Raw genomic sequence first — 56,108 nt, 5'->3', positions numbered from 1 at the left:
GCTGGCTCTGCGTCGGCCCGGAGGTGCCGGTTCCCCGCGCCTCCGCACTGGCGCTCTGCAGGAATGCGACAATGCCGCGCACGAGCGCGACCAGCGTCGCAAGCAGCGCCGCAACGAGGAGGATGATCAGGAAGGTTTGCATGCGTCTAATCTAGGTATCGGTGGCACCGATGGGAACCCGTCCGACGCGCAGTTCCGTCGCAAGCGCCAGCCCATTCGAACCCCCTTCGCGAAGGGCCGCCAGCGCCGGTGCGCCGTGGCGCTTGGCGAGCCGGACGCCGTCGGGCCCGGTAAGGAGGCGGTGGTGGTGATAGGCGGGCGTCGGCAGGCCAAGCAGCGCCTGGAGCAGGCGGTGAACATGGGTGGCAGCAAACAGATCCTGCCCGCGCACCACATCGGTCACGCCCTGCCATGCATCGTCGACGGTGACCGCGAGATGGTAGCTGGCGGGCGCGTCCTTGCGGGCGAGCACAACGTCGCCGGCCGTGAGCGGGTCGGCAACGATCGTCCGGCCGTGATCTTGCCAAGTGAGCGGTCCCGCGATGGCCGTGGCGCGCGCCATGTCGAGGCGCCAGCAATGCGGGCGCTCGGCATTTTGCCGGGTCAGCACACGGCAGGTGCCGGGATAGATCGGCTCGGCGCCGTGCGGAGCGGACAGGCTTGCTGCGGCGATCTCTGCCCGCGTGCAATAGCAGCGATAGAGAAGACCCATCTCGCGCAGCCGGTCGAGCGCCCCGGCGTAGGCGGAGAGACGCTGCGACTGGTGGACGACGTCGCCGTCCCAGGAAAGGCCGAGCCAAGCGAGATCGGCGATGATCGTTTTGACATGTTCCGGGCGGCTGCGCGTGCCGTCAATGTCTTCGATCCGCAGCAGGAAACGACCGCCCTGGCGGCGCGCGAAATCATGCGCGAGGATCGCGCTATACGCATGGCCGAGGTGCAGCCGGCCGGTAGGCGAGGGGGCGAAGCGGGTGACGATCACGCCCCGGCATGTGTACAGGCGAGTGCTGAGGGGCAAGCCTGTGTCGCTTGGCAGCGGTGTCGCTTTGCGCTGACCGCCCGATGCTGCGCGGCGCTGCCGACGCTGGGGACTTTACCCGTTCGCGCGCCCTCGGTCAGCGCCCGCTGAACACCGGTTCGCGCTTCTCCATGAAGGCAGCGACGCCTTCCTTGTGATCCTCGGTCGTCATCAAACGGCGGATTATCTCGATTGCCCACCCGCCAAGGTCGCGTGGGTCGCCGTAGGCGGCGCGGCGAAGGCCTTCCTTCATGTAGCGTAGCGCCAGCGGCGGATTGGCGGCGATCCGCGCGGCGAGCGCCCGGGCGCTTGCCATCAACTCATCGTGTGGCACGACTTCGCGCACCAAGCCGATACGCGCCGCCTCGGTGGCATCGATCACGTCGCCGGTGAACAGCAGCTCTGCCGCCTTTGCGGGGCCGACGATGGAGGGCAGCCGATAGAAGCCGCCCACATCGCACACGAGGCCGCGCTTGATGAACAGCTCCGCGAACTTCGCTTTCTCCGATGCGATTCGGATGTCGGCATATAGCGCCAGCTCCATGCCCCATCCGACGGCAGCGCCGTTCACCGCGGCGATCACCGGCTTGTCGCATTCCAGCGCCGCCATCGCCGCAGGCGTGGGCTGGTGGCGCACGACGGGCGGCGCCTTGCGTGCGGTGAAGGAATCGGGGCCTGCCATGATTTCCGCCACGTCATCGCCGGAGCAGAAGGCCGGGTCCGCGCCGGTCACGATCACGCAGCGCACCTCCTCATCGCTCACCGAGCGCCGAAATGCCGCCTCCAGCCGGGCATAGGCATCCCAGTTCAGCGCGTTGCGGCGTTCCGGACGATTGAGCGTTATTGTCGCAACATGATCAGCGACGTCATAGATAACAGTGTCGGTCAAATATCCTCTCCTCTTGACCCGGCGATTCGCCGGCTGTCATCATGGCGTCATCGCTTGGCGTGACACCGCGCCGAGACACGGTATCGAAGGGGGACCCGCTTGTTCCATCCCGATCTGATCCGCCATCCGGACGCATGCCCGACGCTCGTCCTGAACGCCGACTATACGCCTTTGTCTTATTATCCGCTCAGCATCTGGCCATGGCAGACGGCGGTCAAGGCAGTGTTTCTCGACCGGGTTGATATTGTCGCCCATTATGAGCGCGAGGTGAGAAGTCCCACGCAGTCGATCAGGCTGCCGTCCGTGATTGCGCTGAAACAATATGTGAAGCCGTCACAATTTCCCGCCTTCACGCGCTTCAACCTGTTCCTTAGAGATCGCTTCGCCTGCCAATATTGCGGCAGGCATGTTCGCGAGTTGACGTTCGATCACGTCGTGCCGCGCGCACAAGGTGGGCGCACGACCTGGGAAAACGTCGTTACGTCCTGTTCGCCTTGCAATCTGCGCAAGGGCGGACGCACCCCCAACCAGGCGGGCATGCCGCTGCACATCGAGCCGATCCGCCCAACCAGTTGGCACCTGCAGGAGCATGGCCGCAGCTTCCCGCCAAACTATCTCCACGAAACATGGCACGATTGGCTTTACTGGGACGTTGAGCTCGAGGCCTGATCTTGAGGGAGGTTAACCGGGGATGCGATCGTTGATGATGCTGGCAGCATGTGGTTCGCTGCTGGCAGCCTGTGGCACGCGCGAAGAGCAACATGAGAACGGCGCTGCCCAAAATTATACGCCACCCACGGTGACCTCCCGGCTGGATTTCGGCGGCGAGATCGAGCGCCGCTTCCATCGGCTGGACGTGAACGGTGATGACCGTATCACGGCCGACGAGCTACCGGAACGATTGCGCCCGATGATCGCGCGTGGCGATACCGATGGGGATGGGGCGCTGAGCCCGCAGGAATGGGGCGACCTGATGCTTGACTGGTTCGATCGCAACGATTTGAACAAGGACGGCACGCTGACGAGCGAGGAGCGGGCAACGTATCGCGAGCGTCGTGCCGCAGAACAAGGTGCCGGACCTGGTCAAGCTGCGCGTTGACGGCGGTGCGTGACGCGTTGCAGCATGGCAGCATGAGCGCGCTTCCATCGATCACCAACAATGATGATATCCGTTATCTCGGGCGCGTCCTGGGCGACGTGATCCGGGCACTGGGTGGGGAGCGGTTGTTCGCCGCCACCGAGGCCATCCGATCCGCCTCGGTGGAACGACATCGCGGCGCCGGCATCGCCGTCGACCATCACCTGGACGCGCTGTCGCTCGACGAGACGCTCGATTTTGTCCGCGGCTTTATGCTGTTCTCCATGCTCGCCAATCTGGCGGAGGATCGGCAGGGGATCACGGCGGAAGAGGGCGCGGACGTCGCCTCGGCGGTTCAGCGACTCGCAGGGGAGGGGATCGACCGGGATGCGGTACTCGCCCTGCTCGACCAGGCGCTGATCGCGCCGGTGCTGACCGCGCACCCTACCGAAGTGCGCCGCAAGAGCATGATCGACCACCGCAATCGGATCGCCGAGCTGATGGCGCTGCGCGATACCGGCGCGGAGGAAACGCCCGACGGCGACCGGATCGACGAGGCGATCGTGCGCCAGGTCGCGCTGCTGTGGCAGACGCGCGTGCTTCGCCGCGAGCGGCTTTACGTGACCGATGAGGTAGAAACCGCGCTCAGTTACCTGCGCGATGTCTTCCTCCCCGTCATCCCGGCGCTGTACCAGCGGTGGGACCGCGCCATGGGGCAGCGGGTGCCGGGGTTCCTGCGGCCGGGCAGCTGGATCGGCGGCGATCGTGACGGCAACCCCTACGTCACCGCCGAGTCGCTGAAGGTTGCGCTGGGCAAGGCATCGGGCGCGGCGATCGGCTATTATCTCGATCAGCTGCACGCGCTGGGCTCTGAACTGTCGATCTCGGCGGAACATGCTCCCGTGGACGCTGCCGTGATCGCGCTGGCCGAAGCGAGCGGGGACAACGCCGAAAGCCGCCGCGACGAACCATATCGCCGTGCGCTGTCGGGGATCTACGCACGACTGGCGGCGACCTATCGCAAGCTGGTGGGCACTCGCCCGCCGCGGCCGGCGGCGCGCGATGCGGAGCCGTATCCCGATCCGGGTGCGTTGCGCGCCGATCTGGTCGCCATGGCGCGCGCGCTATCGGCGGCGGGCGGCGGCCTGCTGGCCAGCGGAGGCGTGATCGGACGATTGATCCGTGCCGTCGAGGTGTTCGGGTTCCACTTGGCAACGCTTGATCTGCGCCAGAACAGCGCCGTACACGAGCGGGTCGTCGGCGAATTGCTGTCCTGCGCTGGCGTCTGTACCGATTACGCCGCGTTGAGCGAGCAAGAGCGCGTCGCGTTGCTGAACCGCGAACTCGCCACCGCGCGCCCGCTGACCAGCCGCTTCATCACCTATTCCGAAGAGACCGCCAAGGAACTGGCGATCGTCGCGGCGGCCGCGGAGGCGCATGCGACCTACGGCCCTGCCTGCATCCGGCAGTATATTGTTTCCATGTGTACCTCGGTCAGCGACCTGCTGGAGGTACATCTGCTGTTGAAGGAAGTCGGCCTTTACGTGCCCGGCGATCCGCCCAAAGCGCATGTCATGGCGGTGCCGTTGTTCGAGACGATCGGCGATCTGGAGGCGGCGCCGGGCATCATGCGCGCCTGGTTCGCCCTGCCCGAAGTCGCCGCGATCGCCCGTGCGCGCGGGCATCAGGAAGTGATGATCGGCTATTCCGATTCCAACAAGGACGGCGGTTACCTCACGTCCACCTGGCAACTGTCCAAGGCGTCGACCGCGCTGAAGCCCGTGTTCGAGGCGGCGGGCGTTGGCATGCAGCTGTTTCACGGCCGCGGCGGCGCGGTGGGACGCGGCGGCGGCTCCAGCTTTGCCGCGATCCGCGCGCAGCCGCCGGGAACGGTGCAGGGCCGAATCCGCATCACCGAACAGGGCGAGGTGATCGCCGGCAAATACGGCACGCGGGAAAGCGCGATCACCAACCTGGAGGCGATGGCTTCGGCAACGCTGCTCGCCAGCCTGTCGCCGGCGCCGCTGTCCAATGCCGAGAACGAGAGCTTCGCCGGCGCGATGGATCGGCTCTCTGACGCCGCCTTCCAAGCCTATCGCGACCTTGTGTACGGCACGGAAGGGTTCAACACCTTCTTCCGGCAGATGACGCCGATCGCCGAGATCTCCGGGCTCAAGATCGGCAGCCGCCCGGCCAGCCGGAAGAAGTCCGCCAGGATCGAGGACCTGCGCGCGATTCCCTGGGTGTTCAGTTGGGCGCAGGCGCGGGTGATGCTGCCGGGCTGGTACGGTGTGGGCCAGGCGATCGCGGCGTTCGAGGACAAGGCGCTGCTCGCCGAAATGGCGGAAGGCTGGCCGCTGTTCGCCGCTACGCTCGCCAACATGGAAATGGTGCTCGCCAAATCAGACATGGGCATTGCCGAGCGCTACGCGAGCCTGGTCGAGGACGAGAAGCTTGGTCGGCGCATCTTCTCGCGGATTCGGGACGACTGGCAGATCACGCATGATGCGCTGCTGGAAGTGACGGGGCAATCGCGCCTGCTGGAGAAGCAGCCGAGCCTTGATGCCTCGATCCGCCTGCGCCTGCCCTATATCGAGCCGCTCAACCTGCTGCAGATCGAATTGATGCGGCGGCACCGTGCCGGTGAAGATGATGCGCGGATCGCCGAGGGCATCCTCCTGTCGATCAACGCCATCGCGACCGCGCTGCGCAACTCGGGCTGACCTGATTGCCGATCGCCGGATCTGCGTGCCCGGTAGAGGAGGCAGGTTTGCTGTTGCGAGTTATTCGCGATTGCTCTAGCCGCACTCCCAGCCGCTGAATGCAGCGGCACGGATGGGACGGGCATGCAGGCCGGCGACGTGGAAGTGACGGGCGAACAGCGACTGCCGCTTGAGATGCCGCGAATGCCTGCGGCGCCGCGCCGGGTCGCGCCTGCCAAGCCGCGCAAGAAGGTTCGCGCGTTCTGGCTGAAGCAGCTGCACATGTGGCACTGGGTCAGTGCCGCCGTGTCGCTGGCCGGCATGCTGCTATTCGCCATCACCGGCATCACGCTGAACCACGCCGCAACGATCGGGGCGGAACCGCAGGTGACGCGTGCCGCGGCGACATTGCCGCCCCCACGGCTCGCCGAATTGCGCGGTGACCATGCGGCAAATGCACCGCTTCCCGCGGCCGTCGCGCAGGCTGTCGCCGACGCCGTGACGATCGATCCGGCGGGACGGCCGGGCGAATGGTCTGACGAGGAGGTCTATGTCGCGATGCCGGGGCCGGGCCGTGACAGCTGGGTGAGCATCGATCGCGAAAGCGGCGCCATCACTGCGGAGACGACCTGGCGCGGCTGGATCTCGTACGTCAACGATCTTCACAAGGGCCGCAACACGGGCGACGCCTGGTTCTGGTTCATCGATGCCTTTGCCATCCTGTGCATCGTCTTCACATTGACCGGGCTGCTGCTGCTGCAGCTTCACGCCCGCCATCGTCCATCCACCTGGCCTTTAGTTGCCACGAGCGTGATCGTGCCGCTGCTGCTGGCTCTGTTCCTGATCCACTAAAGGAGCGTTCGCGAACTCATGCGCCCAGCCTATCTGCTTCTTGCCGGCGCGGTGAGCGCGCCTGCCACCGCCCAGACGGTGAGCGTCACGGTACCGCGGCTGAAAGTGGCCGAATATCACCGGCCGTATGTCGCGGGATGGCTGGAGCCCGTCAGTGGCGGGCCGGCGCGCACCGTATTCGTCTGGTATGATGTGAAGAAGGGCGGCGCCGAGCCGGGCACCAAGTGGCTGGCCGATCTGCGCAGCTGGTGGCGCAAGGGCGGGCGCAGCCTGAAGCTGCCCGCGGATGGCGTGAGCGGCGCGACCCGCGCGCCGGGCACCTATCAGATCCCGCTGCCCAAGAACCTGCCCACTGGCGAATATGTGCTGAATGTCGAGGCCGCGCGCGAAACCGGCGGCCGGGAGCTGGTACGCGTGCCGATCACGGTTCCGGGCCGGGGCGGTAGCGCAACCGGCAGCACCGAGCTTGGCTCCGTCACCGTTCGTTGAGGAAGATCATCATGCGCCTGAAGACCGTCCTGCTCGCCGCCCTCGGTGCGGCCACGCTCGCCGCCCCTGCCATGGCGCACCGCCAGTGGCTGCTGCCGTCCACCACCACGCTGTCCGACACCAACCAATATGTGACGGTCGATGCGGCGATTTCGAACGACCTCTTCTATCCCGATCACGTCGCCATGCAGCCGGCACAGATCAAGGTCTGGGCGCCGGACGGCACCATGGGCGCGATCGAGAATGCCGCCACAGGGCGTCATCGCACGACCTTCGACGTGAAGGTCGACAAGCCGGGGACGTGGAAGATCGGCACCGAGATGTCGTCGGTGATGGGCCGCTTCAAACTGAATGGCGAGACCTGGCGCGTCGGCGGCCGCCGCGGCCCGCCGCCCGCAGCTGGCGCAGGCGCGCCGCAGGGCGCACCGCGGGTACAGAGCGTGGCTACACCGGCCGAAATTCCCGCGGGTGCGACTGAGGTGAAGCTGACGGAGGTGATGGGCGCGAACGCGATCTATGTCACCGCAGGTGCGCCCAGCGAGGGGGTCTTCAAGCCGACCGGCAAAGGGTTGGAGATGCAGCCGATCACCCACCCGAGCGCGTTGGTATCGGATGAAGAAGGCCAGTTCCGCTTCCTGATTGATGGCAAGCCGGCCGCGGGTGTCACGGTGACGGTGGTTCCCGGATCAAAGAAGTTCCGCGAGAGCGAAGAGGTTCAGGAACTGACGACCGGCGCCGACGGAGTGCTGCGGATCAAGTGGGCGGTGCCGGGCATGTACTGGATGAGCGCCACGACCATGGACGCGAAGGCCAGCACGCCGCGCGCAACCGAACGGCGCATGACCTTCACCACCACGCTTGAGGTGCCGGCACCCTGATCTAAAAATTGGTGCCGCCCAATATGTCCAAGGGACAGCCAAGGCTGCTCGTGCCGGAGATCGATCCGGCCGCGCTTGGCGGGTGGCGTTCCGATCTTCCGATGGTCGAACTCGGCGGCGCGACGATGGGCACGCGCTGGCGGGCGATGTTTGCGACGCCTGCCGCTTGCGACGTAGATAGCGTTGCGAAGGCGGTCGAGCGCAGGCTGGATCAGCTTGTCTCCCAGATGAGCCATTGGGCGGCGGACTCGCTGATCAGCGCGTTCAACCGCTCGCCGGTGGGACAGTGGATGTCGCTGCCGGCGGATTTTGCAGCCGTGATCGGCGAGGCGCTGGACGTGGCGGCAGCGACCGATGGCGCCTTTGATCCGGCGCTCGGCCGCCTTGTCGATCTTTGGGGATACGGGCCTCAGCCCGTCGACGCACCGCCGACGGAGGATGCTGTTGCCGCGGCCCTGCATCTTGGCGGATGGCAGCAGCTGCGCTTCGATCCCGCGGCGCGGCGGTTGCAACGCGTGGCGGACGTGCGGCTCGACCTTTCCGGAATCGCCAAAGGGTATGCCGTCGATTGCCTTTCCGCATTGCTGGCGGGGCGCGGGATCGGACACAGCCTTGTCGAGATCGGCGGGGAGTTCGTCGGGCGCGGCATGCGGCCTGATGGGGATCCGTGGTGGGTTGATCTGGAATTGCCCGGTTCGCTCGCGCTGCCGCTGCGGCTTGCGCTGCACCAATGTGCCATTGCGACGTCCGGGGACTATGTCCGTGGGCGCCACACGATCGATCCGCGCACCGGGAAGCCGATGGCTCATGCGCTGTCGGTCAGTGTTGTTCATCGCTCCGCGATGCTGGCGGACGCCTGGGCCACCGCCCTCAGCGTGGCGGATCCTGCGGCAATGAAGGCGCTGGCAGAGACGAACAACCTGGCGGCGCGGGCACTGATCCGCCAGCGCGAAGGGCTGGTCGAATGGTTCAGCCCTGCCATGTCCCGGATGCTGGTGGACTAGACCCGCGGCTGCACAAACGGGCAGCGCTGCGCACGGACCTCGACCGGCATTCGCGGCGTTGAAGCGTCATGATCAGCCGAATTCTCGCGCACGGCCGCCGTATTCCCCACGGGCAGGTGCTTCATGACCGATAACAGCCGTCCACTCCGCCTTGGTTTCCCCGTGAAGGTGATGGGCAAGCCCGAGCTGAAATCGGGTGACACGCGCCGCTGGCAGAAGAACCCGCACCTCAAATGCTCGCTGGAGTTGCTCGACGACGTGCTGGACTATTTGCACGGCAAGAAGCTCGACATGTACCGCCTGTCGTCGGACATCGCGCCTTATGCGACGCATCCGGAGATGCCGCAGTTTCACAACATGGTGGCGGAAAGCGATGCGGAGCTGCGCGCCTTTGGCGCCAAGGCCCGCGCGTATGACATCCGGCTGTCATTCCACCCGTCACAATATGTGCTGCTGAACGCCCCCAATCCCGAGCTGACGAAGAAGAGCATATGGGATCTTTCCAGCCAGGCCGAAATGCTGGACCGGATGGAGCTGGACGATGAAGCGGTGATGATCACCCATGTCGGCGGCGTGTATGACGATCACGAGGCGAGCCGCGCGCGCTGGATCGAGGGGTGGGAGCAATGCCCCGAGCATGTGAAGCGACGGCTGGTTCTCGAGAATGACGACATTCGTTTTTCGGCCGCGGACGCGCTGTGGATTCACGAGCGGACGGGCGTGAGGCTGATCTTCGACTATCAGCATTTCTGGTGCCTCAACCCCGAGCGGCTGGACATGCGTGACACGCTGGAGCGCTTCCTCGCCACTTGGCCCACCGGAGTGCGGCCCAAGATCCACTTCTCCTCGCCGCGGACCGAGATGCGCGAGGTGAAGCAGAAAATCACGCCCAAGCAGCGCGCGGATGCCATGGCCGGGAAGGGACGGGCACCGAAGGGGGAGGTGCTCAAGGCGCCGGTGAAGGCCACTGCGCGGGTAAAGATGGTGCTGCGCCCGCCGATCTGGACCGGGCACGCCGATTTCACCAACCCCTTCGAGTTCGCCACCTTTATGCGGATGGCGGAGGGGCTGTTCTTTGACGTGATGATGGAAGGCAAAGCCAAGGACCTCAGCCTGCTGCGGTTGCGGCCTGATCTGCTGCGCTACGCGCCCGACGTGGCGGCGCGCTTCGGGATCACGGCAGAGGATGCGGGGGACTTTGCCGCTGACGAGGCGCGGCTGGATGATGGCGTCAGCGCCGACGAAGAGCCCGATGTGGACGAAGGATTGATGGCGGCGGAATAACCGGTTCGTGCGTTCTGCCCCCGCAAACTCTGGAGGACGCCATGGACATCAAAAAACTGCCGGCGGGTGAGCCGGCGCCGAGCGACCGCGATTGTATCAGGATACAGGAGCTGGAAGACGGGCGTTTCCAGCTGAACGGGTCCGTGCTGTTCGGCTGTGGCGATGCCGATTCCGACGAATCGGTGTCACTGGTCGGCGGCGATCCTTATCAGACCTATGACGATGCGGAATCCGCCGGCCTGGCCTGGGCCAACGATCATTGCGCGGAAGTGCTGTACGTCGCGCGTTCTGATGGCAAGGCGCCGCTGCCCGATGTGATCTGACGGCCGGCTCGGCCGGCGATCACTCCTCGGCTGCGCCATAGTCGGACGCGTTGCGTCGGGGGCCGCCGTCGCCCTTGCGATTCAGCGCCTGACGGACACGGTCGAGCAGATCGGTGCGGCGATAAGGCTTTCCAAGCACGTCGAGCCCGCTGCGCAGCGGCCCTTCCGCAACGAGTTCCTCGTTATAGCCGGTTGTCATCAGCACCGGCACGTCGGGCGCGATCCTGGCGATCTCCTGCGCCAGCACGATGCCGTTGATCCCGCCGGGCATAACGAGATCGGTGAAGACCAGATCGATCGATCCCTCTGGAGCGGCCTGGAAGGACGCAAGGCCCTCTTCGCCCGTTTCGGCGGTGGTGATCTGATAGCCGACCTCCTCCAGAATCTCGCGCGCGAGAGCGAGGACTTCCGGACTGTCTTCAACCACCAGGATGTGAGCGCCCGATTGGTTCGAGGACGGCTTGCTGCTTTGCTGGGGTTCCGGCGGAAGATCGCGCGCATCGCGCGCGGCGACGGGGAACAGCATCCGGATGGTAGTTCCCTTGTCCGGCGCACTTTCGATCTCCAAACGTCCGCGCGACTGCTGCACGAAGCCGCTGGCCATGGCGAGGCCAAGGCCTGTTCCCTTGCCGACGCCCTTGGTGGTGAAGAACGGCTCGATCGCGCGTTCCATCACCTCGGGCGTCATGCCCTCGCCTTCGTCCCGCACCTGCACCGCGACATATTCGCCCGGGGTCAGCCCGCGCGCGGCGGCGTCGCCGTTTAGTTTCAGGCGGGCAGTCGATAGCTCGATCACGCCGCCAGTGGGCATGGCGTCCTTGGCATTGAGGGCGATGTTCAGGACTGCCATCTCGAATTGCTGCGGATCCAGCAGGGCCTTGGGCAGTCCCCGCCGCAGGCTGAAATGCAGCTCCACCTTCTTGCCGAGTGCACTCTCCATCACGTCGGCGAAGCTGTTGAGGCATTCGCTGACATCCACCAGCCGCGGATCAAGCCGCGTCTTCCGCGCAAACGCCAGCAACTGGCCCGTCAGCTTCGCGCCGCGCTCCGCCGCCGAGCGCGCGCTTTCCAGATAGCGCAGCACGCGATCATCAGAGCTGCGCGCCGCGGCGAGCTCTAGATTGCCGTTCACCACCTGAAGCAAATTGTTGAAATCATGTGCTAACCCGGCGGTGAGCTGGCCCACAGCCTCCATCTTCTGTGCCTGAAGATAGGAGCGCTCACTCTCCCGTCGACGGGAGACGTCAAGCTGGCTGGCGAAGAAATAGAGCAGGTTGCCGGTCGTGTCATAGACCGGCCCGATGAAGACCGCGTTCCAGAACGGTGTTCCGTCGCGCTTGTAGTTCAGCAGTTCCAACGCGATCGACTCTTTCGCGGCTACCGTCTTGCGCAATGCCGTGACGCTTTCCGGATCGGTCCGGGCACCTTGGAGGAAGCGGCAGTTCCGGCCGAGCACTTCCTCTTCTTCATACAGGGTCAGGTCGAGAAAGGCCTTGTTCGCGAAGACGATCGGATTATCGGGCTGATGCGGATCGGTGAGGATCATCGGCATCCGCGTCATCTCAATCGCCGCGAAGAAGACGTTCCCACGGCTGTCGAGGCCAGGTTCGGTGATGGTGCTTTCGCGCCAGTGCCGTTTGCCGTCGCTGCTGATCCCCAGCGGCTCGTGTGCCCCTACGTCCATCGCCCCTTCCGCCGGAACGCCAGCACTTTGGCCGTTACCTTCGACGTCAATAATGGTGTTCTCAGGATCCTTTTCGGCCACGTCTTCTTCCGCAATATCCGCTGTTAACGGCCGTCTACCGGCCGGTCGTGGGCATTAGAAGAGTCTATGCCCGGCGTTGTTCCAGGCATGGCTGCGCACGACAGCTTGTTGCGTGTGTGCGACCGGACACGTAACCACCAGACGATGAAGCTTCTCTCTTCGGCAGCAATCGCTGCGCTCGCCCTGTCGCTCGCCACCAATGCTGCGGCGGAAATGCAGCGCTACAGCGTGATCTTCGGAGGCAAGAACGTCGGCCATTTGAATGCCGACGTGCAGGGCGACCGCACGGCCATCGATTTCGATTACAAGAACAACGGCCGCGGCCCGACGATGAAGGAGACGCTGCAGCTTGATGCCAAGGGGCTGCCGGTCGCCTGGGACATCAACGGGACGACTACGTTCGGCTCCAAGGTGGAGGAGCATTTCGCGCGCCAGGGCGGGAGCGCGACCTGGACGGACGCGACCGGCAAAGGCGCGGCCAACGCCGCGGTACCGGCGGTCTATGTCGCGCAGAGCGGGAGCCCCTGGGCGACGGGGCTCTACGCCCGCGCGATCATGAAGGCTGGCGGCACCACTCTTACCGCGCTGCCGGGCGGCACGCTGACGCTGACGAAGGGCGAAGCGGTGACGGTGAACGGCGCCAGCGGGCCGCTGACTGTGACACGCTATGACGTTGGCGGGATCGAGACCACGCCCGACACGGTGTTGCTCGATGACAAGGGCGAGCTGTTTGCCAGCGTCTCGCCCCGCCAAGTGATCGTGCGCGCGGGCTATGAGGATGAGGCGGAGCGGCTGAAGACGCTGGCGGCGCAATGGTCCACTGACCGGTTCATCGCGATCAACAAAAAGGTGGCGCACCGCTACCCCGGCACGGTGCGCATCCGTAACGTGCGGGTGTTCGACTCCAAAACCGGCAAGCTCGGCGCGCCAGCGTCGGTGCTGGTGTCCGGCAACAAGATCGTACGTGTCGATCCTTTGTCGAAAAAGGGCGGCAAGGGCGAAGTGGTGATCGACGGCGCTGGCAGCACCATCGTTCCCGGCCTGTACGAGATGCACGCCCATACCGGGCAGGAAGGCGCGTTGCTGAACCTGGCCGCCGGCGTCACCACCATGCGCGACATGGGCAATGACAATGCGGTGCTCGACAAGCTGATCGAGCGCATCGACGGCGGTGTGATCGCCGGGCCGCGGATCGTTCGCGCCGGCTTTATCGAGGGCAAGAGCCAGTTCAGCGCCAACAACGGCATCCTCGTCAACAGCGAAGCGGAAGCCGTGGCGGCGGTTCGCTGGTATGCCGATCACGGCGGCTACTGGGGCGTCAAATCATACAACAGCATGAATCCGGCATGGATTCCCGCACTGGTGAAGGAAGCGCATGCGCGCGGTTTGAAGGTCGCCGGCCATGTGCCCGCGTTCGCCACCGCCGATCAGATGATCGAGGCCGGTTTCGACGAGATGACCCATATCAACCAGTTCATGCTGCAGTGGGTGATCAAGCCGGCGGAAGACACGCGCACGTTGTTTCGCCTGACCGCCCTTAAGCGGCTCCCGTCGCTCGACCTCAACAGCGAGCGGGTGCAGCATACGATGGGGCTGGTCACCGCGCGCAAGACGCCGATCGACGTGACGCTGGGCATCCACGAGAACCTGCTGCTCAATCGTGACGGCCAGATGGCGCCGGGTGCGGCGGACTATTTCGATCACTTGCCGATCGGCGCGCAGCGCGGGCTGAAGCAGGCGTGGATCGATACCAGCGCACCGGGTGACGATGCGGCGTATCGGGGTGCCTATGACAAGATCGTTGCGACGGTGCGGATGCTGAACGAGCGCGGCGCAATGATCGTGCCGGGCACGGATACGGGCGGCTCCTTTACCTTCCACCGGGAGCTGGAACTGTATCAGCAGGTGGGCATGACGCCGGCGCAGATCCTGACCCGCGCCACGTGGGATATGGCCAAATACTTGGGGCAAGATGCGACGCTCGGGTCAGTCGAGAAGGGCAAGCTGGCAGATTTCTTCCTGGTGCCAGGTGATCCCACCAAGGACTTCAAGGCGATCAAGCGCATCGCGATGGTCGTGAAGGATGGCACCTTCTACTATCCGGCAGAGGTTTATCCCGAGTTCGGGATCAAGCCGTTCGCTGCCGCACCCACGGTGAGCGGCGCGGCCAACTGATCCGGCAGGCGGCGCGGCCTGGCCGCCCCGCTCCTGATTGGGCACCTTTCTCTGGCCTGCGGGCCTGAAAAAAGCGCCGCGGATCACTATCTTGTTGGTGATGCCGACCAACGTCCCGCTTGTTCTTGCCTTTGGCGACAGCCTTGTCGCCGGCTACGGCCTTTCTGCCGCTGACAGCTTTCCAGCGCAGCTACAGCGTCGCCTGGGTGAGCGATTTGGTGGTGCGCGGGTGATCAATGCCGGCGTGTCGGGCAACACCAGCGCCGATGCGCTTCGGCGCTTGCCGGGCGTGCTGACACGACTGACTGCGCGTCCGGATCTCGCCATTGTACAGATCGGCGCCAACGATGTTTTGCGGGGCCTCGCTCCTGCGCAGACGCGCACGAACCTTGATGCCATCCTAGCCGAGTTCGGCCGCTGCGGCATTCGCGTACTACTCACGACGCTTGAGCCACCGCCGTTCTTGCAGGCCAGAACCGGCGCCTACCTCACCATTCATGCCGAAGTGGCTGCGGCACATGGCGCGGCCCTCGCCAGCTTCTTTCCGGCAGGTGTTCTCGGGCACCCTGCCATGGTGCTTGCCGACCGCATTCACCCGAATTGGGCGGCGATCCAGGCGGTAGTGAGCCACTTGCTGCCGGTGGTTGAGAATGCGCTCAAGGCAAGTGCCAGCGGGCTTGCCGCATAGGGCACTAATCGACCGCACGCGCTTTGATTGGCAAGGTTGATCGATTTCCTTGCTGTTTCTAACGAATTTATGTCGCTTCCAACCGTCCGTCATTGGCCTAGTCTCTCGTCAGAAGCTCGGAACGAGAGGATATCGACATGGACGCACCCACCAGCGGCTGCCCGGTGACCGGCAGCCCCCTTAGCGACCATTCCAAGGAGCCCGCCGCGCTGCGCAAGCTGCTCGGGCGTACGAACCGGGATTGGTGGCCGAACCAGCTATCTCTGGAGATCCTTCAGCAGGACGGGCTGTCGGGCAACCCGATGGGCGACGATTTCGATTATGCGGCCGAGTTCAAGACACTCGATCTGGAAGCCGTGAAGGCTGATCTCCGCGCGCTGATGACCAACAGCCAGCCGTGGTGGCCGGCCGATTACGGTCATTACGGCCCGTTCTTCATCCGCATGGCGTGGCACTCGGCCGGTACCTATCGCACCGGCGACGGGCGCGGCGGCTCCTCGTCGGGTTCCCAGCGTTTCGCCCCGCTCAATAGCTGGCCCGATAACGGCAACCTCGACAAGGCGCGGCGCCTGCTGTGGCCGACCAAGCAGAAGTACGGCCGCAAGCTGAGCTGGGCGGACCTCTTCATCCTGACCGGCAATGTCGCGATCGAATCGATGGGCGGCCCGGTGTTCGGCTTTGGCGGCGGGCGCGAGGACGTGTTCGAGCCGGAAAAGGACATCTATTGGGGCACCGAGGAGGAATGGCTCGGCCAGACGCGCATCGACGAGAAGTCGGGGCTGGCGCTCGAAAACCCGCTCGCGGCGATCCAGATGGGCCTCATCTACGTCAATCCGGAAGGACCGGGCGGCGAGCCTGATCCCAAGGGATCGGCGCGCGACATCCGCGAGACGTTCCACCGCATGGGCATGAACGACGAGGAAGTCGTCGCGCTCACCGCCGGCGGCCACACCTTCGGCAAGGCGCATGGCGCAGGCGACGCATCGCTCGTCGGGGCGGAGCCGGAAGGCGCGGACATCGCCCAGATGGGGCTTGGCTGGGCCTCCACCCACGAGACCGGAATGGGCGATCACACGATCACCAGCGGCATCGAGGGCGCGTGGACGCCGACGCCGATCCAGTGGGACATGACCTATTTTGAGATGCTGCTCGACCACGAATATGAGCTGGTGAAGAGCCCGGCCGGGGCGTGGCAGTGGCAGCCGGTGGGCAATCCGCCCGAGACGCTGGCGCCCAAGGCACATACGCCCGGCGTCAAGGTGCCGACGATGATGACCACCGCCGACATGGCGATGAAGGTCGACCCGAAGTATCGCGAGATCTCCGAGCGGTTCCGCAGCAACCCGGATCAGTTCGCGGACGCGTTCGCCCGCGCCTGGTTCAAGCTGTGCCACCGGGACATGGGGCCGAAGATCCGCTACCTCGGCTCGGACGTGCCGGCAGAGGATCTGATCTGGCAGGACCCGATTCCGAAGGCCGATTACGCCACGATCGATGCGGCTGACGTCAGCGCGCTGAGGCAGAAAATCGCCGACTCGGGCCTGTCGACGTCGGAGCTGGTGAAGACGGCGTGGGCCTCGGCCGCGACGTATCGCCAGTCCGACCATCGCGGCGGCGCGAACGGCGCGCGCATCCGGCTGGAGCCGCAGCGCAGCTGGGACGTGAACGAGCCCGAGAAGCTGGCCAAGGTGCTCGACGTCTATGAGCGCATCAAGGCGGACTTCGACGGCAGCGCGAGCGGCGGCAAGAAGGTGTCGATTGCCGACCTGATTGTCCTGGGCGGCAGCGTCGGCGTCGAGCGCGCGGCGAAGGCTGCCGGGCATGACCTTGAAGTGCCGTTCACCCCGGGCCGCACCGATGCGACGGAAGAGCAGACGGACGCCGAGAGCTTCGAGGTGCTGGAACCCAAGGCGGACGGCTTCCGCAACTACCTGCAGGTGCGTTTCAACGTGCCGACCGAGGAGCTGCTGGTGGACCGTTCACGGCTGCTGGGCCTCAGCTCGCCCGAGATGACGGTGCTGGTCGGCGGCTTGCGCGCGATCGGCGTGAACCATGGCGACACCGATCATGGCGTGCTGACCGACCGGCCGGGGCAGCTGACGAACGATTATTTCGTCAACCTGCTCGATATGGGCACGGCGTGGAAGCAGGTGGATGAGGCGAGCGACGAGCTGTACATCGGCACCGATCGCGCGACCGACGAGCCGCGCTGGAAGGCGACCCGCACGGACCTGGTGTTCGGCGCCAATTCGCAGCTTCGCGCGCTGGCCGAAGTCTATGCCTGCGACGACGCCAAGGAGAAGTTCGTGAAGGACTTCGTCGCGGCCTGGACCAAGGTGATGGAAGCCGATCGCTTCGACCTGAAGTACAAGTGATCGCAGCCTAGAAAGCCACAGGGGCCGCGGCATCCACGGGTGCCGCGGCCGTTTGTTTGTGGCGGCGACGAGATGTTACGGAAGCGGAACCGTCGTATCCTCGCTCCGTTCAGCAGCGGATGGCAGATGAACCGCATAGCGTCGGCGACATTCTCGACCGGATCGAGGAACTGGCGGACGATGAGGACGAGGTGTCGCTCGGACGGACGATCGAGGCGTTCGGCAATCGTAGCTACGCGCCATTTCTGGTGATTATCCCGCTGATCGATATCTCGCCGGTAGGCTCGATCCCGGGCCTGCCGACCTTGCTCGCCCTGGTGATCGTGTTGACCGCGGTGCAGATGCTGCTCGGCCGAAAGCATCTTTGGCTCCCCGGCTTCCTGGCGAACCGCTCGGCCAATTCTGAAAAGGTGAAAAAGGCCGTCAAGAAGGTGAGGCCCGTCGCCAAGTGGATGGACAGGTGGTTTCACGGGCGACTCCCGGCGCTCACCAAGGGGCCGATGGTGCGGGTAGCGGCGGTGGCGATCCTGGTGCTGACGCTTGCGGTGCCGCCGCTCGAACTGCTGCCGCTCGCCACCACGGCGCCGATGGCTGCGATTGCGGCGTTCGGTATGGCGCTGCTGGTGAAGGACGGGCTGTTGATGATCATCGCCTTCGCCGCGGCGGGCGCCGCGCTGACGGTCGCGGCTGGTTTGCTTAGTTCGCGCGCTTAACCCGGGTCCGGCGCGCTGATGAGCCGCGATGCGGTTTGTCGACGGGGCGCCACGAAGCTTAGGCCAGATCGGCTCTCTTGGTCGTCCCGTGGTCAGGCCTGACCGACTTATAGCCGCACGCTGCCGCAAGCTGGCACCACGCGAGCAGTGCCGCGCTTGTCGCGCTCCCCCATTAAGATCAGCGGCGCGGCTTTGCCCTGGCAGACGGCTTAGCGCTCGGCAACGTTGCCGGGGCGTCCAACGACGGCGGCGGCGTGACAGGAGCGGCCTGGTAAGCGGGCGGATTGTCGGCGGCGATATAGGCGCGGAGAATACGCGTGGGGTTCGCCGGCGGCTCGCCCTTCTCGATTGCGTCGACATATTGCATGCCCTGCAGCACGCGGCCGAACACGGTGTACTTCCCGTCGAGGCTGAGGCGCGGCATCAGCATGATGTAGAACTGGCTGTTGGCGCTATTCTCGTCCTGCGCCCGGGCTGCGGCGACGGAGCCGCGCACGTGCGGCAGGTAATTGAACTCAGCCTTCACGTCCGGGAGGTCCGATCCGCCGGTGCCGTCACCCTTCGGATCACCGCCCTGCGCCATGAAGCCGTCGATCACGCGGTGAAAGGTCAGGCCGTCATAGAATTTCCGACGGGTGAGATTCTTGATCCGCCGCACCATGTCGGGTGCCACGTCCGGGCGGAGCCAAATGGAGACGCGGCCTCCGGTCGACAGATCGAGAAGCCACGTATTTTCGAGATCGGTCGTCGGCGGCGGCGTGTATCGCTGCTTAGAAGCGGTTGAGGTCGCCTGCGTTTCCGGGGCCTTGTCCTGGGCCATGGCTGGCCCCGCCAGCAACGCTGCCAGCATCGCGATCATTCCAACAAACCGCATCATCTTCCCAACCAAATCATTTGATCGGGGCCCTAAACTAGATCGCGCCTTGCGCCAAACTGAACTGCGCCTAGCGCGGCCATCAACGCGGCGCCGTCTCCGCTGCCCCGAACGTCGGTTTTATCGCCCGCGTCGCCCCGTCTCGGCCACGCGTGCGACCACTTCCTCGCGCACCGCTGGGGTGACGAACTTGCCGATCTCGCCGCCGAACATGGCGATTTCCTTTACCAGCCGGCTGGCGATCGGCTGGAGCGCGACGTCCGCCATCAGGAAGACAGTTTCGATCCGGTCATTCAACTGCTGGTTCATGCCTGCCATCTGATATTCATATTCGAAGTCGGCAACGGCGCGCAGCCCGCGCACGATCATGCTGGCGCCCTCGCGCTCCGCAAAGTCCATCAGGAGAAGATCGAAGCTGACCACGCGGATGTCGGCGTCCAGTCCGGCGCACTCACGCTCAACCTGCGCCATCCGCTCTTCAAGGCTGAACATCGGGCTCTTCGATGGATTTGTCGTCACACCGATCACCAGGCGGTCGACGAGCTTCGCGCCGCGCCGGATGATGTCCATGTGTCCAAGCGTGATCGGATCAAAGGTGCCGGGGTAAACGCCGATGCGAGTGGTCATGATCAATGATCCCTTTGCAGCACGAAACGGGCAATGTCGCGGAGCAGGTCCGCTTCCGGCCCGTAGTGGCGAAGATGCGCAATCGCCTGGTCGACGAGCAGTCGGCAGCGTTCGCGCGCCGGCTCCACGCCCAGCAGGGAGACAAAGGTCTCCTTGCCAGCGCCGGCATCCTTGCGCAGTTTCTTGCCGGCGAGCGCCTCGTCGCCTTCGATATCCAGCAAGTCATCGACGATCTGGAAGGCGAGGCCCACGTCGCGAGCATAGCCGCGCAAATGAGTCCGGCCCTCAGGCGGAACGCGGCCAAGGATCGCGCCGGCCTCCACCGCGGCCATGATCAGCGCGCCCGTCTTCATCGCCTGGAGTCGCGTAACCGTAGTCAGGTCGAAGCTGGCGCGTTCGGCCTCCAGATCCATCATCTGCCCGCCGGCCATGCCCGCGGGCCCGGCCGCGCGGGCGAGATCGAGCACCAGCTCGGCGCGGACGAACGGATCGGGATGGGTCGCGGGGTCCGACAGCACTTCGAACGCCAGTGCGTGGAGGCAATCGCCGGCAAGAATAGCCGTCGCCTCCCCGAACTGCTTGTGCACAGTGGGCCGGCCGCGGCGCATATCATCATTGTCCATGGCCGGCAGATCATCGTGGATCAGCGAATAGACGTGGATCGCCTCCAGTGCGATCGCGACCCGGCCCGCGCAATTCATGTCGCAATTGAACAGGCGCGCGGTCGCAAAGACCAGCAAGGGGCGCAACCGCTTGCCGCCGTCAATCGCGGCGTGGCGCATCGCGCGGTACAGGTCGGCGCGTGGATCGTCCGGCACGGCGAGAAGCGCGTCGAAGCGGGCGTCGATCTCACGCGCGGTGTCGGCAAGCGCCGCTGCAAGCGCCGGGGAGGGGCTCATCCGGCGGTGAACGGCGCGGTGGCGGCGCGGCCGTCGGCGTCGAGCCGGATCGCTTCGATCCGAGCCTGCGCGGCATCGAGGCGTTCGGCGCATCGGGCGCGAAGCGCATTGCCGCGCTCGTACAGCTCGATCGCGTCCTGCAGCGGGGTGTCACCGGATTCGAGGCGTGCGACGATCGCCTCGAGCTCCTTGAGCGCGGCCTCGAACGTCAGGCTCTCCACGGGGTAGTCCATGCGCGCGCTATGGGCCACGCCACGGCCAGGGGTCAAGGATACGGACGGCTGGCGCTCGTTTGCGGCGATAGGTTTCTGGACATTGATTCCAGCGGGAGGAGCCGATCACGCGCTGTCCTGATCCGGGCGCCGCGTCGTGAATCTGGCACGGTGCTCGAAACGGTTGGTGGGAGCGCGGCCTCTGCACAGACCTCGATGGCTTCGGTTTGGCCGCTTCTGACGCACTGTTGGCCTGTTGGCGGCCTGAATTGGCCTTTCCGCTTTTCGCTGGCGCCGTGATGATGTTCAGCGGGCCAATCGTTCGGCCGTCCAGGTCACCAGAATCGAGGCGCTGGCGAGGCCGAGGTCGACCGCGGCCTGGAAGCGCGCGGGGGCAGCGTCGCGGCTGTCATGCGTCAGGATCTGCACGTTGGCTGTCGGCGGATCGAACGTCGCGAGCGCTGCCAGCGAGAGTGCGCCAACGGCGAGGGCGATCTGTCGGCGGTTGCGCATGGCGGCAACGCTATCGCCAACACAGCTGGCGTGCAATCCGACATGAGCGCGACAACCTGTGCGCAGGAACTGCCGCCGCGCCGGTGGTCGGGGCGCGGCGGCGGGTTGCACGATCAGTTGGTGGGCGTCGCCACCGCTGCGGGCGGTGCCGCGTTCCGATAACGATCAAACCAGGCGAGGATAGCGCTGGCCTTGGCCGCCGATTGCGACGGGCGGCTGGTGAAGCCGCCGTGGCTGGCACCCGGCACCTTGACCAAGGCGGTGGGGACATTGGCGATCTGGAGCGCGGCATAATATTGCTCGCTCTCCGAAACCGGCGTCCGATAATCCTCGCTGCCGACCACCACCAACGTCGGTGTCTTGACGTTGCCGACGAGGCTCAGGGGCGAGCGGTTCCAATAGCCCATCGGATCTTCCCACGGCAGCTTGGTGAACCAGTAGCGCGACGTGAACAGCGTGTTGTCCATCGTGAGCGATTCGCTGATCCAGTTGATCACCGGCTTCTGCGTCGCCGCCGCCTTGAACCGGTTCGTCTTGCCGACGATCCATGAGGTCAGCACGCCGCCGCCCGAGCCGCCGGTGACGAACAGGTTGTTGGGATCGGCCACCCCTTCGGCGATCGTCGCGTCCACCGCGGCCATCAGATCGTCGTAATCCTGGCTGGGATAATTCTTGTCGATCAGATTGGCGAATTCGGCGCCATAGGAGGTGGAGCCGCGCGGGTTGGTCCACAGCACCGCATAACCGCCCGACGCGTAGAGCTGCACGTCGGTGGCGAACATCGGGCCATAAGCCGAATGCGGGCCGCCGTGAATTTCGAGGATCAGCGGCACGCGGGTGCCGGGCTGCCAACCCGGCGGTGTCGCGAGCCAGGCGTTGATCGGGCGACCGTCCGGCGCCGTCACCGCGACCTTGCGCACCGGTGCCAGCGTCTTCGACGCAGTGAGCACCTGATTGAGGTTCGTCAGGCGGCGCGGCTTGCCGCCGCTCCACACCCAGACGTCGGCCGGGGCCGAGGCGTCGCCGCCGGTGTAGGCGATCGTGCCGCCGCGCGAGACGGAGAAATCGCCGCCGGTGTACGGGCGGTCCAATCCGCCGCCGGCGAGATTGTCGGCCAGCACCGTGGAACGGCCGTCGAGGCCGACCCGCGCGATCTTGCGCCGACCCTTGTCATCATAGCTGGCGTAAAGCGCGCGGCCGTCGTCCGCCCAAAGCGCGTCCTCGATCGAACGATCAAGCGATGCCGTGAGTGAGCGCGGCGCGGCAGCGTTTGCGTCACCGACGTAGAGCTCGGCATTGGTATAAGCGCGGCGCTGGTCGTCGAAGCCGATCCAGGCGATGCGGCTGCCGTCGCGCGAGAAGCGCGGGGCGCCATCGGGGCCGTCGCGGCTGGTGAGCGTGCGCATCGCGCCGGAATTGACGTCAACGGCGATAACCTCGGAGTTCATCACCTGGCGCTCGGCATCGGCACCGCGGATCGCGGAGAAGAGGATCGTGCGGCCGTCTGCGCTCCACGATAGCGGGCCGCCATCGTCGAAATTGCCGAAGGTGAGCTGGCGCGCCGCGCCGCCATCCGCCGCGGCGACGAACAGATGGCTGTAGCCGGGCTTGCGATAGCCGGGACCATCGTTGCGATAGGTGACACGGTCGATCACTTCGAGCGGCTCGGCCCATTTCGCGCCCTCGGGCTTGGCGGGCGCCTTGCCGAGCTTGGTCGCTTCGCCAGCGACCTTGGCGACATAGGCGAGGCGGGTGCCGTCGGGCGACCAGGACAGGCTGTTGGGATCGCCGGGCAGGCTAGTGACGCGGGCGCTGGCACCGGTCGCGACCCAGCGGACGAACAATTGCGAACGATCGCCATCGGTGGCGACATAAGCGACGCGCGTGCCGTCAGGCGACCAGCGCGGGCTGGAGCCGTTGGTGGCGAAGGGCGATTGCTTGCCGCTCGCGACGTCGATCAGCCAGAGCGAGGATTGCATTCGATCGGTCATGATGTCGCCGGTGCGGCGGACATAGACGATCGTGCGGCCGTCAGGGCTGATCTGCGGATCGGCGGCGATGGAGAGGCCGAACAGGTCGTTACCGGTGAAGGTGCGGCTGGGGCCGTCCGCGGGAGCGGCGTTCGATTGCTGCTGCGCTGTTGCGGGAAGGGCGAGCGCGGGGAGCGCAACGGTGGTGCAGGCAAGAAGGAAAGCGAGACGGCGCATTGGGTTACTCCGGCGTGGTGCCGCGTATGAAGCGCGAACAGCGGCTGTGCGCAAGCGGGGGCGGGTTTCTTTGGGGCGTCGGTAAAGCGAAGATACGCCCTGCATGTGCCCTGATGCCCGTTTTCACATCGCTAGCGTTTCCAGCCTGCGCCGGGATCGCGTCGTGGAAGCACCGTCGCTCGCTCCTCCGACCTCTACCCCCGCGGCACCATGGATCCCGGCACAAGGCCGGGATGACGGCGTGGGTAGGCGTAGGTTGCGCTTGGGCCGCGCACCGGGGTGATCAGACACCTCAGTGTGGCGAGGTGGAACGGGTGCCGCCGCCCGACCTAGGATAACTGATGCCGCGTGTCTCGAACCGTTAGTCCTGCGCGAGAGCGCGCCGGACGTAAGGGTCGGATGAGCTGATCAGCAGCACTCCTTGCGTCATCCCGGCCTTGTGCCGGGATCCAGAGTTCCACGGGTGACCTCGCTCGCTCCTCCAGCTTCTGCCTTCCCGGCGCCCTGGAGCCCGGCACGACGGGGTGGGGGCGGGTTGCGCTTTAGGCGCGCACTGCCGTGATCAGGTAATTCAGCGCGAGCGAGTCCGAGAGGCTGAAGCCGCCAGTGGGGGAATAGGTGATGCCGCGGGTGTCGCGCACCGTCAGGCCGGCGCGCGTCAGCATGGTGCCAAGCTCTTCGGGCGTGACGAACTTGTCCCAATCATGCGTGCCGCGCGGGATCCGACCGGTGCCTTCGGCGAGCGTGATCATCGCAAGGCGCGATACCGGCGTGCGATTGGGGGTGGAGAGGATCAGCAGGCCGCCGTCCGCCAGCGCCCCCGCCAGCCCGGCCACGAATGCTGCCGGATCGGCGACATGCTCGATCACCTCGAGGCAGGTGACGAGATCGAACTGCTCGCCCGCCAGCGCCTCGATGCCGCCGGCGCGGTAATCGATGGAGAGCCCGCTGGCGGCGGCGTGCGCGCGGGCGACGGCGATATTCTCCGCCGCGGCATCGACGCCGGTGACGGCTGCGCCCAGACGCTTCAGCGGCTCCGCGAGCAGCCCGGCGCCGCAGCCGACATCAAGCGCGGTCTTGCCGGCGAGCGGGGTGAAGCTGTGCGGATCGAGATCGAAATGCCGATCGGCCTGTTCGCGGATGTAGCGCAGGCGCACCGGGTTCAGCCGGTGGAGCATCGCCGACGAACCGCGTGGATCCCACCAATCCTTGGCCATTTCACCGAAATGCGCCGCCTCGCGCGCGATCACGCTGCCGTGCTCACCCGACGGAGCGGTATCAGTTGTTACAGTTGCGTCCACCATGGGCCACTCCTATCAGGCGCGCCTGTTTTCCCCAAGCTTCGAGAGTTTTTCCGTGGCCCGCATCGTCATGAAATTCGGCGGCACCTCGATGGCGGGGATCGAGCGGATTCGCTCGGTCGCGGCGCGGGTGAAACGCGAAGTGGCGGCGGGCAACGAAGTGGCGGTGGTCGTTTCCGCGATGGCGGGCGAGACCGACCGGCTGGTCAATTTCTGCCGCGAGGCGAGCGCGCTGTACGACGCCAAGGAATATGACGTCGTCGTTTCGGCGGGCGAGCAGATCACCAGCGGGCTGCTGGCGATCGCGTTGCAGGCGATCGGCGTGCCGGCGCGATCGTGGATGGGATGGCAATTGCCGATCGCCACGTCCGACGCCTTTGCCAAGGCACGGATCGAGACGATTGATGCCGAGGCGCTGCTTGCCAGCATGGGCGCGGGCGAAGTGGCGGTGATCCCCGGTTTCCAGGGCGTGCATGAGAAGCGCGTCACCACGCTCGGGCGCGGCGGATCGGATACGTCGGCGGTGGCGGTGGCGGCGGCGATCAAGGCCGATCGCTGCGACATCTACACCGACGTCGACGGCGTCTACACCACCGACCCCAGGATCGTGCCGCGCGCGCGCAAGCTCGCCAAGGTGACGTATGAGGAGATGCTGGAGCTCGCCAGCGTCGGCGCCAAGGTGCTGCAGACGCGCTCGGTGGGCCTGGCGATGAAGGAAAATGTCCGCGTCCAGGTGCTCTCGTCGTTCACCGGCGAGGACGCACCGATGGCGGATACATTGCCCGGCACGATGATCGTGGGCGAAGAGGAGGTTGAAGACGTGGAACGCCAGCTGATCACCGGCATCGCGCACGACAAGAACGAAGCAAAGATCACGCTGACCGCCGTGCCGGACAAGCCGGGTTCGGTGTCGGCGATCTTCGAGCCGCTCGCGGCCGCGAACATCAACGTCGACATGATCATCCAGAATATCGCGCACGGCTCGCGATCGACCGACGTGACGTTCACCGTCCCGGCGGCGGATCTCGCGCGCTCGATCGAGACGCTGAACCAGGGCCGGGCGGCGATCGGCTTCGAGGAGCTGGTGCATGACACGCGGGTGGCGAAGATCAGCGTCGTTGGCGTTGGCATGCGCAGCCATGCGGGCGTGGCGAGCACGATGTTCTCGACGCTGGGCGCGCGTGGGATCAACATCCTTGCGATCTCGACCAGCGAGATCAAGGTCAGCGTGCTGATCAACGAGGATGAGACCGAGCTGGCGGTGCGCGTGCTGCACACGGCTTATGGCCTGGACGCGGACGAAGCGGCGTAAGCGCGTTTTGCGCGAATGTTGAGAAAGTTGAGGCGCTGGCGCGGTTCTCTCAACATTCGCCGTTCCCCTTTCCACGGTGCCCTTGCCTTTTACATCGGGCCGGGCGCTGTAGGACAGCCGATGGCGCGGGCGGTACCCGGCATCATTCGCCGATGAGGTGAAGCGCAACCTGCCGCCGGTGGGCGCTGCGGCGGTGCTCGAAGATATAGATGCCCTGCCAGGTGCCGAGCGCGGGGCGGCCATCGCGCACCGGGATCGTGAGGCTCGTCGCGGTGACGGCGGAGCGCAGGTGCGCGGGCATGTCGTCCGGGCCTTCGTCGTCATGTTCGTAGTCGCGCGATTCGGGGGCGATGCGCGCGATCCAGCGTTCCAGATCGCGGCGGGCGGCCGGCGCGGCGTTTTCCTGGATCAGCAAGGAGGCGCTGGTGTGGCGGATGAAGAGGGTGAGAAGGCCCTCGGCGATGCCGGTGTCGGTGACCCAGGCGACCACCTCACGGGTGAATTCGTGCAAGCCCTGGCCAGGCGTCCTGATGCTCAGTTCGGTCGATTGTTGCCGCACGTTTGTCTCCGCGCCCGCGCCGGTGTAGCGGCGCAGGCATGAACGATACCTCCATTGACCGCTCCGGTTCCGCCCGCCTTGCCCGCCGCATGGAGCGCGGCGCGGCGTTTCTCGGCAGCGAGGTGGCCATCATGGCCGGGGCGATGAGCTGGGTAAGCGAGCGCAACCTTGTCGCCGCCATGTCCAACGCGGGCGGCTTTGGCGTGATCGCGTGCGGGGCGATGACGGTTGAGCTGCTCGATGCCGAGATCGCCGCAACCAAGGCACTGACCGACAAGCCGTTCGGCGTGAACCTGATCACCATGCACCCGGACCTGATGGCGCTGATCGAGGTGTGCGGCAAGCATCAGGTGGGCCATGTCGTGCTGGCGGGCGGCCTGCCGCCCAAGGGCTCGCTGGAGGCGATCAAGGCGTCTGGCGCCAAGGTGATCTGCTTTGCGCCGACGCTGGCGCTGGCGAAAAAGCTGATCCGATCGGGCGTCGACGCGCTGGTGATCGAGGGGATGGAAGCGGGCGGGCATATCGGCCCCGTCTCGACCAGCGTGCTGGCGCAGGAAATCCTGCCGGCGATCGCCAATGACGTGCCGGTGTTCATCGCCGGCGGGATCGGGCGCGGCGAGGCGATTGCGGGCTATCTCGATATGGGGGCGGCGGGTGTCCAACTCGGCACGCGCTTCGTGTGCGCGACCGAATCGATTGCGCATCCCAAGTTCAAGCAGGCGTTCATCCGCGCTTCCGCCCGCGATGCGGTGGCGAGCGTGCAGATCGATCCGCGCCTGCCGGTGATCCCGGTGCGTGCGCTGAAGAATGCGGGCGGCGAACTTTTCACCGCCAAGCAGCGCGAAGTGGCGCAGTCGCTTGATGAAGGCGCGGTGGCCATGGCCGAGGCGCAGCTGGCGATCGAGCATTATTGGGCCGGTGCGCTGCGCCGCGCGGTGATCGACGGCGATGTCGAGCATGGCAGCGTGATGGCGGGCCAGTCGGTCGGCATGGTGACCAAGGAAGAGCCGATCGCCGATATCCTGGCGACGCTGATGGCCGAGGCTGCGCAGGCCCTGGAGGCGCGCGCAGCCTGATTGCGTAGGGGCGCGCGCACCGGCCGGACGATCGGGTGGGCGCGCCGCGTTTCAGCGGATCATTTCAGCCGATCAGGGGCGGGCCGAAGACGGACCAGCCGGTGCGGTGCGCGAGCATTTCCAGCGCGCGCACGCCCAGCATGGAATTGCCATGCTGATCGAGGTTCGGCGACCAGACCGCGATCGCCGCGGTTTCGGGCACCACGGCGAGGATGCCGCCACCGACGCCGCTCTTCGCCGGTAGCCCGACGCGGAGCGCGAAGTCGCCCGATCCGTCATAATGGCCACAGGTCATCATCAGCGCGAGCAGCTTGCGCATGCGTGTCGCCACCGCATCCGCCTCTTCATCCTGGGGATTGCGCCGCGTGCGCGCGAGGAAGAGCCCGGTCCGCGCGAGGCCCTCGCAATCCAGCATGATGGCGCATTGCTTGACATAAGCCTCCATCACCTCGTCCAGCGATGAGCGCAGATTGCCGTGGTGACGCATGAAGCTCATCATCGCGCGGTTGAGATCGCCGCCCTCATGCTCGGAGGCGAGCACCTCCTCGTTGAGCGCGACCTCGTCCTGCTGGCCGTGATGGCGCACGAAATCGACGACGGCGCGGGCCTGCGTATCATCGTCGAGCGATTCGACCAGGATGTCGACCACTGCCAAGGCGCCGGCATTCACGAAAGGGTTGCGCGGGATGCCGCCCGTTCGCTCCAGATCGACGATCGAGTTGAACGGATCGCCCGACGGCTCGCGGCCGACCCGCTTGAACACGTCATCGCCGATCGCGCACAGCGCCAGTTCCAGCGCGAATACCTTGGCGATGCTTTGCAGGGGGAAGGGGGTGTCCGCCGCGCCGCCGAGCACCATGTCGCCGTTGATGGTCGCCACCGCGATCCCGAACGGGCCGGGAGCGAGCCCTTCTTCCTTGGCATCCCCGGCGCGCTCGATCTCGGCCGCATTGGCTTCGACCTCGCGGGCGATCTCCGTGACGATCCGGCGCAATTCACCCGCCGCTTCCGTTTCCGCCATTATTGCTCCGATCTTGATCCAGGTTGCGTGGACAACGTCGATCGGGCGCGTCTGGTGCCCTGTTGACGGCGGTCTCGGCCTCGGTCCGGCGCAAGGATCACCATCCTTTACCTCGCGTTCACCAAATGCGCGGCACAGCGTTGTTCGGGAGCGCCGGGGGAGAACGGAGCCGCCATGTTACGCGTCACACAAGCCATCGTCGCCGTTGCCGCCATTGCTGCGGTGACAGCCTGTGCCTCACGGCCGAAGGAAGTGGCGGTCGTGATGCCGCCGCCCGAGCCGGCGCCTGTTCCCGTTTATGTCACCCCCCCGATCACGCCGATCAATCGCGGCCTCTCGCCCGCAGCGACGGTGTGGCACATGCGCGTGGCGTTGAACGTCGCCGCGCTCGCCTGTCGCGGGGCGCAGGAAGCCACGATCGTGCAGCGCTACAATGCCCTGCTCAGCGCGCACAAGCCGACGCTGGCGAGCGCCGAAACCCAGCTGGAGGCGCAATATCGCGCCGGGGGCGGCGATTGGCAGGATCGCTACGACGATGCGATGACCCGGCTCTATAATTTCTTTTCGCAAGCGCAGGCCCGCGAGGCGTTCTGCACGGCGGCGGTTGCGACGCTGACCGAGGCGGAGCGGCTGGCGCCAGGCGAATTGCAGGCATTTGCCGCGGCCGTTCTGCCCACGCTTGATGCGCCGTTTGCCGAGATGCTGGCGCCGCGCCCGATGATCGCGCTGAGCGCGCCGGCGGCGGCGCCGATCGTTGGCGCGGTGCCGGCTGGCGTGGAGGGACCGACCACTGGATACCCAGTCGCTGCGGCGGCAGCGGCAGCCCCGCGCGCCACCGTCACTCCGCCAGCGGCGGCGGGATCGCGGGCGGTTCCCGCGGCGGCACCGGCAAATTCAGGCGCTGCGCCTGCGGCTGCGGTGCGGCCGCCGGCGAGCGCAGTCCCACCTGCTGCCGGTGTGCGTGCACCAGCGGCGACCTTGGCCCCGGCCCCCGCCGGTGCGCCGGCCGTCGGGCGGCGCGTTCCGTGGATCGAGGTGGACTCGGGCGTTCTTCAGGACTGAGCCGGTCGGCATCCTGGAGCTACGCGTCTAGAGGACTACCCGCGGGCGCAACCTTCGGTTAACAACGGCGAAATGGAGACCGGCCACGCCGACCAGCCCGCAGGAGGGCGCTTTGCCGGCGTTGAGCATCGGCTGCCGGTGCGCGTCTATTTCGAGGACACGGACCTGTCCGGCGTCGTCTACCATGCCAATTACCTGCGCTTCATGGAGCGGGCGCGATCGGATATGCTGCGCCTCGCGGGCGTGGACCAGCGCGCCGCGCATGAAGCGGGCGAGGGCGCCTATGCCGTGGCGAGCCTTGCCATCCGTTACTTGGCACCGGCGCGGCTGGACGATGCCCTGGTGGTCGCCACCAGGGTGACGGCCGTGCGCGCGGCGAGTGTTTCCATTCATCAGAGAGTCATGCGCGACACGCTTGTGCTGGCCGAAGCGGAGGTCGTGGCGGCGCTGGTGGCGCCATCGGGGCGACCGCGGCGGCAACCGCGCGATTGGATCGACCGTTTCGACGCTCTCGTCGACAAGGGGGAAAAGAGGCCTTGAACCCGTTCTTGAATACCGACGCTGCCACGCTGTCCCCCGTTGCCCTGTTCCTGCAGGCGGACATCGTGGTGAAGCTGGTGATGTTCGGGCTGCTCGCCGCGAGCATCTGGACCTGGGCGATCATTTTCATGTTCTGGCGCAAGCTGGGCCGCACCCGGCGGGCGACCGAGGTTTTCGAGCGCGATTTCTGGAAGGCGGACGATGTGGACGCCTTTTACAAGGCGCGCGCGGAGGACGACCTGCCCAGCGCCCGCGTCTTCGCCGCGGGCGTGGCGGAATGGCGCCGCTCCACCCAAGGCGCAGTGATCGACCGTGCCGGTACGCGCGAGCGTCTGGCGACCACGATGGGCGCGGCGGTGGCGACCGAGATCGACAAATTGTCCGACCGGCTGAACGTGCTGGCGACGGTGGGATCGGTGGCGCCGTTCGTTGGCCTGTTCGGCACGGTGTGGGGCATCATGCGCAGCTTCACCAGCATCGCGAGCGAACAGAACACCAGCCTTGCCGTGGTGGCGCCGGGCATTGCCGAGGCGCTGTTCGCCACCGCGATCGGCCTGTTCGCGGCGATTCCGGCCGTGATTGCGTACAACCGCTTCAGCCACGGCATCAACCGGATCGAAGCGCGGCTGAACCGTTTCGCCGACGGGTTCCACGCGACCTTGTCGCGCCAGCTGGACCGCGAGCGGTGAGTGCCGGGCACGTTGTCATGATCCTGAACGACCGGAAGGGCTGAGCCGTGGCGATGCAGCTTCCCTCGCAGCGGTCCGGCGGGCGCCGGGCGCCGATGGCTGATATCAACGTGACGCCGCTCGTCGACGTCATGCTCGTGCTCTTGATCATCTTCATGGTCACCGCGCCGCTGCTGACGGCGGGCGTGCCGGTGAACCTGCCCGACAGCCGCGCCAAGCCGCTGGACCAGGACAAGGAGCCGACCGAGATCTCGCTGGATGCGGACGGGCGGATCTTCATCGCCAAGGATGAGGTGAGCGAAGACGCGCTGGGCGAGCGCCTGGATGCCATTGCGGCGCAAGCGGGCGAGGGCGATCCGCCGCAGGTTTATCTGCGCGCCGATCGGGCGCTGGATTACGGGCGCGTGATGCGGGTGATGGGCGAGCTCAATCGCGCCGGGCTGAACCGCGTCGCGCTGGTGACGATCGGCGACGAGTAAGCTTTGATGGAGCGGGCGGAAAAGGTCGGACTTGGCGTAGCGGGCGCAGGGCATGTGATCCTGTTCGGCCTGCTGTCTGTCGGCTTCCTTTCGACCCCCAATCCGGAGAAGCTGAAGCAGCAGCCGATCGATGTCAGCCTGGTGAAGGACGTCGGGCTGGAAGCAACTGCGCCGCAGGCGGTGGAGCAGCCGGCGCAATCGATCGCGCCGGAGACCGGCGAGCCGGACGATGCCGCGCCGCCGGCTCCCGCTGAGCCAGCGCCCGAGCCGGCGCCGGCACCGCCGCAGCCGAGGCCAGAGCCGAAGCCCGCGCCGCCGGAGCCTGCGCCCAAGCCAGCCCCGCCGAAGCCTGCGCCCCCAAAGCCTGCGCCCAAGCCCGAGCCAAAGGTCGAGCCCAAGCCGAAACCCGCGCCGCCTAAGCCGCAGCCGGCGCCCAAGCCGGTCGAGAAGCCGAAGCCCCCGCCCAAGCCGAGGCCAGACCCTGCGGCCGAGCGCGCGGCGGCGCAGAAGGCCGCTGCGGCGGCAGCCGACGCCGCGGCGAAGCGCGCGGCTGCTGCCGCTGAGGCCAAAGCGGCAGCCGCGGCAAAGGCCCAAGCTGCAGCCGATGCCCGGGCCAAGGCGGCCGCCGATGCAAAGGCGAAGGCAGCGGCCGCGGCAAAGGCGCGCGGCACGGGATCGGACAGCCAATCCACCGCCACGCGTCCGCGCGGCGGGCGGCTGGGCGACGATTTCCTCAAGGGCCTGACGAGCGAGCCGTCGACGAGCCGTAGCCAGACCCCGCGCGCGGCGAAGATCGACGCGAGCGCGCTTGCCTCGATCGTGCAGGCGATCGCGCGCCAGATCCAGCCATGCGCCGATCGCCAGGTCGATCCGGGCCCCGGCGCCAATGAGATCGTGACCACGCTGAACCTGCGGTTGAACGAGAATGGCACGCTGGCGGCGACGCCAACGGTGGTGCGCCAGACAGGCGTGACCGGCGAGAACGAGCGTTATGCACAGCGAGTGAAGGACCTGGGCATCGCGGCGTTCAAGGGGTGTTCGCCGCTGAAGCTGCCGCCTGAATATTACGACACCCCCAACGGCGGGTGGAACAACATCAACTTCAAGTGGAAGCTGCGGTGACGATTGCGTGATGCCGTTCGCGACCCCGGGCCAATGCCGTTATGCCGGGATCAAGGCCGCTACATGCGTCGTTCATCTCGGCCCGTGAATGGCGGCAGTGGCTCCGTCATGGACCCAGGCCGCACGTCCGAGTGAGAGGAAGACGATGAAACGCTTTGCCCTGTTGGCCCCCCTCATCCTCGCTGCGCCGGTGATCGCGCAGGACGTGCCGCCGACGCCACTGGTGGCACCGGGAGCAGCCCCGCAGGCCAGGGCCCTGCCCGGGCAGGCGGGCGCGGCTGTGGCGCCGGCACAGGCGCCCGGCGGACCGCTGGAAGTCGACGTAACGGGCGGCATTTCGGCGCCGATGCCGATCGCCATTCCGTTCATGCCGGCGGCGGCGATCGCGCAAACGGCGGCGGGATCGACCGATGCCCTCGGCCGCCAGCTGGCCGAGATCGTCACCAACGATCTGCGCAATTCCGGTCTCTTCAATCCGCTGCCCCCGGCGCAGCTACGCACCGTCATGTTCCCCGAGGTGCAGGCGCCGACGTTCGATTACTGGGGCGGCACGGGCGCGCAGGCGCTGGTGCAGGGCTATATCCGCGCCAATGGCGACGGGACACTGACAGTCGGCTGTTATCTGTTCGACGTGTCGGCGCAGACCGAGCTGATGCGCCAGGGTTTCGTGGTCTCCCCGTCGGATTGGCGCCGGGCGGCGCACAAATGCGCCGACATGGTGTACACCCGGCTGACCGGCGAGGGGCCGTATTTCGACAGCCGCGTCGTCTATGTCTCCGAGACGGGGCCCAAGGGCAATCGCATCAAACGCCTGTCGATCATGGACCAGGACGGCGCCAACCACCGCTTCCTGACCAATGGCCAGTCGATCGTGCTCACCCCGCGCTTTTCGCCGAACCAGCAGTCGATCGTGTACATGAGCTATCTGGGGCGCGTGCCGGCGATCTATGTCTATGAGATCGGATCGGGGCGGCAGCGGCTGGTGGTGCAGAATGTCGCCACCACCTTTGCGCCGCGCTTCTCCCCCGATGGCCGCTGGATCCTGTTTTCGATGGCAACGGGCGGCAACACCGACCTGTATCGCGTGCCCGCTGCCGGAGGCACACCACAACGCCTGACCAATTCGCCCGGCATCGACACCGGCGGCAGCTATTCGCCGGACGGCAGCCGGATCGTGTTCGAGTCCGATCGCTCCGGCGGGCAGCAGCTGTATGTGATGAATGCGGACGGATCGAACCAGCAGCGCATCAGCTTCGGCGGTGGCCGCTACGGTACGCCGGCGTGGAGCCCGCGCGGCGACCTGATCGCGTTCACGCGCATGTCGGGTGGTTTCCGCGTCGGGATCATGAGCCCGAACGGCTCGGGCGAGAAGATCCTGACCAACAGCTGGCACGATGAAGGGCCGAGCTGGTCGCCCAATGGCCGCGTGCTGATCTTCTATCGCTCGGCGCAAGGGCGGAGCGGCAAGGCCGACCTGTGGTCGGTCGACCTGACCGGCGTGAACGAGCGGCGGGTGCCGACGCCGCTGGACGGATCGGACCCGTCATGGGGTCCGATTCGGCCGTAAAACTGTTATGACGGCTTCGAAGTTCGCAAAAACTGGGAGAACACAAATGGCGAGACTGACCACCACGATCCTGCTCGCGGCGGCGCTGGTGACCACGGCAGCCTGCTCCAAGAAGCGGCCGGAAGTTCTGCCGCCAGCACCGGGTGAAGCGCCTGCGTCGACCGGCGGCACGACCGGCCCGAACGATGGCACGGTGGTCCCGGGCTCGTCGGAGGACTTCAAGCGCTCGGTAACGAGCGACACGGTCAATTTCGCTCTCGACCAATATGATATCGACGGCACGGCGCGCGGCATCCTCGACAGCCAGGTCGGCTGGCTCCAGCGCTATCCGAACGTGCGCGTGACGATCGAAGGCCATGCCGACGAGCGCGGGACGCGTGAATACAACCTGGCGCTGGGCGATCGCCGCGCCAATGCCGCCAAAAATTACTTGGTGGCGCGCGGCGTTTCGCCGACCCGCATCACGACGATCAGCTACGGCAAGGAGCGGCCGCTGGCGCTGGGTTCGGACGAGGAAAGCTGGGCGCAGAACCGCCGTGCCGTCACGGTTGTGCTGAACTGATCATTGGCCGTGGCATGGCGGGGCGATGGTGCCCTGCTGTGCCGCGGCAGACGAGCTGGCCGGCCTGCTGCTGAGGACGTGCTGGCGCGGCCGCGTTTGCGGGTGCCGAGACCGCGGTGCCCGGCACATCGCCATCCCAGCGCTTTGCTCTTAGGCCCAGCCTACCTGGGGCGATCGTGTGACGGCGTCAAAGGGGCTTGGGTTGTGGGCCGGGCTGCATACCGGCAGCCGCCGCTCACTCGCTGGTGGTGCCGCCCTCCAGCATCCGCGCTTCTTCGATCAGCAGCACGGGCACGCCCTCGCGAATGGGGTAGGCGAGGCCGGCGGCGGGGGAGAGAAGCTCGCCCGCTTCCTCGTCCAGCGTGAGCGGCGTGCGCGTGACGGGGCAGACGAGCCGTTCCAGGAGCCAGGGATCAATCGTCATTGCAGGGTGACCCGGTCGTCGCCGTCATGGCGTCCGAAGAACTGCATCAGCTGCACGATCAGGTCCGCCCGGATGGCAATGCCCTGCGCCTCCAGCAATGCCTGCTTGGCGGCGACATCGAACGGCGCGATCTGCGCGATGCCGTTGACGAGGCTCTGATCGTCAAGCCGCGACACGGCCTCCCAATCGACCGCATAGCCCTGGCGATCGGCAAAGCGGCGCGCCTCCATCTCGAGCGACGCGCGCGAGCCGAGCGAGAGCGTTTCGGGCTCGGGCGCGGGGATGAGCTCCGCCTCGACCTGGCGGAACAGCGTGGTGACGTCGAGTTCGCGCGTGACGCGGAACAGCGACAATCCTTCGAGAACCAGATTCGAGCGGCCGTCATCGAGCATCTCGATCTCGGCGATCCGCCCCACACAACCGACGTCGTAGAGCGCGGGCTTGTCGCCGGCACCCGCCTCCATGATGCGCGGCTGGATCATGCCGATCCGCCGATCGCGTGCCATGGCATCGGACACCATCGCACGATAGCGCGGCTCAAAGATATGCAGCGGCAAGTGCATGCCCGGAAACAGCAAGGCGCCGGGCAGGGGAAAGATGGAAAGCCGCGTCATCCGAACAGGATGGCGGAGAGCCGGCGGCGCTGCGCCGATACCCAGGGATCCTCCAGCCCCACCACTTCGAACAGCTTGAGGAGCTGCTGACGGGCCGCGCCATCGTTCCAGTCGCGTTCCTTCGCGGTGATGGCGAGGAAGCCGTCGGCCGCCGCATCGCGGTTGCCGGCCGCCATCTGGGCGTTGGCGAGATCGAAGCGCGCCTGGAGATCATCGGGATTGGCGGCGACGGCCGCCTCCAGCGGGGCCAGATCGTCGACCTGCGGCGCCGACTGCGCGAGCGCGAGCGCGGCGCGGGCGCGTTCGATATCCGGGCGGCTGGCAACTTCCGCCGGCAGCGCTGCGAGGGCCGCTTCCGCCTCGTCATGCGCGCCTGCTGCCACCAGCGCACGGATGCGGCCGGACAGCACGGCGGGATGATCGGGCGCCATTTCGAACAATTGATCAAAGAGCGACAGCGCGCGTTCCACGTCGCCTTCGCCCAGCACCTGCTCGCCCATCGCGATCAGCGGCTCCAGCTCGGCCTCCTGCGACTGCGCCTCGCCCTCGATCGGCAATTGGCGCAGCAACTGATCGAGCGTGGCGCGAAGCTGCGATTCGGAGCGGGCGTTGGTGAGGTCCGCCACCAGCTGGCCCTGGAACATCGCGTAAACGGTGGGGATCGAGCGGATCTGGAATTGCGACGCGATGAACTGGTTCTTGTCGGTATCGACCTTGGCCAGCACCACGCCCTTGTCGGCATAGGCCGCGGCGACCTTCTCCAGCAGCGGTGTCAGCGCCTTGCACGGCCCGCACCATTCCGCCCAGAAATCGATAATGACGAGCTTCGTCATCGACGGATCGACCACGTCGCGGCGGAAGGCCTGAACGGCGTCCTTTTCCGCGGCACTCATTCCCAACGTCGCCAAGGGCTGCTCCCGATTAGTCTTTCGCCCCCTTATGTGGTGACGGGCCGGGGGAAGCAAACCCCCCGGCCCGCCAGGATGTTCAGTGGAGCGTCTGCCGGATCAGAATGCGGCCGACAGGCTGAACACCACGGTGGAGCCGGCAATCGAGCTGCCGTTCTTCGTCGAGGAGAAGTTCGGCTGGAGGTAGGCGCTTTCGCGTGCCGAGATGTCGGTATCGACATAGGCGGCCGACAGCGTGAGCGGCGTGCTGGGGATGGCGAAATCGGCACCGAGCAACCAGTCGATATATTCGCCGGTTGGAGCGGGGCTGGTGCCGTTCGGCCCGAGCCCGGCGTTGCCCTTGGAAAAGCCGACGTGGCCCTTCAGTGTGAGCGGCGTGTTCGGGATGCCGACGTTTCCGTCGGTCCAGACGTAGAGATTGTCGTTCTTCTTGCCGGGGCTGTTGGGGATGCCGGTCGCATAATCGGCACCTGAATTGTACCACTGGCCGATCGCCTCCTGCTTGGGCGCGTACGCGACGCCGACCAGCAGATTGGCGGGGCCCAGCGCGCCCGAGACCTTTACGAACGGCTCGGCAAAGTCGGTCTTGGAGAGGCCGCCGGGATACATGTACCACGTGAGGCCGGCGTCGAGCGTCACGCCCGGCGACACTTCGGTGCTGAAGCCGGCGAACAGGTCCAGCTCCATGTTGGAGCCGCCAAAGGTGCCCCATCCGGCAAGGTTGGAGGCCCAGGTGCCGACGTACAGGCCGCTTTCGTGGGAGACGGTCACGCCGCCCTGGATGGCGCCTTCCTTGTCGGTCTGGGAAACGCCGCGCAGCCGGTAGTCACTTGCGAGCGTGACACTGCCGCTGACCGTGATCGGCTTGGGCGGCTCTGCATTCTGGGCAGCGGCAGGGAGCGCGAGATATGCCAGGATGATGGCGGGAACGTATTTCAGTAACGTCATGGAACCTCCTGTTGGCAGAGGCTCCTCCTGCTTCCGATCCGCCCGCGCTCCTCCTCCCCCCGAGGGAGCGGTCGCGTGCTGGTCGGACACTTTGACGCTACCGCAGCAAACAAAACCTAACGTTGCTGAATAGCGTCAAAGTGTTTCTCAATACTCGCTTTACGCTGCGAGTGTGGCAATCCGGCCACGTTGTCCGCGCAGCTCCACCGGGTTGCCGGCGGCCTTGCGACGCTGGAACCAGTCGCGCAACAGCTCGGCCGTGGTGTGATCCACCGCATCCAGCTTCGACACGTCGAGACGCACAGGCGCGTTGGACGGCACGCGGTCCAGCGTGGCGGAGAGCTTCGGAAGCGTGACGAACGTCGCGGCGCCGTCGAGTTCAATTGCGTGCGCCTCGCCATCCCGCTGTTCGCTTACCTTAAGCTTCAGGCGACGAGCGTTGGGGATCAGCTCCAGAACGGTAAGCGCGATGCCGGTTAGGACACCTGTCAGCAGATCCGTTGCGACCACCATGAACAGCGTCACGGCCCAGATCGCCACCGGGAGCACGCCATAATCCTTGAACAGATGCTTGGCGTGCTTGAGGCTGACCAGGCGCCAGCCTGTCACCACCAGCACGGCGCCGAGCGATGCCATCGGAATGGCGCGCAGCAGCCAGGGGAGGAGCGCGACGAAGCCGAGGATCCAGATACCGTGCAGGATCGCGGAAGCGCGGGTCACGGCGCCGGCCTGAACGTTGGCCGAGCTGCGCACGATCACGCCCGTCATCGGGAGCGAGCCGGCGAAACCGCACAGAAGGTTGCCCACGCCCTGGGCGCGAAGCTCCTTGTTGTAATCGGTGCGCACGCCGTCGTGCATCTTGTCCACGGCGGCGGCCGAAAGCAGCGTTTCCGCCGAAGCGATGAAGGCGATGGCGACGGCGGCGGTCAGGATCGCCGGATCCATGAAGCGCGCGAGGAACCCGCTTTCGGGCGGCGCAATCGCGGCAACGATCGATTCGGGCACGACGACCTTCGCCACATCAAGCCCGAAGATCAGGGTGAGCATCGTTGCCGCCAGCACGCCGACCAACGCGCCCGGCAGCAGCCGCAGCGCCTGGGGGCGGATCTTCTCCCAGCCGACCATGGCACCAATGGTGACCAGCGCGAGCATGAACGCCAGCTCGGTCGCCCGGATATCGGACGAAAGGCCGAGCAGACGGCTCGGCATCGCAGCTAGATTTTCCGGGCCGGACGAGAGCGGTCGCTCGTCGAACAGCACGTGGAACTGACCAACAACGATCAGGACGCCGATACCCGCCAGCATGCCGTGCACCACGGCGGGGCTGATCGCGCGAAACCATCCGCCGAGACGAAAGATGCCGGCGGCGACCTGGATCGCGCCGGCAAGGATCAGGATCGGACCAAGCGCCGAGAGGCCCTGATCGCGAACAAGCTCGAATACGATAACGGCGAGGCCGGCCGCCGGACCGGAGACTTGCAGCGGCGAGCCGGCAAGGGCACCCACGACGATGCCGCCGATGATGCCGGTGATCAGCCCCTTCTCCGGCGCCACGCCAGACGCGACCGCAATGCCCATGCACAGCGGCATCGCGACCAGGAACACGACGATCGAGGCGGTAAGATCCCGCCCCAGGAACTTGATCGAGGGCACGGATACACCCGGCCGCTCGTCGGCCGTTGGGGCCACCGCTGCTTGGGTCATTACTCAGCTGCCTCTTGCGTGAGGAAGTCCGCCGCGAGGCGCTTTGCCGCGGGCAGAGCCACAGGGAGCGGCCGGTCGCCGCGCACCGATTCAAATCGGCCCGTCTCGCCGTTCAGCGCGAGCATCTGGCCAGCGTGGATGTCCACGAACCAGCCGTGAAGCGCGATCTCGCCGCGGGCGATCCCGGCTGCCACCGAGGGGTGGGTGCGCAGGTGGGCCAGCTGGGCGACGACGTTTTCGAGGCTGACCGCGCGGACCCGGTCACCGTCTTCCAGATCGGTGTAGCTTGAATCCACCACCTGGCGCGCGGCTGATCCATGCTTCAGCCACGCCACGACGTTGGGCATGGTTTCCAGCGCGGCGGGATCGCCGGCCAGCCCCTTCATCGCGCCGCAGTCCGAATGGCCGCAGACGATGATGTCGCGAATGCCGAGCGCCAGCACCGCATATTCCACGGTGGACGTGACGCCGCCATTCTGCGTGGCGTATGGCGGCACGATGTTGCCCGCGTTGCGACATACAAACAGGTCGCCGGGCTGTGCCTGCATGATCTGTTCGGGGACCACGCGCGAATCAGCGCAGCTAATCATCAACGCCTTGGGCTCCTGCCCGTGGTTCGCGAGCTTCGAGTAGAGCGCGCGGCTGTCCTCGTAGACCTTCTTTTCGAAGTCAAAGACGCGGCCGATCAGTTCGTTCACGGAAGCTGCTCCCAAAATAAGAAGCAGCCTAGATAGCTGAGGCGCCTTTCTGGACCGCAGCGGTGCCGTAACGTTTTGTGTCCGGCAGGGCCAATTGCGTGATCGGAAGCACCACAATCGCGACGAGCCCGTCCTCCGAATGATTGGCAAGGGTCAGCGTTCCGCCTTCTGCCTTGATCGCTTGAACGGCAATGGGCAGCCCCAGGCCAAAGCCGATGGTGTCGCGGCCACGCGCGGGATCGAGGCGGACAAAAGGCTCAAGGATGTGGGCCAGCTCCTCCTCCGGAACGCCGGGGCCGTTGTCGATCACCCGAACGGTGACGATGCCGTCGCCCGGCACGAGCTCCACGGTGGCGCACTGGCCGTACTTCAAAGCATTGTCGATCAGATTGGTCAGCGCGCGCTTGATCGCCAACCGGCGCAAGCGAAGCTCGAAATGGTCCGGGCCAATATAGGTCGCCACATGGCCGCGGTCGGTCGCATCATCGACCAAAGTTGCGCACAGGACGGCAAGATCCAGCGCGGACGGCTTTTCTGGATCACTGTCACCGCTCAGGAAGGCGAGCAATGACGCGATCATCGCCTCCATCTCCGAAATGTCGTGACCGATTGCCTCGCGCGTGTCGGCGCTGGCGATCGCTTCCGTCCTGAGGCGCAGGCGGGCAAGCGGGGTGCGCAGGTCATGCCCGACGGCAGCGAGCGATTGCGTGCGCGCCTCGATCAATGCGCCGATCCTTGCCTGCATCCGGTTGAACGCGCCGACCAAGCGGCGCACTTCGCGCGGGCCGTCCTCCGGAACGGCGCCGACGGGATCATGGCCGACGCGATCCGCCGCTTCCGCCAGCCGCCGCAGCGGGCGCAGCGCACGCCGCAGCATCAGCCCGCCCAAAACCATCAGCGCGATCGCCGGCACGAGGCCGAGCAGGATCCGCTCAAAGGCGAAATCAAGGCGCGCCACCGCGTTCAAGGTGCGGAAATGCAGCCAGCTGCCGTCACGCAGCCTGAGCGCCCCGCGCACCTTGGAGCTGCGGCCGGGCGAGATGAGGCGAAGCCGCAAGTCACCCGTCCGAAGGGTGGGTTCCCATTCCACGATCTGGCGGCGCATCGGATCAAGCGCCGGCTCGACCGCCGGGGGCAGCCCGGCCGCGCCGTCCCATTGCACTTCGTATCGCTCGGTCGTCAGCTCATGCGCCAGTGCCGGACGCTGCGCTGGCGTGCGATCCTCCAGCAGGCGGCGGCTGATGACGAGATGCTCGGCCAGCCGCCTTGCCTCGTCATCGCGGACGGAGAACTCGCTCGCCCGCTCGTACAGCAGGGTCGACACGCCGAATTCGATCACCATGGTGAGGAGCAGGATGGCGACGACCTGCCCAAGCAGGCCGACCGACGGCAGCCAGTGCCTCAACTGCGCTCCACCGGCACGTTCAGCATGTAGCCGACGCCGCGAACGGTCACGATGGGTGCTTGTTCGCCGGCGCTGGAAAGCTTGCGGCGGAGGCGGCTGACCAGCACGTCGATCGATCGATCCGAACTGTCGCCGAGCCGCGTGCGCGAAAGCTCGATAAGGCGTTCGCGGGCGATGACGCGCTGCGAATGATCGGCGAGCGCGACAAGGAGATCGAACTCCGCGCCCGTCAGGTCCACCGAGGCGCCGGTCGGCGAGGTGAGCTCCCGCCGGGGCAGGTTCACAGTCCAGCCTTCGAACTTCAGCAATCCCTGGTCGCCCTCACCCGAGCGGCGGTCCAGCGCCGGGCGGCGCAGCACGGCGCGCACCCGCGCGACCAGCTCGCGAACGCCGAACGGCTTGGCGATGTAATCGTCCGCGCCAAGCTCCAGCCCGACCACGCGATCGGTTTCGCTGGACCGCGCCGAGATGAAGATGATCGGGACGTCGCTTTTTTGCCGCAGCGAGCGGCACAGATCGATGCCGCTGGTGCCCGGGAGCATGATATCGAGCAGGACGAGATCGACCGGCCCGGCATCCAGCGCCAGCCACATCTCTGGCGCGGCGGAGGCAGGCCGCACATTGAAGCCGTTCTCCTGCAGCGCCCGCGTGGTGAGCGTCCGGAGCGCGGGATCGTCCTCGACGAGCAAGATGGTAGGCGCGGTCATGTCGGCAGCGAGGTAGGCGGTAAGGGCCGCTTCGGTCAATCTTTCGCAAGAATGTTGCAATTGGGGCTTGCGGGCCTCGAAACCCGCTGCTAGTGGCCGCGCGTCACCCAGCCCGGAGCTCTTCCGGGAATGACGCCAGAGCGGGCGTAGCTCAGGGGTAGAGCACAACCTTGCCAAGGTTGGGGTCGAGGGTTCGAATCCCTTCGCCCGCTCCAGTCGCTGTCTCAGCGGTGCTGTCAGGAACAGTCAACTACCTGCACCAGCATGTTCTCCCCTCGCGGGTCGGTGTGCCTTTCGCCAGGCAGCGAGCGGGCTGCTACACGGCGCGCATGACATATGCACCGATTCGGGTCGGCATTGGCGGCTGGACCTTTGAGCCCTGGCGCGGGAGCTTTTATCCCGCGAAATGGCCGATCAAGCGCGAGCTGGAATATGCCAGCCGTCACGTCACCGCGATCGAGGTGAATGGCACTTATTACAGCGGGTTCAAGCCGGCGACTTTTGCGAGCTGGGCGCAGGCGGCGCCGGACGGGTTCGTCTTCACGTTGAAGGCGTCGCGCTTCTGCACCAATCGCAAGGTGCTGGCGGATGCCGGAGAGTCGGTCGCCAAGTTCGTGAGCCAGGGCATCGTGGAACTGGGCGACAAGCTTGGGCCGATCCTGTGGCAGTTCATGGCCACCAAGAAGTTCGAAGAGGCCGATTTCCGAGCATTCCTTGCGCTGTTGCCGCGCGAGAAGGATGGCGTAGCGCTGCGCCACGCGGTGCAGGTGCGGCACGAGAGCTTCGCCGTGCCAGGGTTCGTGGAAATGTGCCGCGAGGCGGGGGTGGTGATCGTTTATGGCGCATCGGCGGACTATCCCGCGATCGCAGATGTAACGGGCGATTTCGTCTATGCGCGGCTGGAGACTGCGCAGGAAAATGAGGCCGCTGGCTACGCCCCGGCGGCGCTCGATGGCTGGGCGGAGGCGGCGGGGACCTGGGCGGGTGGCGGTGCTCCGGCGGGGTTGCCCTATGTGGTCGAGACGTCGCCCGAGAAGAAGCCGCGAGATACGTTTGTGTTTTTCATCGCGGGCGCGAAGGTCAGAAATCCGCACGCGGCAATGGCGCTCATCGAGCGGTTGGCGACGTAGGGTAGGGGGCGTTCGTTAACGCCCAAACACTGCCACCAAAATCTTTTTAAAACCTTCTGCTTTCCGCCGTTCATTCACCCCTAGTGTGGACAAGGGTCGCTTGATTGAGTCGAGCACAGCTGCTGACGTGTTTTGCGCTTGCGTGCGGAAGAGGCACTGCGTCATGCTGACCGGAGATGCGCGGCAGTGGCTCTCTTCAGAACGGTCTTCCGACGGCAGGGCACCTCGCCATCATCACTGCACCGCTGCCAGGCCACCTCAACCCTCTACAGGTTCTGGCGAGAGAGCTGATCGGCCAGGGCTGGCGCGTGTCCATGGTGCACATGGAGGCAGCACGCTGCTTTGTGACGGACCCAGCTATCGGCTTTGTGGCCCTCCCAAGCGGGGGTGAGGCCACGTTCAGAGCTTATCTTCAGACTTTGGTGGCGCCAAACGGGCCCATTCGTCTGAACCGCATGATCCGCGCAACCGCTGCGATGACTGACGGCTTGCTGGCTGAGGGGCCGGCCGTGCTGGAGCGGATCGGCGTCACCGCCGTGCTGGCGGACGCGGTCGAGCCTGCCGGCCCGCTCATCGCGCAAAGGCTCAATCTACCTTATGCCGTCGCCATCACCGGCCTGCCGCTGCTTGGGGAAGTCGACGTGCCGCCACCCTTTCTCGGCTGGCGCTACCGCACCGATCGATGGGGAAGATTCAGGAACCGAGGCGGATATGCGGTGACCGATCTGCTGATGCGGCCGATCACCCGTGTGGTCGAGGCGCATCGGCGCGTGTGGGGCCTTGCAGAGGGGTTTTCGCCGCGCGTGCAGGTCGCGCAATGCCCGCGCGGTCTAGATTATCCACGGCGCTCATTGCCGCCGGAATTCCTATATGGATCACCGTGGCGGTCCAAGGAGACGGAAGAAACAGACCTGCCTGACGATGGGCGACCGTTGATCTTCTGCTCACTTGGAACGCTTCAAGGCTCACGTCGCGCTCTGTTCGCGACCATGGCTGAGGCCTGCGCAGCGATCGGCGCCCGGGCGGTGATCGGCCATGCCGGCGGCCTGTCGCAGGAAGAGGAAAGCGCGCTGCCGGGCGATCCGCTGGTGCGTGCCTTTTGGCCGCAAGCGGCGGTGCTGCGTCGCTGCTCGGCCGCAGTGCTGCATGGCGGGTTCAACTCGGTCCTCGATGCGCTGGCGGCCGGCGTGCCGATCGTGGCGCTGCCGATCGGCTTCGAGCAACCCGCAACCGCCGCCCGGCTCATCCGCGTCGGGGCAGGACGGATGCTATCCCCGCGCGGGCTCAGCGCGCGCGCGCTCGCTGACGCTTTGAGGGACGTGATCGATCGGCCAAGCTACGCGCAGGCCGCGCGCGGCCTAGCCGCCGAGATCGCGGCCGGGGACGGCGCAGCCGGCGCAGCTGCCGCCATTACCGCTGCGTTAGCTTCTCGCGCCTGAACGCGGGCAGCCGCCACCACGGCGTGCCCGGGCTGAGATGATGCTCGTGGTGATAGGCGCCGAAGTGAAAGCAGGTCATGAGAGACAGGAGCGGCTGCAGCGTGCTGCTCCGCGCATTATGCGCGTCGGCGAACGGCCGGTCGTCATGGCGGTGCGGCAGATAGGTGCCGAACACGAACAGCTGCCCCAGCGCGAGTAGCGCCGGGATCGCCCAGAAGACGACGATGTTGAGGAGCGACGCACCCAGCAGCAGATATACGATTGCCGCCACCGTGATGCGTCCTATCTGCCCGTGCGTATAATAGTTGCGAAAAAAGGACCCGAACCACGGCAGCGCACGACGAGGAGCGCCGACGTGAAAATCGGGATCACTTGCCGTGCCCGGGGCCGCATGGTGCGCGTGGTGCTTGGGCAACAGCGCGCCGTAGGACAAACCGGCGTAGGCGCCGAGGCAGAGCGTTCCCACGATCCTGTTCAACCTGGGTCGGCCAGGTGCCAGCGATCCGTGCATGCAATCGTGCGCGATGATGAACAACCCGGTGCTGAGCCACGCTTGCGCGAGGATGACGACCGGCGTCAGTAGCGCGGTGCTGAGGCTCCAGCGCCAAAAGAAGATGCCGCCGATATGCACGGCTGCCCATGCACCGCCGATCGCTGCGGCCAGCACCAAGCTATGCCGCGCACTAACCTTGTGCTCACCCCGGCTCATCGCTCGACACGTTCGGCTAAGCGGCGCTTCAGGCGGCTGGGATCGGGTGCGAACAGAAAACCGAAGCTGACGCCGCCTTCCTTGCTCTTGACCGCGTGGTGCAGCCGGTGCGCCTGATGCAGCCGCTTGAGATAGCCCTGGCGCGGCACCCAGCGCATGCCGAAGCGCTGGTGTACCAGCATGTCGTGCACGAAGGCATAGATCGCGCCATAGACGGTGATACCCAAGGCCATCCACCAGACCGGCTCCCACAAGGTGCCGACGGCGAACAGCGCAATTACGATCACAGCGAACGTCACTGCATATAGATCGTTGCGCTCGAAGGCGCCCTCGCGCGCCTCGTGATGCGAGCGGTGCCAGCCCCAGCCCCAGCCATGCATGACATATTTGTGCGTCGCCCAGGCGAAGACTTCCATGAACAACACCATGACCAGGACCAGCAGCAGTTTGTCATACCAGTTCATGGATCACCTCGGCACCGTGCTTGCGGCCAATACGGCTGGTCGTGCGCGGCGCAGGTGTAGCATGGATGCCGGATCGGCGCATCCGCTTGAGATCAGGCTCCTTCGCGGCCAGCGAGCGGGCAACTGCAAGCGAGAGCATCGCGAGCAGCAGACCCGCCAGCACATCAACAGCATAATGGCCGCCGAACAACGGCGTCGCCACGATCGTCAGCCCGGCCCAGATCGCTGCCGGAACCCGCAGCCGGCTGACCGGGTACAGCCCCCAGAACAGAATCACCGGAAGCGCCGCGTGATAGCTCGGGAAACTGACGATCCCGGTCATATGCGACATATCGATTTCTCGGACTGTGCCGTTGCGCAGAGCGAGGACCAAATCGCGGTCCTGCCATGCGACAGACGGCCATAACGCCCGGTAATGATCGGGATCGAACAGGTTGCCCATTGCCGGCAGCAACCCTGATAAGACGATCGTCACCGCGCCTGCGAGGATCGCAGCGGCAATCGCCGTGCGCAGCCGCTCCAGCTGGCCGATGCCAGCGAGCAACACGATGCATCCAACCATCTGCACCACGAGGCTGTAATAGGCTATGCCGGCGACCATAAGAAGCGGGGCCGGCAGCCGGTCGGCCGTGGCCAAGATCGCGGGCCACTCCAGCCCCAGCCGGGCATCCGCCGCGGCCAGCCACGCGTCCCATGACGGCTCGCCGCGCGCTGCCAACAGATAGGCGAGCACTACACCCAAGATGGTGAACAAGGTCATCTGCAGAAACGCGGTGGCGCCAGCTACCAACCGGTCGTCCGAGCGCGATCGCCCGATAGCCAGTGCTCCCGTAAGCACGGCCACCCCGAGCAAAGGTAGTATAGCGCGCGCCGGCAGGACGCTGAAACCCAAAGCGCGGCTTAGCAGCAGGCAAGCGAGCGCAAAGCTGCCGATGACGATCCAGGAAACCGCGTCGACCCGAGACGTAGTCGTTATCAGCAGACGCATAGCCACCCAACGCGAAACCGCCATGTCAGGTCCGCGCAGAGCAGTCGGTAGCAAGATTTACAGGTGCTGAAGGTAAGCGGGACGTCTGCTATTTACCCGGCCTCAGACAAGCGTCGCCGGCGCGTGTTGCAGCTGTAAATAGGGGATCAACGGCCTGATTTCGGCCTTCCCGCCCGCTGGTGCGGCTCTAGACCATTTGCCCCTGTAGCAGGCGGGGAAGCGCGCCGCTTTCGCCGCGCGCTTCGGCCATGAAACGGTCCTTCAGCGGCGGGATCGCATTGACTGCCGAAATGCCGAAGCGGCGCACGGCGCTGGCGGTGCGGCCGGGGATGCTGAACAGGCGGTTCAGGCTGTCGGTCGCGCCAGCCACCATCAGCGTGTCGAGGCTACGCCAGCGGCGGTAACGGTCGAGCAACTGCGCGTCGCCTGCCTCCAGCCCGAGGCGACGGCCGTCGACCAGCACCTCCACCAGCGCGGCGACGTCGCGGAGGCCGAGATTGAGGCCCTGGCCCGCGATCGGGTGAATGCCGTGGGCGGCGTCGCCGATGAGCGCGAGCCGTTCCGCGGTGATCGATGCGGCGTGGTGAAAGCCGAGCGGGTAGCTCGAGCGCGGGCTCGCCTGGTATAATTTGCCGAGAAAGCCGCCCATGCGCTTCTCCGCTTCGGCCAGAAAGGCGCGGTCGGAGAGTTTCAGCATCGCCGGGCCCTGTGCCTGCTTCACCGACCAGACAATGGCGCAGCGATGCCCGTGTTCGTCATCGACCAGCGGCAGGAGCGCGAACGGGCCCGAGGGGTAGAAGATCTCGAACGCGATATTCTCGTGCGACACCTCGTGGTGGAAGGCGCCGATGATCGCGGCATGATCATAGCGCCAATGCGCGGTGGTGATCCCGGCGGCGGCGCGTGTGGGCGAGTTCCGTCCCTCCGCCGCGACGAGCAGCGAGGCGGTGACTTCGGTGCCGTCGCTCAGCGTTGCGCGCACGCCGGTGGCCGAGCGCTCGACATTGGTTGCGCGGGTCAGCGGGCGGAAGTCGACGCCGCTTTCGGCCATCGTGTCGGCCAGCGCACGGCGCATCGCGCGGTTTTCATACATGGTGCCGAGCGCGTCATCGTCCTCATCCGGGATGAAGTCGAGCGCGCCGGGCTCCAGGCCGTCGCTCACCCGGATCTGCCGGATGGCGCAGCCTTGCCCGACCAGCCGTTCGGCAACCCCGATCGCCTCGAGCATGCGGTGGCTGGCACTGGCAATGGCGGAGGCACGGCCGTCGAAGCCGGCCGACAAGGTGACCGACGGATCGGCGGGATCGACCACGATGGTGGAGATGCCATGCCGATCGAGCGCGATCGCCAGTGTTGCACCGACCAGTCCGCCGCCAAGGATGAGTACGTCCGCGTGCTGCATATGCCTGGCCCTATCTACCTCATCGCGCGGCGCCTAGCTGACCTTTGGGGCGGCACGCCGAAGCGATGCGCCAGCCGCCGGAGGATTACGCCGCGTGTTTCGCCTGCTCTAGCGGCTGGCGGGCGAGGGCGAAAGCAGCGCCTTACGCCAGCCCGATGATCGCGATCTGGCGGCCATAATCGGGCTCGCCGCGGTGTGTCGCGCGGCGATAGCTGAAGAAGCGCGCTTCGTCGGCATAGGTATCGAGCCCCAGCGCCTCGATCCGCCGCACGCCGGCCAGCGCCAGCCGGTGGACCACATAGGCCTCCAGGTCGAACTGCGCATGGCCATCGCGCGCGTCGACGAAGAAGCGTTCGTTGGCGGGATCGTCCGCCTCGAAGCGGCGGCGGAAGTCCTCGTCCACCTCATAGCTCGGCCGTGCGATGCACGGGCCGATCGCGGCGGCGATGCGATCGCGCCGCGCGCCCAGACGCTCCATTGCGGCAATGGTGGAATCGGTGACGCCCCCGATCGCGCCCTTCCAGCCGGCATGCGCCGCGCCGACCACGCCCGCCTCGGCATCGGCGAGCAGGACGGGTGCGCAATCCGCGGTGAGGATGCCGAGCGCCAGCCCCGGCCGATCAGTAACCAGGGCGTCGGCGCGCGGGCGATCGGCAAAGGGCGCGTTGACCCTAATGCAATCTGCGCCGTGGACCTGAAAACAGGTAACGAGCGGGGCGCCGGGCAACACCGCCTCGGCGGCGCGGCGGCGGTTTTCCGCCACGGCTGCGGGATCGTCATCCGATCCCAGCCCCACGTTCAGCCCGCCATGCAGGCCTGCTGAAACGCCGCCGCGACGGCCGAGGAAGCCGTGCGCCACACCGCCGAGCGCTTGTGCGCGAATGACGTCCAGGTTGCTCACAGATCGCGCCTCATGATCAAGTCCCGGTCGATCTGCTCGCCCGTCTTGAAGGCATAGTCGCCGATATGGGTGAAGCCGTGTTTGGCATAGAAGGCGCGTGCGCGATCGTTTTCCTCCCACACGGTCAGTTGCACTGCCTGCAGATCACGGCGGCGGGCAAGCGCGCAGCACCAGTCGAGCAGGTGCGCGGCGACGCCGCTGCCGTGCGCGGCGGGATCGACATAGAGTTGGTGGAGGTGGAGCGTGCCCTCGGTCGGCACCTCGCCGTTGAAGAATGTCGGGCCGACCTTGCAATAGCCGATCACCGCGCCGCCTTCCAAGGCGATCTGGAAATCATAGGCCGGATCGGCAAGGTGCCGGCGCAGCGTTCCGGCGGGGCCATAGGCCTGCGCCACATAGGCGTCTATGTCCTTCGCGGGCGCCGAATGGCCAAAGGTGGCGAGCCACACGCGGCGCGCCATGGCGTCGAGCGCTTCCCCATCGGTGCTGACGGCATTGCGATAATCAATCATGCGAATCCTGCGGGCTCCGGCCAATCACGATGGCGCATGGCCAGCGCCTTGAACAGCGTGCCCATCGCCTCGACCAGCCGATCGCGGTCGGGTGCGACACGGGGCCCAAGCGCCGCCGCACGCGCATCGATGCCGAGGCGGGTAAGGAAGGTACCTTGCGGTACCGGGCCGGAGACGGCCGCGCCGCTGGCCCTGCCGACCATGCCCAGCGTGGCGAAGTCGACATGTGCGGTCAGGTCGCGATCGCCCGGCTCCTCAAAGGGATTGGCAAAGGCGTGGCCACGCACCGCCTGCAGCGTTTCGCCAAGCGCCGGGCCTTCATAGCCGTAATCGATCGCGAGCAGCGCGCCGCCCTGCGCAACGATGCGCGCGGCCAGCACGCGCATGATCCCGACGCTGGTCGGCGAAGTTTCGATGATCGCGCCGGGCGGCGCCTCGCGAAGATGCTCGGGGATCACGCTGTCGGGCACCGAAGCGCCGGCGATCGGCAGGAACAGCAGATCCTGGCACGCGACGATGCGCTCGTGCCAGCCGCTGCGCCCACGCACCAGCTGGCGGATCGGGAGCGCGTCGAAAAATTCGTTGGCGATGATGAGGAGCGGGCGATCGGTCGGCAGATCCTCGACATCGTCGTGCCAGGTAGCGCCGGGCACGCGCTCCGCCTGCCGGGCGCGCAGCGCCGGGCTGGTTTCAACGAAATGCACGGGCGGCGCGAAGCCGGCGCGCGCGGCGGCGCGCATCGCATCGACGGTCAGTGTGCCGCGCCCCGGCCCCAGCTCGACCCAGCGGACGTCGGGGCGACCGGCGCGATCCCACAGATCGGCCGCCCATAGCCCGATCAGCTCGCCGAACATCTGGCTGATCTCTGGCGCGGTGGTGAAGTCGCCATCGGCGCCCAGCGGATCGCGCGTGGCGTAATAATGCGTGTTGGCGGCGGCCATGAACTGGCTGACGGGGATGGGCCCGCCAAGCGTGACGGCGCGGGCCAACCGCTCGGGCAGGTTCCCTTCGCGCGACGCGGCGTGATCATGAGGGGGCGTGTTGGTCATGAGCGGCGCAGACATGCCCATGTGCCGCGTTTCCCGCAAGCAGCGTAGCGTGTTCGCCGCGCCGCTTGCGGCCGCTTGCCGCATGTGGCGGGAGGCGGTTTCCCTTACACCGTGCGGCGGACCAGCCAGATGGTATCGCCGGCGTCGTCGACGACGAATATCGCGCCATCTTCGCGCGTCTGCACACTGGCCGGGCGTCCGTACACGTCGCCCTTTTTCGCATCGGCCACGAAGCCCGTCAGGAACGGGCGGGGCTCGGTGGCGGGCCGGCCGGCGGCGAACGGCACCGCCAGCACGTCATAGCCGCTGAAGCTGGAGCGGTTCCACGATCCGTGGCGGGCGACATAGGCGATCTGTGCATCCGCCCCCTTGCCGAAGGCGAGGCCCAGCGCAGCAGCATGCGCGCCGACCGCGACATCGGGCATCAGCGTGGTCGCCAGCAGATCGCGCCGCTCGTTGACGTGACGCGGATCCTGTTTCCCGAAATAGCTATATGGCCAGCCGTAGAAGCCGCCCTCGCGCACGCCGACGAGATAATCGGGCGCGATATCGTCGCCGATCTCGTCACGCTCGTTGACGGCGGTCCACAACACGCCGGTGGTCGGCGCCCAGGCCATGCCGACGGGATTGCGCAGGCCAGACGCGTATAGCCGCTCGCGCCCCGTGGCGACGTCCACCGCGAGGATCGCGGCGCGGCGCTTTTCCTCCTCCATGCCATATTCACCGACGTTGGAGGCTGAGCCGACCGACACGTACAGCGTCCGGTTATCGGGGCTGAGCAGCAGGTTGCGGGTCCAATGGTTGTTATAGCCCCCCGCCGGCAGCGACACGAGCTGCCGGGGCTGGGCGGTGATCCGCGTCTGGCCGGGCTGATAGGGGAAGACGACCACGCCGTCGGTATTCGCGACGTATAATTTGCCATTGCCGTACTGGATGCCGAACGGCTGGTTCAGTCCTTCGCGAAGCACGAACCGCTGTTCGGCCACGCCGTCGCGGTTCGCATCGCGCAGAAGCGTGAGGCGGTTGGCGCTGAAACCAGTGGTCTTGGACAGCGCCTGCCCGCGCTGCACCTCCGGATCCGCATCCAGCTTGGGCTTGGTGCGGGCCTCGGCAACGATGACGTCGCCATTGGGGAGCAGGAGCGCCTGACGCGGATATTCCAGACCGCCGGCAAATTTCACCACCTCATAGCCGCGTGGTGCGACGGGCGTGCGCCCTTCCGGCCAGCCGATGGTGCGCGGATGGTTGATCACCGATTCGGTGGCGTAAGGCTCGGGCTGGGGCGACAGCCCGACGATCTTTGGCGATTGGGCTTGCGCGGACCCGGCTTGGACGGCCGCGGCGAGGAAAAGGGAGGTGAAGAGGCGCTTTGTCATGGTGTCTCCGGCTTCGTGAGGCGAAAACCATCCGAACCGGCCATCTTTCCGGCGTTCATGAAATGTAACCTGAGGAAGCTCGGCCCGCCGGGCGGGCGCGGCTGTCAAGGGCGGACGCGCTTGCGAACAGCGGCGTGCGATCGGGCATGACCAAGCCAGCTTTACAGCGGCGCGTTGTGAGGCAAGTACAAAAGCTGAGGACAGCTGGGCCGCCGGGCGGAGCAAAGCCGCCGCGCACCGGTTGGGCCTCAGCGAGCCCGGCCGAACGGCTCTTTTGAGGACAGCACCCGATGCCCATCAACCGCCACCGCGTCGAATCCGGCGGCTTTTTAGCGTTTCTGGTCCTGATCACGGTGGGGCTTGCGATGATCGTCGCCGGCTTCATCGGCTCGCTGTTGTGGGCAGCGCTCGCCGCGATCCTCTTCCAGCCGCTGTTTCAACGCTTTTTGACTGAGTGGCCGACCCGGCGCAACGCGGCCGCGGCGATGACCCTGCTGATCATCACGGTGGCGGTGGTGATCCCCGCCATAGTGCTGGCCAGCCTGATCATCGACCAGGCGGCCGGCGTCTACACGCAGATCCGCACCGGTCAGGTCGATTTTGCCGCCTATTTCCAGCAAGTTCATGACGCGCTGCCGGCTCGACTTCAGCGGTTCCTCGACTCGTCGGGGCTGAGCACGTTCGAACGAGCGCAGGCGCGGGCGTCGCGCGCGCTGGCGAGCAGCACGAGCCAGCTGGCGCAGCAAGCGCTGTCGATCGGCGCGAATGCGGCGGCCTTTGTGCTTGCCTTTGGCGTCGGCCTCTACGCCACCTTCTTTCTGCTGCGCGACGGCGACCGGATCGGACCCGCGATCGTCCGCGCCCTGCCGCTGGAGCCGGCAGTTGCGGAGCGGCTCAGCGCCAAGCTCCTCCTGGTGGTGCGCGCGACCATCAAGGGGTCGGGCGTCGTGGCGATCGTGCAAGGCGCGCTGGGGGCGATCACCTTCTGGATCGTTGGCCTGCCGGCCGCGCTGCTGTGGGGCATGATGATGGCGATCGCCTCGCTGCTGCCGGCGATCGGCCCTGCGATCATCTGGGGGCCGGTGGCGGTCTACCTGCTGGCCACGGGCGCCATCTGGCAGGCGGCGGTTGTTGTGGCGTCGGGCATGCTGCTGATCGGGCTGGCCGATAACATCCTGCGCCCCATCCTTGTTGGCCGCGATACCGGCATCCCCGATTGGCTGGTGCTGGTAACGACGCTCGGTGGCATTCAGATCATGGGGTTGAGCGGCATCGTGGTTGGTCCGCTAGCAGGCGCGCTGTTCATTACCGGCTGGCAGATCCTGACGGAGCAGCGCCTCGGCGGTCATGTCGAGCCCGAGCAACTGGAAGGTGATGATGGTTGATGCGGAACGGGGATATTCGCGGGGACCTGAGATCAACTGGCGGTATTTGCCGGCTCGGCCGACAAGTCTGACCCACATCATTCCCATCTCAGTAGCTTAACTCCTTTGTAGGCTCTTGTTGGCATGAGTGGAGCAGGCGAAAGGCTTATAAAGTGCACGGCCACTCTTATGCAAAGCTAGGAACGGCCGGGCTGGCGCTGCGCTGGCTTTTCGAGCCGGGCGGATACGTGGATCCGAGAGGGCGGGCCTTTCTGCTCGCGCATCTCCTCGATTCCACAACCGCTGTGATCATGGGGTCCTTTGGCGCGATCGTCATTGCCTCGGCCGCGTTGCTGCGCACCGGAGACCAGGTTTACGCGATCTTTTGCGCGCTGGAATTGGCGCTGATGGCAGCGCGCCTGTTCGAGTGGCGGGTCCGCACGGCGCGGATGAGGAATACGCCCGACTACGTCCCCAGCGTCGATCGCTCGGTTTTGTTGTCCACGGCATGGTGTGTGCTTCAGGGCGCCATGGCGTTCAAGATCATGTCGTCCGGCGATCTCGTGCTGAGCGTCCTTTCCACCGCGCTGGCGGTCGGCACGCTGGGGCCGATCTGCGCCCGCAACTATCCTGCGCCGCGACTCGCCTTTCTATTGGTGCTGATGTGCGACCTGCCGTTCGTGGCGGGTGCCGTCGCGTCGCGCGAACCTTGGCTGTTGCCGATCGTGGTGCTCACTCCGATGTTCCTGATCGGCGCGATGCAGATCATTCGCGCGTTTCACCGTTCCATGCTGCTGCTGATCGCCGCCGAAGCCAGGGCGCTTCACCTCGCGGAGCATGACGCACTAACCGGGATATTGAACCGCCATGGGATGGACAGTGCGCTGAGCCGGATCACGCCCAGCACGCACCGGAGCATGGCACTGCTCAGCATCGACCTCGACGGGTTCAAGCAAGTAAACGATCGACATGGCCATGGGGCGGGCGACGTGCTGCTGATCCAGGTCGCCGAGCGCCTGGCGAGCCAATTGCGCGCCGAGGACTTGCTCGCGCGCGTTGGCGGCGACGAGTTCATGGTGGTGGTGCGGGACATCGGCGCCGAGCGCGCGGCGCCGCTGGTCGAACGGCTGATCGAAGCGATCGCCGGCGCGCCGTATGAGATCGGCGACGGATCGCTGGTCCAAGTCGGCGCCAGCATTGGCTTTGCCTGCCTGCCAGAGGACGCCGCCGGGACGGTCGAGCTGCGGACGCGTGCGGATCTTGCGCTATATGCGGCAAAAGGCGCGGGGAAAGGCGTCGGGCAGCGCTATCGACCGCAGCTTTGACGGTGCGCGCCGATGAGCGGCGCTGCCCGCCCGCTGGCTCGCGACGCTGATGCCGGGCGAGCGCGTGGCAGCGGCGGTTTGTCGGCGCCGCTCGGCGGCATCGTTCAGCGCGGGGGCTGATCAAACAAGCGGCGCAGGAACACGGTTTCCACCTCGCGGCGGAGATCGTTGTTGGGCTTCTTCAGGAAGCCGTGGCCCTCGTCGGCAAAGAGGACGTACCAAGTCTCGTTGCCGTTCGCGCGCAGCTTCTCGACCACCTGATCGGATTCGAGCTGCGGCACGCGTGGATCGTTCGCGCCCTGCATCACGAGCATCGGCTTCTTGATGCGGTTAACGCTGGTGATCGGCGATATACGTTCCAGCACCGCGCGCATCTTGGGATTGCGCTCATCGCCATATTCGGCGCGGCGGTTGTCGCGGCGATAGGCCTCGGTCCGCTCGAGGAAGGTGATCCAGTTGCTGATGCCGTAGCGCTCGACGCCGCCGACCAGGCGATCGGAATAATGCGTCATGGCGGCGAGACTCATGTACCCGCCATAGGACTGGCCGTAGACGGCGACGCGGCTTGCATCGAGGGTTGGCTGCCGGCCGACCCAGTCGAGCAGGGCGCCGATGTCCTTGACCGAATCCTCGCGCTTTTCGGCGTTGTCGAGGTTGAGGTAGCGCTTGCCATAGCCGTCGCTTCCGCGAACGTTGGGCAGGATTACCGTCGCCTTCAGCACGTCAGCGAAATATTGCGCGCCATAGTTCCAGATCGGGCGCGTTTGCGCCTCGGGCCCGCCGTGGATGTCGATGATCACCGGCGTGCGCGTGCCCGCTGGCACGCCCTTTGGACGATAGACGAAGGCCGGCACCGAGAGGCCATCGAACGACTTGAAGCGGATGAGCTCCGGCTCGGCCAGCTGCGCGGGATCGAGATCGCCCAACTCCGAGGTCGTCCAGCGCGTCAGCTCGCCGCCATCGACGTTCCAGCTCCACACGTCCCCGGCCGACGTGGCGGAGGTGAGGCCGATCGCGAGCTGCTTGCCATCGGGCGAGAACATAAGCGCCGTCAGCACGCCCTTGGGCAGCGTCGGCTGCGGCAGCGCGCGGCGGGTGATGCGATCCTGCACCACCACGCGCGAGAAGCCGTCCTCGTTAACCGCATAGGCGAGCACGCGGCCATCGTCGGTCAGGTCATAGCTTT

56 protein-coding genes and 1 tRNA gene (2 of these 57 cut by a window edge) are annotated in these 56,108 nt (G+C 66.3%); 27 read left to right on the top strand and 30 right to left on the bottom strand.

Annotated features, from left to right (window positions below; genetic code table 11):
- From SPMU_RS12720 to SPMU_RS12710, 3 genes are all read right to left on the bottom strand, one after another.
- Window positions 1-142, bottom strand: partial view of a twin transmembrane helix small protein gene (locus SPMU_RS12720; RefSeq protein ID WP_088334281.1) — the 5' portion only. The gene continues 95 nt to the left of window position 1, outside the view; only the first 142 of its 237 coding nucleotides appear in the window; it begins with the start codon at window positions 140-142; the stop codon falls past the left edge of the window.
- A 9-nt stretch (window positions 143-151) separates the two neighbouring features.
- The gene (gene gluQRS, locus SPMU_RS12715) at window positions 152-1,018 is read right to left on the bottom strand and encodes a tRNA glutamyl-Q(34) synthetase GluQRS (RefSeq protein WP_245833276.1); all 867 of its coding nucleotides are present in this window, start codon (window positions 1,016-1,018) and stop codon (window positions 152-154) included.
- Between the two features lie 97 nt (window positions 1,019-1,115).
- Window positions 1,116-1,907, bottom strand: a complete 792-nt coding sequence (locus SPMU_RS12710; protein ID WP_088334280.1) for an enoyl-CoA hydratase/isomerase family protein — start codon at window positions 1,905-1,907, stop codon at window positions 1,116-1,118.
- 99 nt (window positions 1,908-2,006) lie between these two features.
- On the opposite strand from SPMU_RS12710, the gene SPMU_RS12705 reads away from it, so the two are divergent.
- The 9 genes from SPMU_RS12705 (at window position 2,007) to SPMU_RS12665 (ending at window position 10,517) form a co-directional block, all read left to right on the top strand.
- Window positions 2,007-2,576 carry an HNH endonuclease gene (locus SPMU_RS12705; RefSeq protein WP_088334279.1) on the top strand — a complete coding sequence of 190 codons (570 nt, stop codon included), beginning with the start codon at window positions 2,007-2,009 and terminating at the stop codon, window positions 2,574-2,576.
- Between the two features lie 22 nt (window positions 2,577-2,598).
- Window positions 2,599-3,006 (top strand): EF-hand domain-containing protein, encoded by a 408-nt coding sequence (locus SPMU_RS12700; RefSeq protein WP_088334278.1) that lies wholly within the window; start codon window positions 2,599-2,601, stop codon window positions 3,004-3,006.
- A 32-nt stretch (window positions 3,007-3,038) separates the two neighbouring features.
- Complete coding sequence (gene ppc / locus SPMU_RS12695) at window positions 3,039-5,708, top strand: phosphoenolpyruvate carboxylase (protein WP_088334277.1); 2,670 nt, start codon at window positions 3,039-3,041, stop codon at window positions 5,706-5,708.
- Window positions 5,709-5,891: 183 nt separating this feature from the next.
- A complete protein-coding gene (locus SPMU_RS12690) occupies window positions 5,892-6,539 on the top strand; it encodes a PepSY-associated TM helix domain-containing protein (protein WP_169715725.1) in 648 nt (215 codons plus the stop codon).
- 18 nt (window positions 6,540-6,557) lie between these two features.
- On the top strand, window positions 6,558-7,028 hold the full coding sequence (locus SPMU_RS12685) for a DUF2271 domain-containing protein (protein WP_088334275.1): 471 nt from the start codon (window positions 6,558-6,560) through the stop codon (window positions 7,026-7,028).
- Between the two features lie 11 nt (window positions 7,029-7,039).
- Window positions 7,040-7,906 (top strand): DUF4198 domain-containing protein, encoded by an 867-nt coding sequence (locus SPMU_RS12680; protein ID WP_088334274.1) that lies wholly within the window; start codon window positions 7,040-7,042, stop codon window positions 7,904-7,906.
- Window positions 7,907-7,929: 23 nt separating this feature from the next.
- Window positions 7,930-8,910 (top strand): FAD:protein FMN transferase, encoded by a 981-nt coding sequence (locus tag SPMU_RS12675; RefSeq protein ID WP_245833273.1) that lies wholly within the window; start codon window positions 7,930-7,932, stop codon window positions 8,908-8,910.
- A 123-nt stretch (window positions 8,911-9,033) separates the two neighbouring features.
- Entirely contained in the window at window positions 9,034-10,194 is a 1,161-nt protein-coding gene (gene uvsE / locus SPMU_RS12670; RefSeq protein ID WP_088334273.1) for a UV DNA damage repair endonuclease UvsE, read from the top strand.
- Window positions 10,195-10,235: 41 nt separating this feature from the next.
- Window positions 10,236-10,517, top strand: coding sequence for a hypothetical protein (locus SPMU_RS12665; RefSeq protein WP_088334272.1), 282 nt, complete (start codon window positions 10,236-10,238; stop codon window positions 10,515-10,517).
- A 19-nt stretch (window positions 10,518-10,536) separates the two neighbouring features.
- On the opposite strand, the gene SPMU_RS12660 is transcribed toward SPMU_RS12665, so the two are convergent.
- Window positions 10,537-12,282, bottom strand: coding sequence for a response regulator (locus SPMU_RS12660; RefSeq protein ID WP_245833270.1), 1,746 nt, complete (start codon window positions 12,280-12,282; stop codon window positions 10,537-10,539).
- A gap of 144 nt (window positions 12,283-12,426) precedes the next feature.
- Between SPMU_RS12660 and SPMU_RS12655 the strand changes: the two genes are divergently transcribed.
- The 4 genes from SPMU_RS12655 (at window position 12,427) to SPMU_RS12640 (ending at window position 18,233) form a co-directional block, all read left to right on the top strand.
- Window positions 12,427-14,457 carry an amidohydrolase family protein gene (locus SPMU_RS12655; RefSeq protein ID WP_088334271.1) on the top strand — a complete coding sequence of 677 codons (2,031 nt, stop codon included), beginning with the start codon at window positions 12,427-12,429 and terminating at the stop codon, window positions 14,455-14,457.
- A 100-nt stretch (window positions 14,458-14,557) separates the two neighbouring features.
- Window positions 14,558-15,145: a GDSL-type esterase/lipase family protein gene (locus SPMU_RS12650; protein ID WP_245833302.1), complete on the top strand. Its 588-nt coding sequence runs from the start codon at window positions 14,558-14,560 to the stop codon at window positions 15,143-15,145.
- A gap of 137 nt (window positions 15,146-15,282) precedes the next feature.
- Window positions 15,283-17,520 (top strand): catalase/peroxidase HPI, encoded by a 2,238-nt coding sequence (gene katG, locus SPMU_RS12645; protein WP_088334269.1) that lies wholly within the window; start codon window positions 15,283-15,285, stop codon window positions 17,518-17,520.
- 119 nt (window positions 17,521-17,639) lie between these two features.
- The gene (locus SPMU_RS12640; protein WP_088334268.1) at window positions 17,640-18,233 is read left to right on the top strand and encodes an exopolysaccharide biosynthesis protein; all 594 of its coding nucleotides are present in this window, start codon (window positions 17,640-17,642) and stop codon (window positions 18,231-18,233) included.
- A gap of 178 nt (window positions 18,234-18,411) precedes the next feature.
- Here the strand turns inward: SPMU_RS12640 and SPMU_RS12635 are convergent, their stop codons facing one another.
- The 7 genes from SPMU_RS12635 to ubiG form a co-directional block, all read right to left on the bottom strand.
- Window positions 18,412-19,107: a peptidylprolyl isomerase gene (locus SPMU_RS12635; RefSeq protein WP_211275806.1), complete on the bottom strand. Its 696-nt coding sequence runs from the start codon at window positions 19,105-19,107 to the stop codon at window positions 18,412-18,414.
- 120 nt (window positions 19,108-19,227) lie between these two features.
- A complete protein-coding gene (coaD, locus tag SPMU_RS12630) occupies window positions 19,228-19,734 on the bottom strand; it encodes a pantetheine-phosphate adenylyltransferase (RefSeq protein WP_088334266.1) in 507 nt (168 codons plus the stop codon).
- Between the two features lie 2 nt (window positions 19,735-19,736).
- On the bottom strand, window positions 19,737-20,633 hold the full coding sequence (locus SPMU_RS12625; protein ID WP_088334265.1) for a polyprenyl synthetase family protein: 897 nt from the start codon (window positions 20,631-20,633) through the stop codon (window positions 19,737-19,739).
- Window positions 20,630-20,866, bottom strand: a complete 237-nt coding sequence (locus SPMU_RS12620) for an exodeoxyribonuclease VII small subunit (RefSeq protein ID WP_088334264.1) — start codon at window positions 20,864-20,866, stop codon at window positions 20,630-20,632. The genes SPMU_RS12625 and SPMU_RS12620 overlap by 4 nt, the downstream gene beginning before the upstream one ends.
- Window positions 20,867-21,151: 285 nt before the next feature.
- A complete protein-coding gene (locus SPMU_RS12615; protein ID WP_088334263.1) occupies window positions 21,152-21,358 on the bottom strand; it encodes a hypothetical protein in 207 nt (68 codons plus the stop codon).
- 113 nt (window positions 21,359-21,471) lie between these two features.
- On the bottom strand, window positions 21,472-23,565 hold the full coding sequence (locus SPMU_RS12610; RefSeq protein ID WP_088334262.1) for a S9 family peptidase: 2,094 nt from the start codon (window positions 23,563-23,565) through the stop codon (window positions 21,472-21,474).
- A 542-nt stretch (window positions 23,566-24,107) separates the two neighbouring features.
- Entirely contained in the window at window positions 24,108-24,869 is a 762-nt protein-coding gene (gene ubiG / locus SPMU_RS12605) for a bifunctional 2-polyprenyl-6-hydroxyphenol methylase/3-demethylubiquinol 3-O-methyltransferase UbiG (protein WP_088334261.1), read from the bottom strand.
- A 52-nt stretch (window positions 24,870-24,921) separates the two neighbouring features.
- Here ubiG and SPMU_RS12600 point away from each other — a divergent pair, with 52 nt between their 5' ends.
- Entirely contained in the window at window positions 24,922-26,178 is a 1,257-nt protein-coding gene (locus tag SPMU_RS12600; protein ID WP_088334409.1) for an aspartate kinase, read from the top strand.
- A gap of 142 nt (window positions 26,179-26,320) precedes the next feature.
- Here SPMU_RS12600 and SPMU_RS12595 read toward each other — a convergent pair whose 3' ends face one another.
- Window positions 26,321-26,737: a secondary thiamine-phosphate synthase enzyme YjbQ gene (locus SPMU_RS12595; RefSeq protein ID WP_088334260.1), complete on the bottom strand. Its 417-nt coding sequence runs from the start codon at window positions 26,735-26,737 to the stop codon at window positions 26,321-26,323.
- A 38-nt stretch (window positions 26,738-26,775) separates the two neighbouring features.
- Here SPMU_RS12595 and SPMU_RS12590 point away from each other — a divergent pair, with 38 nt between their 5' ends.
- Window positions 26,776-27,813 carry an NAD(P)H-dependent flavin oxidoreductase gene (locus SPMU_RS12590; protein ID WP_425442185.1) on the top strand — a complete coding sequence of 346 codons (1,038 nt, stop codon included), beginning with the start codon at window positions 26,776-26,778 and terminating at the stop codon, window positions 27,811-27,813.
- Between the two features lie 64 nt (window positions 27,814-27,877).
- On the opposite strand, the gene glsA is transcribed toward SPMU_RS12590, so the two are convergent.
- Entirely contained in the window at window positions 27,878-28,834 is a 957-nt protein-coding gene (gene glsA, locus SPMU_RS12585) for a glutaminase A (RefSeq protein ID WP_088334259.1), read from the bottom strand.
- Window positions 28,835-29,008: 174 nt separating this feature from the next.
- On the opposite strand from glsA, the gene SPMU_RS12580 reads away from it, so the two are divergent.
- The 7 genes from SPMU_RS12580 to pal all read left to right on the top strand — a co-directional run bounded on the left by SPMU_RS12580 (window position 29,009) and on the right by pal (window position 34,855).
- On the top strand, window positions 29,009-29,896 hold the full coding sequence (locus SPMU_RS12580) for a hypothetical protein (RefSeq protein WP_088334258.1): 888 nt from the start codon (window positions 29,009-29,011) through the stop codon (window positions 29,894-29,896).
- 72 nt (window positions 29,897-29,968) lie between these two features.
- Window positions 29,969-30,436: a tol-pal system-associated acyl-CoA thioesterase gene (gene ybgC, locus SPMU_RS12575; protein WP_088334257.1), complete on the top strand. Its 468-nt coding sequence runs from the start codon at window positions 29,969-29,971 to the stop codon at window positions 30,434-30,436.
- Window positions 30,433-31,125: a protein TolQ gene (gene tolQ / locus SPMU_RS12570; protein ID WP_088334256.1), complete on the top strand. Its 693-nt coding sequence runs from the start codon at window positions 30,433-30,435 to the stop codon at window positions 31,123-31,125. The genes ybgC and tolQ overlap by 4 nt, the downstream gene beginning before the upstream one ends.
- A gap of 95 nt (window positions 31,126-31,220) precedes the next feature.
- Window positions 31,221-31,604: a protein TolR gene (tolR, locus tag SPMU_RS12565; protein ID WP_245833267.1), complete on the top strand. Its 384-nt coding sequence runs from the start codon at window positions 31,221-31,223 to the stop codon at window positions 31,602-31,604.
- Window positions 31,605-31,610: 6 nt separating this feature from the next.
- Window positions 31,611-32,726 (top strand): cell envelope biogenesis protein TolA, encoded by a 1,116-nt coding sequence (locus SPMU_RS12560; protein ID WP_088334254.1) that lies wholly within the window; start codon window positions 31,611-31,613, stop codon window positions 32,724-32,726.
- Window positions 32,727-32,871: 145 nt separating this feature from the next.
- Window positions 32,872-34,293 (top strand): Tol-Pal system beta propeller repeat protein TolB, encoded by a 1,422-nt coding sequence (gene tolB, locus SPMU_RS12555; RefSeq protein WP_088334253.1) that lies wholly within the window; start codon window positions 32,872-32,874, stop codon window positions 34,291-34,293.
- 46 nt (window positions 34,294-34,339) lie between these two features.
- Window positions 34,340-34,855, top strand: coding sequence for a peptidoglycan-associated lipoprotein Pal (gene pal / locus SPMU_RS12550; RefSeq protein WP_088334252.1), 516 nt, complete (start codon window positions 34,340-34,342; stop codon window positions 34,853-34,855).
- 235 nt (window positions 34,856-35,090) lie between these two features.
- Here the strand turns inward: pal and SPMU_RS12545 are convergent, their stop codons facing one another.
- The 8 genes from SPMU_RS12545 to SPMU_RS12510 all read right to left on the bottom strand — a co-directional run bounded on the left by SPMU_RS12545 (window position 35,091) and on the right by SPMU_RS12510 (window position 42,263).
- Window positions 35,091-35,279 (bottom strand): Trm112 family protein, encoded by a 189-nt coding sequence (locus SPMU_RS12545; protein WP_088334251.1) that lies wholly within the window; start codon window positions 35,277-35,279, stop codon window positions 35,091-35,093.
- Window positions 35,276-35,893 (bottom strand): LON peptidase substrate-binding domain-containing protein, encoded by a 618-nt coding sequence (locus tag SPMU_RS12540; protein WP_088334250.1) that lies wholly within the window; start codon window positions 35,891-35,893, stop codon window positions 35,276-35,278. The genes SPMU_RS12545 and SPMU_RS12540 overlap by 4 nt, the downstream gene beginning before the upstream one ends.
- Entirely contained in the window at window positions 35,890-36,786 is an 897-nt protein-coding gene (locus SPMU_RS12535; RefSeq protein ID WP_088334249.1) for a tetratricopeptide repeat protein, read from the bottom strand. The genes SPMU_RS12540 and SPMU_RS12535 overlap by 4 nt, the downstream gene beginning before the upstream one ends.
- Window positions 36,787-36,900: 114 nt before the next feature.
- Complete coding sequence (locus tag SPMU_RS12530; protein WP_088334248.1) at window positions 36,901-37,749, bottom strand: TorF family putative porin; 849 nt, start codon at window positions 37,747-37,749, stop codon at window positions 36,901-36,903.
- Between the two features lie 159 nt (window positions 37,750-37,908).
- Window positions 37,909-39,453, bottom strand: a complete 1,545-nt coding sequence (locus SPMU_RS12525; protein WP_088334247.1) for a SulP family inorganic anion transporter — start codon at window positions 39,451-39,453, stop codon at window positions 37,909-37,911.
- Window positions 39,453-40,151 carry a carbonic anhydrase gene (locus SPMU_RS12520; RefSeq protein ID WP_088334246.1) on the bottom strand — a complete coding sequence of 233 codons (699 nt, stop codon included), beginning with the start codon at window positions 40,149-40,151 and terminating at the stop codon, window positions 39,453-39,455. Before SPMU_RS12520 ends, SPMU_RS12525 begins: the two co-directional genes overlap by 1 nt.
- A 28-nt stretch (window positions 40,152-40,179) precedes the next feature.
- Window positions 40,180-41,556: an ATP-binding protein gene (locus tag SPMU_RS12515; protein ID WP_245833264.1), complete on the bottom strand. Its 1,377-nt coding sequence runs from the start codon at window positions 41,554-41,556 to the stop codon at window positions 40,180-40,182.
- Entirely contained in the window at window positions 41,553-42,263 is a 711-nt protein-coding gene (locus SPMU_RS12510; protein ID WP_088334406.1) for a response regulator transcription factor, read from the bottom strand. Before SPMU_RS12510 ends, SPMU_RS12515 begins: the two co-directional genes overlap by 4 nt.
- Before the next feature lie 140 nt (window positions 42,264-42,403).
- Here SPMU_RS12510 and SPMU_RS12505 point away from each other — a divergent pair.
- From SPMU_RS12505 to SPMU_RS12495, 3 genes are all read left to right on the top strand, one after another.
- A tRNA-Gly gene (locus SPMU_RS12505) sits at window positions 42,404-42,478 on the top strand.
- Between the two features lie 114 nt (window positions 42,479-42,592).
- Window positions 42,593-43,393 (top strand): DUF72 domain-containing protein, encoded by an 801-nt coding sequence (locus SPMU_RS12500; RefSeq protein ID WP_088334245.1) that lies wholly within the window; start codon window positions 42,593-42,595, stop codon window positions 43,391-43,393.
- Window positions 43,394-43,869: 476 nt separating this feature from the next.
- Complete coding sequence (locus tag SPMU_RS12495) at window positions 43,870-44,832, top strand: glycosyltransferase (protein ID WP_245833261.1); 963 nt, start codon at window positions 43,870-43,872, stop codon at window positions 44,830-44,832.
- Here SPMU_RS12495 and SPMU_RS12490 read toward each other — a convergent pair.
- The 8 genes from SPMU_RS12490 to SPMU_RS12455 form a co-directional block, all read right to left on the bottom strand.
- Entirely contained in the window at window positions 44,804-45,541 is a 738-nt protein-coding gene (locus SPMU_RS12490; RefSeq protein ID WP_088334243.1) for a fatty acid desaturase, read from the bottom strand. The genes SPMU_RS12495 and SPMU_RS12490 overlap by 29 nt on opposite strands.
- A complete protein-coding gene (locus SPMU_RS12485) occupies window positions 45,538-46,005 on the bottom strand; it encodes a sterol desaturase family protein (RefSeq protein WP_088334242.1) in 468 nt (155 codons plus the stop codon). Before SPMU_RS12485 ends, SPMU_RS12490 begins: the two co-directional genes overlap by 4 nt.
- Entirely contained in the window at window positions 45,992-47,017 is a 1,026-nt protein-coding gene (locus tag SPMU_RS12480; RefSeq protein WP_088334241.1) for a phosphatase PAP2 family protein, read from the bottom strand. Before SPMU_RS12480 ends, SPMU_RS12485 begins: the two co-directional genes overlap by 14 nt.
- Before the next feature lie 163 nt (window positions 47,018-47,180).
- The gene (locus SPMU_RS12475; protein ID WP_088334240.1) at window positions 47,181-48,395 is read right to left on the bottom strand and encodes a UbiH/UbiF/VisC/COQ6 family ubiquinone biosynthesis hydroxylase; all 1,215 of its coding nucleotides are present in this window, start codon (window positions 48,393-48,395) and stop codon (window positions 47,181-47,183) included.
- A gap of 142 nt (window positions 48,396-48,537) precedes the next feature.
- On the bottom strand, window positions 48,538-49,296 hold the full coding sequence (gene pgeF, locus SPMU_RS12470) for a peptidoglycan editing factor PgeF (RefSeq protein ID WP_088334239.1): 759 nt from the start codon (window positions 49,294-49,296) through the stop codon (window positions 48,538-48,540).
- A complete protein-coding gene (locus SPMU_RS12465; protein WP_088334238.1) occupies window positions 49,293-49,808 on the bottom strand; it encodes a GNAT family N-acetyltransferase in 516 nt (171 codons plus the stop codon). Before SPMU_RS12465 ends, pgeF begins: the two co-directional genes overlap by 4 nt.
- A complete protein-coding gene (locus SPMU_RS12460) occupies window positions 49,805-50,857 on the bottom strand; it encodes a class I SAM-dependent methyltransferase (RefSeq protein ID WP_088334405.1) in 1,053 nt (350 codons plus the stop codon). The genes SPMU_RS12465 and SPMU_RS12460 overlap by 4 nt, the downstream gene beginning before the upstream one ends.
- Before the next feature lie 104 nt (window positions 50,858-50,961).
- The gene (locus SPMU_RS12455; RefSeq protein WP_088334237.1) at window positions 50,962-52,233 is read right to left on the bottom strand and encodes a PQQ-dependent sugar dehydrogenase; all 1,272 of its coding nucleotides are present in this window, start codon (window positions 52,231-52,233) and stop codon (window positions 50,962-50,964) included.
- 290 nt (window positions 52,234-52,523) lie between these two features.
- On the opposite strand from SPMU_RS12455, the gene SPMU_RS12450 reads away from it, so the two are divergent.
- Window positions 52,524-53,618, top strand: a complete 1,095-nt coding sequence (locus SPMU_RS12450; RefSeq protein WP_088334236.1) for an AI-2E family transporter — start codon at window positions 52,524-52,526, stop codon at window positions 53,616-53,618.
- 152 nt (window positions 53,619-53,770) lie between these two features.
- On the top strand, window positions 53,771-54,922 hold the full coding sequence (locus SPMU_RS12445; RefSeq protein ID WP_088334235.1) for a GGDEF domain-containing protein: 1,152 nt from the start codon (window positions 53,771-53,773) through the stop codon (window positions 54,920-54,922).
- Between the two features lie 104 nt (window positions 54,923-55,026).
- On the opposite strand, the gene SPMU_RS12440 is transcribed toward SPMU_RS12445, so the two are convergent.
- Window positions 55,027-56,108 carry the 3' portion of a S9 family peptidase gene (locus SPMU_RS12440; RefSeq protein WP_088334234.1) on the bottom strand. The gene runs 853 nt beyond the window's last position, so the window shows 1,082 of its 1,935 coding nt (coding positions 854-1,935); the start codon falls outside the window, past its right edge — the gene reads right to left on this strand; its stop codon occupies window positions 55,027-55,029.

This window comes from Sphingomonas mucosissima (assembly GCF_002197665.1).
Classification (GTDB): Bacteria; Pseudomonadota; Alphaproteobacteria; order Sphingomonadales; family Sphingomonadaceae; genus Sphingomonas; species Sphingomonas mucosissima.
This window is presented reverse-complemented; position numbering and strand designations above follow the sequence as displayed.

Coding starts and splice junctions, on each gene's coding strand:
- SPMU_RS12500 (WP_088334245.1), top strand. CDS start 42,593: ATGACATATGCACCGATTCGGGTCGGCATTGGCGGCTGGACCTTTGAG.
- SPMU_RS12530 (WP_088334248.1), bottom strand. CDS start 37,749: ATGACGTTACTGAAATACGTTCCCGCCATCATCCTGGCATATCTCGCG.
- SPMU_RS12580 (WP_088334258.1), top strand. CDS start 29,009: ATGTTACGCGTCACACAAGCCATCGTCGCCGTTGCCGCCATTGCTGCG.
- SPMU_RS12635 (WP_211275806.1), bottom strand. CDS start 19,107: ATGCGGTTTGTTGGAATGATCGCGATGCTGGCAGCGTTGCTGGCGGGG.
- ubiG (WP_088334261.1), bottom strand. CDS start 24,869: ATGGTGGACGCAACTGTAACAACTGATACCGCTCCGTCGGGTGAGCAC.
- SPMU_RS12545 (WP_088334251.1), bottom strand. CDS start 35,279: ATGACGATTGATCCCTGGCTCCTGGAACGGCTCGTCTGCCCCGTCACG.
- ybgC (WP_088334257.1), top strand. CDS start 29,969: ATGGAGACCGGCCACGCCGACCAGCCCGCAGGAGGGCGCTTTGCCGGC.
- SPMU_RS12525 (WP_088334247.1), bottom strand. CDS start 39,453: ATGACCCAAGCAGCGGTGGCCCCAACGGCCGACGAGCGGCCGGGTGTA.
- SPMU_RS12650 (WP_245833302.1), top strand. CDS start 14,558: ATGCCGACCAACGTCCCGCTTGTTCTTGCCTTTGGCGACAGCCTTGTC.
- SPMU_RS12680 (WP_088334274.1), top strand. CDS start 7,040: ATGCGCCTGAAGACCGTCCTGCTCGCCGCCCTCGGTGCGGCCACGCTC.
- SPMU_RS12590 (WP_425442185.1), top strand. CDS start 26,776: ATGAACGATACCTCCATTGACCGCTCCGGTTCCGCCCGCCTTGCCCGC.
- SPMU_RS12560 (WP_088334254.1), top strand. CDS start 31,611: ATGGAGCGGGCGGAAAAGGTCGGACTTGGCGTAGCGGGCGCAGGGCAT.
- SPMU_RS12465 (WP_088334238.1), bottom strand. CDS start 49,808: ATGATTGATTATCGCAATGCCGTCAGCACCGATGGGGAAGCGCTCGAC.
- SPMU_RS12455 (WP_088334237.1), bottom strand. CDS start 52,233: ATGACAAAGCGCCTCTTCACCTCCCTTTTCCTCGCCGCGGCCGTCCAA.
- SPMU_RS12610 (WP_088334262.1), bottom strand. CDS start 23,565: ATGCGCCGTCTCGCTTTCCTTCTTGCCTGCACCACCGTTGCGCTCCCC.
- SPMU_RS12615 (WP_088334263.1), bottom strand. CDS start 21,358: ATGCGCAACCGCCGACAGATCGCCCTCGCCGTTGGCGCACTCTCGCTG.
- SPMU_RS12665 (WP_088334272.1), top strand. CDS start 10,236: ATGGACATCAAAAAACTGCCGGCGGGTGAGCCGGCGCCGAGCGACCGC.
- tolB (WP_088334253.1), top strand. CDS start 32,872: ATGAAACGCTTTGCCCTGTTGGCCCCCCTCATCCTCGCTGCGCCGGTG.
- katG (WP_088334269.1), top strand. CDS start 15,283: ATGGACGCACCCACCAGCGGCTGCCCGGTGACCGGCAGCCCCCTTAGC.
- SPMU_RS12625 (WP_088334265.1), bottom strand. CDS start 20,633: ATGAGCCCCTCCCCGGCGCTTGCAGCGGCGCTTGCCGACACCGCGCGT.
- ppc (WP_088334277.1), top strand. CDS start 3,039: ATGAGCGCGCTTCCATCGATCACCAACAATGATGATATCCGTTATCTC.
- SPMU_RS12685 (WP_088334275.1), top strand. CDS start 6,558: ATGCGCCCAGCCTATCTGCTTCTTGCCGGCGCGGTGAGCGCGCCTGCC.
- coaD (WP_088334266.1), bottom strand. CDS start 19,734: ATGACCACTCGCATCGGCGTTTACCCCGGCACCTTTGATCCGATCACG.
- SPMU_RS12675 (WP_245833273.1), top strand. CDS start 7,930: ATGTCCAAGGGACAGCCAAGGCTGCTCGTGCCGGAGATCGATCCGGCC.
- SPMU_RS12640 (WP_088334268.1), top strand. CDS start 17,640: ATGGCAGATGAACCGCATAGCGTCGGCGACATTCTCGACCGGATCGAG.
- SPMU_RS12490 (WP_088334243.1), bottom strand. CDS start 45,541: ATGAGCCGGGGTGAGCACAAGGTTAGTGCGCGGCATAGCTTGGTGCTG.
- SPMU_RS12460 (WP_088334405.1), bottom strand. CDS start 50,857: ATGACCAACACGCCCCCTCATGATCACGCCGCGTCGCGCGAAGGGAAC.
- SPMU_RS12485 (WP_088334242.1), bottom strand. CDS start 46,005: ATGAACTGGTATGACAAACTGCTGCTGGTCCTGGTCATGGTGTTGTTC.
- uvsE (WP_088334273.1), top strand. CDS start 9,034: ATGACCGATAACAGCCGTCCACTCCGCCTTGGTTTCCCCGTGAAGGTG.
- SPMU_RS12475 (WP_088334240.1), bottom strand. CDS start 48,395: ATGCAGCACGCGGACGTACTCATCCTTGGCGGCGGACTGGTCGGTGCA.
- SPMU_RS12450 (WP_088334236.1), top strand. CDS start 52,524: ATGCCCATCAACCGCCACCGCGTCGAATCCGGCGGCTTTTTAGCGTTT.
- SPMU_RS12690 (WP_169715725.1), top strand. CDS start 5,892: ATGCCTGCGGCGCCGCGCCGGGTCGCGCCTGCCAAGCCGCGCAAGAAG.
- tolR (WP_245833267.1), top strand. CDS start 31,221: ATGGCTGATATCAACGTGACGCCGCTCGTCGACGTCATGCTCGTGCTC.
- SPMU_RS12510 (WP_088334406.1), bottom strand. CDS start 42,263: ATGACCGCGCCTACCATCTTGCTCGTCGAGGACGATCCCGCGCTCCGG.
- SPMU_RS12535 (WP_088334249.1), bottom strand. CDS start 36,786: ATGAGTGCCGCGGAAAAGGACGCCGTTCAGGCCTTCCGCCGCGACGTG.
- SPMU_RS12480 (WP_088334241.1), bottom strand. CDS start 47,017: ATGGCGGTTTCGCGTTGGGTGGCTATGCGTCTGCTGATAACGACTACG.
- SPMU_RS12655 (WP_088334271.1), top strand. CDS start 12,427: ATGAAGCTTCTCTCTTCGGCAGCAATCGCTGCGCTCGCCCTGTCGCTC.
- SPMU_RS12700 (WP_088334278.1), top strand. CDS start 2,599: ATGCGATCGTTGATGATGCTGGCAGCATGTGGTTCGCTGCTGGCAGCC.
- pal (WP_088334252.1), top strand. CDS start 34,340: ATGGCGAGACTGACCACCACGATCCTGCTCGCGGCGGCGCTGGTGACC.
- SPMU_RS12540 (WP_088334250.1), bottom strand. CDS start 35,893: ATGACGCGGCTTTCCATCTTTCCCCTGCCCGGCGCCTTGCTGTTTCCG.
- glsA (WP_088334259.1), bottom strand. CDS start 28,834: ATGGCGGAAACGGAAGCGGCGGGTGAATTGCGCCGGATCGTCACGGAG.
- SPMU_RS12620 (WP_088334264.1), bottom strand. CDS start 20,866: ATGGACTACCCCGTGGAGAGCCTGACGTTCGAGGCCGCGCTCAAGGAG.
- SPMU_RS12495 (WP_245833261.1), top strand. CDS start 43,870: ATGACTGACGGCTTGCTGGCTGAGGGGCCGGCCGTGCTGGAGCGGATC.